Genomic DNA, 56278 nt, shown 5'->3' on the forward strand with positions numbered 1-56278 from the left:
TACGGGCGGCCGGGACACCATGGTGTCCCGGCCGCCCGTTTTCCATCTGACTTCAGTGAAATAGATCAGGGGGAAATAACCGCCTCACAGCAGCGATAATCGGTGTCGATGCTGTGGGCGATCAGGCGCGCTTTGAAATTGCGGGGGCTGCACAGGGAACCGCCCGATACACTCAAATCCTCCGGCACCACAAACTTGATGCACTTGACCTGAATGTCCCGGCAGCCCGGGAAATCGTGGGCCGGGAGAGTCACAGCCTTCATGCCGCGCTGGTACTCCATGCCGTCCGTGTCCACTTCAGTGAGGATCACAGCCAGGGCCACCCGGGTATGGGGGCAGACCTGTTTGACCGTTGCGTCCACTTGGATGATCCGGCCCTGGGATTCCAGATACGTGTCGCCCAGATCCACCAGCAGGGAATCCTCACAGCCCTCCACCGTGAACTGGATGGGCACGGGGCACTCCTCCGGGTGGACCACCACATCACAGTCCACCTCTACCTTGGGCTCGGGGAAGGTGACCACGTTCCCCTCATTGTCGGAATAGGTGATGGACTCGTTGACCAGCTTGAGCCCCGGCTCCTGCCCCATATGGCGGACGAAAAATTCCAGCACGGCGCTCTCGCTGAGCGTCACGCCCAGCTCCTGGATCTTCCAGCGCAGGGTGTGGTCATCCAGCTGCTCCGCCGTACCTTTGGCGGGGGGCAAAATGCTGGTAATGACAAAATCGGGGGTGACCATCTCCTTGATCTGGATGTTGGTGGCCCCCGCCTTGGAGATGTTGGCGGCCAGCTCTGCAAACAGTTCCTCCAGGTCGGCCAGATCCGGGGTCACCGCCACGTGGGAGGTGTCCGGATCGGTGGCCCAGTTGTTCAGCGCATCGATATCCAGTCCGTCCGACCCGATGAGGCCGATGCAATAAATGGTGATTCCCTGGGCCCGGGCGGCGGCGGCCACCGGGGCGGGCGGCGCGCCGGCGGTGGTGTTGCCGTCGGTGAAGAGGACGATCACCTTGGCATTGCTGGAGGCGGGCTCAAAGAGCTCCATGGCCTTGGTGAAGGCATCTGCGTGGTTGGTGCTTCCGCCGGCGCTCAGTCCGTCTACGGCATTTTTGAGCGCATCCACCGAGGTGATGAGCTGTGTGTCGGCCACTGCCGTGCTGGAAAAGCTCACCACGCCCATCCGGCTGCCGGAGCCGATCTGTCCGTCCTTGCTGCTGTCGGTGGCCTCGTCAATAATATCAATAAAGGTCTTTGCACCTATTTTCATGGCGGAGAGGGGTTCTCCGGCCATGCTGCCGGAGCGGTCCAGTACCAGGACGATGTCGGTGGGATTCGAGATGATATCCGGCGCGGCGGTGATGGCCAGCGTGACGCGGAGAGAACCGTCACAGTCGATCCGGTCCTGATTGATGACTTTGTTGGAATTGGTAATACCCATGGGTTGCGGCCTCCTTCTGGGGAATTCCCCCTGACATCCTATGCAGGTGCGTGCCCTTGTGGCACACCAGAGGCACAAAAAGCAGGTCCCGTCCCTTTGTCAGGGGACAGAACCTGCTTGGAATGTTTCGAAGGCGGGCACAAAGGTACCCTTAACCCTCCTCCAGCCGGGCCAGCAGATCGGCGGCATTGGTGTCGGGCTTCACTTTTTCCCGGGCGTCCAGGATCACGCCGTTCTCGTCGATGAGATAGCTGGAGCGCACCACGCCCATGCTGACTTTTCCGTAGAGCTTTTTCTCCTTCCAGACATCATAGGCCTGAATGGCAATCAGCTCCGGGTCGGAGAGAATGGGAAAAGGCAGGGCGTATTTCTGGGCAAATTTTGCGTGGGAGGCTGTGCTGTCCTTGCTGATCCCCAGGACGACGGTATTGTGGTCCTGGAAGGCGCTCCAGGCCTCCCCGAAGGCGCAGGCCTGCCGGGTGCAGCCGGGGGTATTGTCCCGCGGGTAGAAGTAGAGGGCCACTTTCTTTCCCCGGAACTGGGAGAGGGTCACAAGGTTCCCGTCCTGATCGGGAAGGGTGAAATCAGGGGCTAGAGTACCGCTCGGAAGCATGGTATGCTCCTCCTTTTCTGGATGGTTCAGTCCTGGGGCTGGTAAAAATCACACCAGGGCCGCAGGGTACAGTTGGCGCAGTCCGGCTTGCGGGCCATACACACGGCCCGTCCGTGGAGCACCAGGCGGTGGCAGAAGTCATTGGATTCCTCGGGCGGGAGCTGGGCGCGCAGCTGCTGCTCCACTTTTGGGGGCTCCTTAGTGCCGTCGGTCAGCCCCAGACGGCCCGAAATGCGGATGCAGTGCGTGTCAGCCACCACGGCGCCGGGGGCGTGGAAGATGTCGCCCAGGATCAGATTGGCGGTCTTCCGCCCCACCCCGGGGAGCTTCAGCAGCTCCTCCATGGTGGAGGGCACCTTTCCGCCATAGACCTCCAGCAGCATCTGGGAGGCGGCCACGATGTCCCGGGCCTTTGCCCGGAAAAAGCCGGTGGAGTGGATGATCTCCTCCACCTCGCTCACATCGGCCTGGGCCAGGGCCTCCAGCGTGGGAAACCGGGAAAACAGCGTGGGCGTGACCTGATTGACACGCTCGTCCGTACACTGTGCGGCCAGGCGGGTGGAGAAGAGCAGCTCATAATCTTTCTGATAGTCCAGAGAGCAGATGGCCTCCGGATAGGCGCTTTTCAGCGCGGCCACAATGGCCAGAATATCGTCTTGGGATTTCAAGGGGATCACCTCATATACCGGTCAAGGTGCTTGCGGCAGATGGAACACCGGTTCTTTGATTGTGCCATTATAACATGGGGGACGAAAAAAAACGAGACATTATTTACAAATCATGGTTGTAATTTAGGACAAGCTCAGCTATAATCAACATAGAGTACCCAAAAACTATACTGTTTAGTATAATGCCATGGGAGGAATCAAAATGGTCAAGGACATGATGGACTTTATCCTCGCGCAGGATCCTGAGGTGGGTGAGGCGATCAAACACGAGTTTGACCGTCAGCGCCGGAATATCGAGCTGATCGCATCTGAAAACTTTGTCAGCGAGACGGTGCTCGCCGCGGCCGGTTCCGTGCTGACCAACAAGTACGCGGAGGGTTATCCCAGCAAGCGTTACTATGGCGGGTGCCAGTGCGTGGACGTGGTGGAGAATCTGGCCCGGGATCGTGCCTGTAAGCTCTTCGGCGCGGACCATGCCAATGTCCAGCCTCACAGCGGCGCCAACGCCAACTATGCCGTGTATCAGGCGCTGTGCAACGTGGGCGACACTGTGCTGGGTATGGATCTGGCCAACGGCGGACATCTGACCCATGGCAGCCCGGTCAATTTCTCCGGCAAGAACTATAACATGGTCTCTTACGGCCTGAATGAAGAGGGATTCATCGACTACGACAACGTCCGGGACATGGCCCGCAAGCATCATCCCAAGATGATCATTGCCGGCGCCTCCGCCTATCCCCGCTTCATCGACTACGCGGCCTTTGCCGACATCGCCCATGAGGTGGGCGCCTATCTCTTCGTGGACATGGCCCACGTGGCCGGCCTGGTGGCCACCGGTCTGCATCCCAACCCCGTGCCCTATGCTGACGTGGTCACCACCACCACCCACAAGACCCTGCGTGGTCCCCGCGGCGGCATGATCCTGTGCAAGGAGGAGCTGGCCAAGAAGATCGACTCCGGCATCTTCCCCGGCAGCCAGGGCGGCCCCCTAGAGCACATCATCGCGGCCAAGGCCGTGGCCCTGGGCGAGGCCCTCAAGCCCGAGTTCAAGGCCTATCAGGAGCAGGTGATCAAAAACGCCAAGGCGCTGGCGGCCTCTCTGATGAAGGAGGGCTTTGATCTGGTCTCCGGCGGTACGGACAACCACATGATGCTGGTGGACCTGCGCAAGGCCGGCGTCACCGGCAAGGAGATGGAGCACCGTCTGGACGAGGTACATATCACCGTCAACAAGAATGCCATCCCCAACGACCCCGAGAAGCCCTTCGTCACCAGCGGCGTACGCATCGGCACTCCCGCCGCCACCACCCGCGGCCTGAAGGAAGAGGATATGACCCTCATCGGCCAGCTGATCTGGCAGGCGGCCACCGACTTCGAGGCCAAGGCCCAGTCCATCCGGGACGCCGTGGCTTCCATCACCGAGAAGTACCCCCTCTATCCCGGCAACTGATGACCGGATGGGCAACTTTATCATAGCGAAAATCACCGAGGCGGAGACTCTTGTGAGTCTCCGCCTCCTTTTGCCGAACCAGCTCAATTTTCGTTTCAAGCGCCCGGAATCCTCCTCCAGGGCAAAAAAAGAGATGCAACCAACGTTGCATCTCTTTTTGGCAGCGGGTGAAGGATTCGAACCCTCACATACAGAGTCAGAGTCTGCTGTGCTACCCTTACACAAACCCGCTATCTCTTGCGCACTCACAAGTGCAGGTTATATTATACTGACCTATCCCTCGTTTGTCAAGTCATATTTTTCTTTTTTTCAGACGTTTTCGGAGCGCTTCTTTTTCCCATCACCATTTTCTCCCACTCAGGCCTTTTTTGCCCTGTTTTTCTCATTTTTATTGACATTACGCTATATTTTCTCCCTCTTTCACAGAGGGCTTTCCATCTTTTTGTACAATTCCATAATAGCTTGATAGGTTGACAAAAAAATTTTCAGGAAGTATACTAAAAGCACAAGGAAAACCATAAGGTTTTCTATCCAAGTGAATGAACTTATATAAGCCCATAATATGGTTGGGCGTCTCTACTGGCTACCGTAAATAGCCGCGCTATAAGTTCCCGAGAGGAGATGATCGGGAATTTATTGTGCGGCAGGAACGGTGGTTTTTTTGTATCCGGCCCACTTCCAATCTATTTCGTTTCCAGAGACTTATATAGGCCCAAAATCGGTTGGGTGTCTCTACCGGCTGCCGCAAACAGCCGCGCTATAAGTTTCCCTGATCCGGGACCTCTTCCCGCTGCTGTGAAGAGGTGGAAATCACACTTCAACGACAAAGGAGTACGACCATGAACGCTACCTCTTTTCTCTTGAAGGGCGATCTCTGTTATAGTGTCGACCCCAACACCCTCCGCTCCGTCCCCAACGGCTATCTGCTCTGCGTGGACGGACGCTGCGCCGGTGTCTTTGATACCATACCAGAGTCCTATGCGTCCCTTCCCCTGTTGGATTATACCGGCCATTTGATTCTGCCCGGCCTCACCGATCTCCATGTCCACGCCCCCCAGTACACCTACCGGGGCCTCGGCATGGATCTGGAGCTGCTGGATTGGCTCAACACCTATACCTTCCCTGAGGAGGCCCGGTTCCGGGACCTCTCCTATGCCAAGCAGGCCTATTCCCGCTTTGTGGAGGACGTCCGCCGGGGCCCCAACACCCGCCTGTGCGCCTTCGCTACCGTGCATCCGGACGCGACCCGGCTGCTGATGGACCTTTTGGAGGAATCCGGCCTGGTGGCCATGGTGGGCAAGGTCAACATGGACCGCAACGCCTCTCCCGACCTGCAGGAGGAGAGCGCGGAGGCCTCCCTGGCGGCCACGGTGTCCTGGCTGGAGGAGAGCGCCGGCCGCTACCAGCGGGTCTCCCCCATTCTCACTCCCCGGTTCATCCCCTCCTGCTCCGATCCTCTGATGGAGGCCCTGGGCAAGCTCCAGCGGGAGCGCAATCTCCCGGTGCAGTCCCACCTCTCGGAGAACCGCAGCGAGGTGGAGTGGGTGAAGGAGCTGTGCCCCTCCTCCCACGGATATGGCGACGCCTATGACTCCTTCGGCCTGTTCGGCGGAGAAAATTGCCCCACCATTATGGCCCACTGCGTCCTCTCTGACGACGATGAAATCGCTCTGATGCGGGAGCGGCAGGTCTACGTGGCCCACTGTCCCGCCTCCAATACCAACCTGGCCTCCGGCATCGCCCCCGCCCGCCGCTATCTGGAGGAGGGCATCCCTATGGGTCTGGGCAGCGATGTGGCCGGCGGCACCCACTGCTCCATTTTCCGGGCCATGGCCGACGCCGTGCAGGTCTCCAAGCTTCGCTGGCGTCTGGTGGATTCCACCCTCGCCCCCCTGTCGGCCACCGAGGCCTTCTGGCTGGGCACCATGGGCGGCGGCTCCTTCTTCGGCCAGGTAGGCTCCTTCCTCCCCGGCTATGAGTGCGACATCCTGGTTCTGGACGACCGCCGGTACAACCCGCCGGAAGCCCACAGCGTGCAGCAGCGTCTGGAGCGCACCATCTATCTCTCCGAGGACCGGGACATCGTCCACAAATTCGTCCGGGGCAGCCAGCTCTTCTAAGTTCATTCACGTATCTTGTTTTGTTTCATTCTTGTGCCCTTCCGGGAATGGTTCCCGGTTTGTTCCTTCCGCCTATGTTAAATGGAAAGAAAGAGAGGGATCTTCATGAATCAAACACTGGATCGATTGTTTCACCTGACAGAGCACGGCACCGATGTCAAAACCGAGGTCATGGCCGGTATCACCACCTTCATGACCATGGCTTACATCCTGGCTGTCAACCCCAGCATTCTATCCGCCGCCGGTATGGACTCGGGCGCCGTCTTTACCGCCACATGCTTGGCCTCTCTGCTGGCCACAGTGCTGATGGCCACCATGTCCAACTACCCCTTTGTACTCTCGGCCGGCATGGGCCTCAACGCCTATTTCGCCTACACCGTGGTCGGACAGATGGGGTATTCCTGGCAGACGGCCCTGACCGCCGTCTTCCTGGAGGGTATCATTTTCATCCTGCTCTCCCTGACCAACGTGCGTGAGGCCATTTTCAACGCCATTCCCACCCCCCTCAAGCACGCGGTGTCCGCCGGTATCGGTCTCTTTATCGCCTTTATCGGCATGCAGAACGCCAAGCTGGTGGTGGACGATCCTTCCACCCTGCTCTCGGTCTTCTCCATGAAGGACGCCCTGGCCCAGAACACCTTCCACACCCAGGGCATCACGGTCCTGCTCACCATCATCGGTGTGCTCATCACCGCCCTGCTCATCGTCAAGAAGGTCAAGGGCAACATCCTCATCGGTATCCTGGCCACCTGGATCCTCGGCATCCTCTGCCAGCTGACGGGGCTCTATGTGCCGGACAACACCACCTTCTTCAGCCTGCTGCCCGATTTTTCCAACGGCATCGCCATTCCCAGCGTGGCCCCCACCCTGTTCCAGATCGACTTCTCCAACGTCTTTTCGCTGGACTTCCTGGTGGTCATTTTCGCCTTCCTCTTCGTGGATGTGTTCGATACCCTGGGCACCCTCATCGGCGTGGCCTCCAAGGCCAATATGCTGGATAAGGACGGCAAGCTTCCCCGCATCCGCGGCGCTCTGATGGCGGATGCCGTGGGTACCACCGCCGGTGCCCTTCTGGGTACCTCCACCATCACCACCTTCGTGGAGAGCGCCTCCGGCGTGGCCGAGGGCGGCCGTACCGGTCTGACCGGTCTGGTCTCCGCCGCTCTCTTCGGCATCGCCCTCTTCCTCTCTCCCATCTTCCTGGCCATCCCCTCCTTTGCTACCGCCCCCGCTCTGATCGTGGTGGGCTTCCTGATGGTCAGCTCCATCCTGAAGGTGGACTTCGACGATCCCACCCAGTCCATCCCCGCCTTTATCTGCATGATCTGCATGCCCTTTATGTACTCCATCTCCGAGGGTATCTCCATGGGCGTTATCACCTACGTGGTCATCAACCTCTTCGCCGGCGGCGAGAAGCGCAAGACCATCAGCCCCCTGATGTATGTTCTGGCCATTCTCTTCGTGGTGAAGTACTTCATCATCTGATTCTTCCCGTTTCCCCCCTCGGGCGGGCCGGCTTCCCCTTCCGGCCCGCTTTCTCCGGCGGCCGGGGCCCCGACCGCCGGAGAAAGCGCAAGCCCCCATTCCAAGCCCCCAACGAGCCTGAAAGGAGCGATACGATATGGCAATTGGTCAGTCCATGCTTCGTGTGGATGCCCATGACAAAGTAACCGGCACCGCCAAGTATACCTCAGACCTGGAGCCCCGCGATTATCTGGTGGCAAAAGTCGTCCACAGCACCATCGCCTTCGGCGAGGTCAAGGCCTTCCATCTGGAGGAGGCCCTTGCCGTCCCCGGCGTGGTCAAGATCCTCACCTGCTTCGATGTCCCCGACGTCCCCTTCCCCACCCCCGGCCATCCCTGGTCGGTGGAAAAGGCCCATCAGGATGTGGCCGACCGGAAGCTGCTCAACCGCCGGGTGCGGTTCTATGGCGACGACATCGCCGCTATCATCGCCGAGGACAATGTAGCCGCCGACCGGGCAGCCCGCCTCATCCGCGTGGAATATGAGGAGTTCGAGCCCTATGTCACCGTGGATCAGGCCATGGCCCCCGGTGCGCGTCCCGTCCACGACGAAAAGCCCAACAATGTCCTGGTCCACTCCGGTTTCCAGGTGGGCGAGATGACCTATGACGAGGCCGTCGCCGGAGAGGATGATCTGGTCACCGTCCAGCGTACTTATCGGACCCAGACCGTCCAGCACTGCCACATCGAGCCCCCCACCTCCTTTGCCTATCAGGAGGGAGATAAGATCACCGTGATCTCCTCCACCCAGATCCCCCACATCGTCCGCCGGGTCATCGGCCAGGCCACCGGTATTCCCTGGGGCAACATCCGGGTCATCAAGCCCTACATCGGCGGCGGCTTCGGCAACAAGCAGGACGTGCTCTATGAGCCCCTCAATGCCTGGCTGTGCACGCAGGTCGGCGGCCGGGCCGTCAAGCTGGACATCACCCGCGAGGAGACCTTTGCCTCCACCCGCGTCCGCCACGCCATCGACTTCCACGTTGCCGGCGCCGTGCGGCGGGACGGCACCATCGTGGCCCGCAAGTGTCTGGCCAACTCCAACCAGGGCGGCTACGCCTCCCACGGACACTCCATCGTGGCCAACGCCATCAACGGCTTCAAGCAGCTCTACCGGGACGAGAAGGCTCTGGAGTGCGAGGCCAACACGGTCTACACCAACATCGCCGTGGGCGGCGCCATGCGCGGCTACGGCATCCCCCAGTCCTGCTTCGCCACCGAGTGTCTGGCCGAGGATATGGCCCACGCCATCGGCATGGACCCCCTGGAGTTCCGCCTGAAAAACTGCATGCAGGCCGGCTATGAGGACCCCCACACTCACGTTCAGTTCCGCAGCTACGGTCTCCAGGACGCCATCCAGAAGGGCCGGGAGCTGATCCACTGGGATGAGCTGCGTGCCAAGTATCAGAACCAGACCGGCCCCATCCGCCGCGGCGTGGGCATGGCCATCTTCTGCTACAAGACCGGCGTACATCCCATCTCGCTGGAGACCGCCTCCTGCCGCATGGTGCTCCACCAGGACGGCTCGGTCCAGGTCCAGATGGGCGCCACCGAGATCGGCCAGGGCGCTGACACCGTCTTTACCCAGATGGCCTCGGAGGTCACCGGTATCTCGGTGAAGAAGGTCCATATCTCCTCCTTCCAGGATACCGATACCACTCCCTTCGATACCGGCGCCTACGCCTCCCGCCAGACCTATGTCAGCGGCATGGCCGTGAAGAAGACCGGCGCCCTCTTCAAGCAGAAGATCCTGGAGTACGCCGGCTATGCCCTGCGCTACCCGGTGGAGAATCTGGACATCCGGGACGACCAGATCGTGGACACCGTCACCGGTGAGGCCCTCCGCTCCGTGGCCGACATTGCGGTGGAGGCCTTCTACAGCCTGGACCGCTCCCAGCACATCACGGCGGAGGCCACCTCTCACTGTAAGGTCAACACCTTTGCCAGCGGCTGCTGCTTTGCCGAGGTCGAGGTGGACATCCCCCTGGGCAAGGTGAAGGTCCTCAACATCGTCAACGTCCATGACTCGGGCACCCTCATCAATCCTCAGCTGGCCGCGGCGCAGGTCCACGGCGGCATGAGCATGGGTCTGGGCTACGCCCTGAGCGAGCAGCTCCTCTTCGACGCCAAGGCCCGTCCTCTCAACGGCAACCTCCTGGACTACAAGCTGCCCACCGCCATGGATACCCCCGACCTGCAGGCCGCTTTTGTGGAGGTCCCCGATCCCACCGGCCCCTATGGCAATAAGGCCCTGGGCGAGCCTCCCGCCATCCCCGGCGCGCCCGCCATCCGCAACGCGGTGCTCCACGCCACCGGCGTGGCCATCGACTCCCTGCCTCTGGATCCCCAGAAGCTCATCACCGCCTTTACCGAGGCCGGACTCATCGACGACTAAGGAGGGTTTCGCGCCATGTATGATATGGAACAATACTACCAGGCCACCAGTGTGGCCGACGCCATCGCCGCCCTGGGGGCGGACCCGGCGGCCATGCCCATCGCCGGGGGCACCGACGTGCTCATCCAGACCCGGGAGGGCCGCCACGCCGGCTGCCATCTGGTCAGCCTCCACGGCCTCAGCGAGCTGAGCGCCATCCGGGAGGAGGAGGACGGTACCCTGGTCATCGGCTCCGGGTGTACCTTCTCCGAGATCACCAACTCCCCCCTGCTGCGCCCCCACATCAATATGCTCTGCCAGGCGGTGGATCAGGTGGGCAGCCCCCAGATCCGCAACATGGGCACCATCGGCGGCAACGTCTGCAACGGTGTGACCAGCGCCGACAGCGCCCCCTCCCTCATGGCCCTCAACGCCGTGCTGGAGGTCCAGGGCCCCAACGGCAAGCGCCTCATCCCCATCGGGGAGTGGTACGCCGGCCCCGGCAAGACCGTCCGGCAGCATGACGAGGTACTCACCGCCGTGCGCATCGCCCGTGAAAACTACGAGGGCTTCGGCGGACACTACATCAAGTACGGCAAGCGCGAGGCCATGGAGATCTCCACCCTGGGCTGTGCCGTGCAGGTCAAGCTCTCGGCCGACAAGCGCACCGTAGAGGATCTGCGCATTGCCTTCGGCGTGGCCGCTCCCACCCCCGTGCGCTGCCCCAAGACCGAGGCCCTGGCCGTGGGCCGCACCGTGGACGAGGCCCTGGTCAAGGAACTGGGCCAGAGCGTCCTCACCGAAATCAATCCCAGAGACAGCTGGCGGGCCTCCAAGGCCTTCCGGCTCCAGATCGCCAAGGAAATCTGCCGCCGGGCCTTCCGGCAGGCTGTGGCCTTTGCCGGAGGTGAAATCCATGCTTAAAATCATCCATGTAAAAGTGAACGGCAAGGAGGAAGAGCTTGCCGTGGACGTGCGGGAGTGTCTGACCGATACCCTGCGGGACCGTCTGGGCCTGACCAGCGTCAAGAAGGGCTGTGAAGTGGGCGAGTGCGGTGCCTGTACCGTCCTCATCGACGGAAAGGCCGTCAACTCCTGCTGCTACCTCAGCGTGTGGGCCGACGGCCACAGCGTCCTCACCGTGGAGGGCATCAAGGGCCCCAACGGAGAGCTCTCCCCCATCCAGACCGCCTTTATCGAGGAGGCCGCCGTCCAGTGCGGCTTCTGCACCCCCGGCCTCATCATGACCGCCGTGGAGATCGTGGGCACCAACAAGCAGTACAACCGGGATGAGCTGCGCAAGCTGATCTCCGGCCACCTGTGCCGCTGCACCGGCTATGAGAACATCCTCAACGCCATGGAGCGCATCGTGGCTGAAAATCTGGCCCGCCAGCAAAAACTCAATTGATCCGAAATACGGGGGACCTTCCGGTCCCCCGTATTCAACCATTTGGACTCAGAAAGGAGCGTCTGTATGAAAAATGTCTTTTGCCGCACCCCCCTGTGGGAAGCCTCCAAGACTTTGGCGGCCGTGGCCCAGGGACTCACGCCCGCGGAGCTGGTGGTGAAGAATGCTACCCTGATCAACGTCTGCACCGGCGAGCTCCAGCCCCACACCGATGTGGCCTGCGCCGCCGGACGCATCGCCTATGTGGGCCCGGACGCCTCCCACTGCATCGGTCCTGAGACCCAGGTGGTGGACGCCGGGGAGGCCTACCTCTCCCCCGGTCTTCTGGACGGCCACATCCACATCGAGTCCTCCATGATGCCGCCCCGGAACTTTGCCCGGGCCGTGCTCCCCCGGGGCACCGTGGGCGTGTACTACGACCCCCACGAGATCTGCAATATACTGGGGCCCAAGGGCGTCTCTTTCATGATGGAAGATGCCGCCGCCACCCCCCTCAAGGCCATGCTCACCATGCCCTCCTGCGTGCCCGCCGTCCCCGGCTTTGAGGACACCTGCGGCTTTGTGGGGCCGGAGGATGTGCGTCAGTTCATGGAGGACGGGCGCACCGTGGCCCTAGGCGAGATGATGAACGACCCCGGCGTCCTCTCGGGCGCGGACGGCCCCCACGCCATCCTGGCCGAGACAGGCAAGGCCGGACGGACCATCACCGGCCACTATGCCATGGCCGACCTGGACCGGGGCCTCAACGGCTACATCGCCTCCGGTGTGCGCTCCTGCCATGAGTCCACCCGTCCGGAGGAGGCCCTGGCCAAAATGCGGCTTGGCATGTATGCCATGCTCCGGGAGGGCTCCGGCTGGCGGGACCTCCACGAGGTGGCCCGAGCGGTCACCGAGCACCAGGTAGACAGCCGCTTTGCCCTGCTGGTCACCGACGACGCCCATCCCCAGACCCTCCGGGCGGAGGGCCATGTGGACCGGCTGCTCCGCCGGGCCGTGGCCGAGGGAATCGACCCGGTGTCCGCCGTTCAGATGGTCACCATCAACTGCGCCCAGTGCTTCCAGATGGACCATGACCTGGGTTCGGTTACCCCCGGAAAATGCGCCGATCTGGTCCTGTTCACCGATCTGAAGGATTTCGTCGTCCAGAAGGTCTTTATCGACGGGAATCTGGTGGCCGAGGACGGCCATCTGACCATCGACATCCCAGAGGCGTCCTATCCGGACTTTGTCCGCTCCACCATCCATCTGGACCCCATCCAGGCGGAAGATTTCCTCTACCCCGCCCCCTCCCAGACCATCCAGAAGGTCCGCGCCATCGGTGTTGTTCCCGGCAAGGCCCTGACCCGGGAGTATATCGCCGCCCTAACCCCCCGCAACGGTTATCTGGAATCCGATCCGGTCCAGGATGTCCTCAAGGCCGTGGTCTTTGAGCGGCACAACCGCACCGGTACCTGCGGCCGGGGCTTTGTACACGGCTTTGGCATCACCAGCGGCGCCATGGCCTCTACCGTGGCCCACGATGCCCATAACCTGCTGGTGCTGGGCACCAACGATGCGGATATGGCCTTCGCCGCCAATACCCTCATCGAGTCCCAGGGCGGCATGTGCGTGGTGCGGGACGGAAAGGTCCTGGGCCACATCCCCCTGCCCCTGGCCGGCGTGATGGGTGAGCGCTCCCCCGCCGAGATGGCCGATCTGGCCCATCAACTGGGTCTGGCCTGGAAGGAGATCGGCTGCATCCTCCCCGCCCCCTTCATGACCATGGCCCTTCTCTCCCTGGCCTGCATCCCGGAGCTGCGTCTCACCAACCGCGGGCTGGTGGACTGCCGCACCTTCCAAATGACAGACGTCTGCCTGTAATCGTCCAGACAGCAGCAAAGCCCCGGAATCCATGTTTGGATTCCGGGGCTTCCGCGTGTCGAACTGGTTCGACACGCTTCTCAAAAATGCAGGCATTTTTTCGAGGGGATACAGGCCGTCGCGCGCATGGCCCGAAGGGCCACACACTTACGGCCTGAGAAGTGTTTTTTCCGACGTACACGCCGCCGGAAAAAACGATTTGACCTCATTCCGCCGTCTACGCCCGGCGGAACTCTGCGAGGCCTCTTGCAGCATAAATCGCAGAAATACACTTGATCGACAGCTTAAAGCCCTGGAATCCATATTTGGATTCCGGGGCTTTTTTCTTTCATAACATTCCGCTTAGGCAGCCTGCTTGGGGCAGAGAGCCTCGGCAATGTTGAGCATGTGGTCCAGCATACGCTCGATGTCGGTGAGGATCTCGCTGTACAGGATGCTCAGCTCGGGGTCCACGTGACCCTCCCGCATACGGCGGATCTGCGCGGCGCGGTACTGGCGGTTCTTTTCATCGCTGTCCGCCTCCAGAATGGCCACGGTATCCAGCGCGCGCTTCCGGTTGCTGTCGTCCTCGAAGTCAATGGCCAGCAATGCATGGGTGGCCAGGGTGCGCAGGTTGGTCAGCTCCTTCATGGTCTCATCGTCCATGTGGATATGGCGCTTCTTCAGGGGCTCCAGATACTCGGCCATGTTCATGGCGTGGTCGCCGATACGCTCAATGTTGCCGCAGACGATCAGCATGCGGTTGAAGCGGTCGGAGTCGGCCTCCGACATCTCGTGGGTGGAAGTGCGGCCGATGGTGCGGGTGATCTCCGCGTTGTAGACGTCGATCCGGTCCTCCTGCTCGGCCACGCGGCTGAGCTTGCTCTCATCCCGCAGCAGCAGGGTGTCGAAGGCCAGTTCCACATTCTCCCGGGCCAGGGCAAACATCTCCGCCTCCTGCTTCTGCAGCTCAGACAGGGCAATGGCGGTGGAGCCGATGCCGTGCTCGTTGACGGGATGATAGCCCTCCTCGCTGGTGTGGTCGGGCAGGATCCGGCAGGCTACCTTGGCCAGCACATTGCCGAAGGGGAAGAGCACAATGGTGGTCACCACGTTGAAGATGATGTGGGTGGTGGCAATCTGGCCAGGCACGTTGCCGGGCAGATAGCTCTGGATCAGGCCCGTAAAGTCCGTGGTCAGGCAGATGATGGTAAAGATCACGGTACCGATCACGTTGAACATCAGGTGGATGAGGGTGGTGCGCTTGGCGTTGCGGTTTCCGCCCAGGCTGGCCAGAAGGGCGGTGATACAGGTACCGATGTTCTGGCCGAAGAGCACATAGACCGCGTTATCCAGTCCCACCACACCGCTCAGGGCCAGCGCCTGAAGGATACCGATGCTGGCCGAGGAGCTCTGGACCACCGCGGTGAAGAGCGCGCCGGCCAGGATGCCCAGGATGGGATTGGAGAAGGAAGTGAGGAGATTGACAAAGGGCTCATAGTCCCGCAGCGGGGCCATGGAGGAGCTCATCAGCTCCATGCCCAGGAAAAGGATGCCCAGACCGGCAACGATCTGGCCGATACAGTTGATCTTCTGCTTCTTGAACATGGTGATGAGCACCACGCCGAAGAAGGCCAGCAGCGGCGCGATGAGGCCCACGTCCAGCGCAATGAGAAGGCTGGTCATGGTGGTACCCACGTTGGCGCCCATGATCACGCCGACCGCCTGCTGAAGGGTCATCAGGCCGGAGTTGACGAATCCCACCACCATGACAGTGGTCGCCGAGGAGCTCTGAATGATTGCCGTAATACCGGCGCCCACCAGGACGCCCAGGATCCGCTTGGAAGTGAGCATTTCCAGAATGGACTTCAGGCGGTCACCTGCCGCGATTTCCAGACCCGCGCACATAATGTGCATGCCGTACAAAAACAGGGCAAGTCCGCCGAAGAGCATAAAAATGTCTTCCAGTTGCATTTCATTTTCTCCTTTGTCCACGGCCTGCGCCGTGCTGTTCATAGATTTTTTACATTGCAGACAATATTATGACAAAAAATTCAGAATCCTTCAAGAGCATACTCGATCTATTACATATTTTTTACACGTTATTTACAATACGGCCTTTTTTTCTGCGTTTTATCGGCAAGTATGCCCTCATATCATCCAGTATTTTCTATATCTGTATAAATCCATTATGTCCGTTCCAGCCCCTTTTCTTTCCAGATGATAAAAAAGAGCTGCCTGAGACGCCGCGCAGATCCGTTCCGAAGATGGTCTTTCTCGGAACCGACCGGCGCCAGCTTCTCAGGCAGCCCTTCTTTTTCTGGATTACTTTACTTAAGGCTCCTCATGCTCAGAAGGAACCTGCAATTCTTCCGGGGACTCCTCTTCTTCCCCTTCCTCCTGTCCGCGGGGCTTGTCCAGCGGGTCGATCCACCCGGCCATCTCGGCGGGCAGCTCCCCCATGGTGCCCACGCAGCGGTTAATGGGCGTGCCCATGGCGTGGAATTTCTCCTCATAGTCCGTCATCACGCCGCAGATCCCATTGCCGTGCAGATCCCGTGTCACCTCAGACAGGGCAAACCCGGCCTTCGGGAACTGGAAGAGGGACCACTCATACAGATCCCGGTTATCGGTCTTGAAGTGGATCTGGCCGCCCTCCTTCAATACCTGACGGTACCGCATCAGGAAGTCCGTGTGGGTCAGGCGGCGCTTGCTGTGCCGGTTGGAGGGCCAGGGATCGCTGAAATTCAGATAGATCAGGTCCACTTCCCCGGGCGCAAAATACTCCCGCAGCCGGGCGGCGTCAGCGTCGATGAAATACACATTGTGCAGATCCATCTTCTCAGCCCGCTCCATGGCGATGATCATGGCGTCAGCCACCCGTTCGATGGCCACAAACAGGCACTCCGGGTTCTGGGCCGCCGTCTCCACCGTAAAGCGTCCCTTCCCGCAACCCACCTCCAGGCGCAGTTCTCTGGCCTGGGGGAAAAGGCTTCTCCAATTTCCTCTCAGCTCCATCGGATTCTGGATCAGCAGTCCGGCGCACCGCTCCATCCGATTTGCAAGGTTCGGTTTTTTCCGCATTCTCATTTGATCTTGTCACCTCTCAGCCCATATCATAACACACGAAATTTTCTCTTGCAATCCTTAGCGAAATGGTTTATAATATCTTTCGTTGCATCGGTTCTTGAAGCGGTGCATGATGAGCAGGACCGATCCGGGTGTAGCGAAGTTTGGTATCGCGCGTGGTTTGGGACCACGAGACCGCAGGTTCAAGTCCTGTCACCCGGACCACATGCGCGAGTGGTGGAATTGGCAGACTCGCTAGATTCAGGTTCTAGTGTGCATTACGCACGTGCGGGTTCAAGTCCCGCCTCGCGCACCATCGTCGGAGCAAGCTGAATGGCTTGCTCCGATTTTTTTTGTGAAATGCAGGGTGTATTGTCGCTGGCATCCTATATCATTTTATTTAGACTTGCCGGAAAGCGTCCCTTATTGTCAGCGATCCGCGAGAGTAGTATACTGTTGTATATAAAGCCCCACTCAAACAGGCTGGAGGAGGAACCGTATGAAAAAGTTACTGCCCCCACAAGTGAGGACTGTCGTTTGGATTCTGTTTGCGGTTGGTGGGATCGTAGGTATGATCGGAGCGCTGGCGGAAATAACGCTGTTGTGGGTGCTGGGAGTTGTGGTATTGATCTGCGGGACAGGATATCACTTTCTTTTTTATAGATGCCCGCATTGCGGAAAATTCCTCGACAGAAGCACCGGCGCATTTTGCCCTTACTGCGGCAAGAAGATGGTTCCATAATCCGCCTACATCTCAGGCAATCACGCTTTTCCTTTCATTGTTCAAAACAAAAAAAGATCCGAACTTGTTAGTTCGGATCTTTACAAATTGGTGGAGATAAGCGGGATCGAACCGCTGACCTCTTGAATGCCATTCAAGCGCTCTCCCAGCTGAGCTATACCCCCATATTCACTTACTGCGCCGCCGGACCGGCGACTCAACGTAGAATATTATATCTGCTTCTTCTTCGTTTGTCAACTCTTTTTTCTCTTTTCCGAAAAACTTTTTTCCGGCTCCGCCCTCAACCGAGAGCGGAGCCGGAGAACTATTTACTGAAACTCCAGACGGCGGTATACCGTAAAATACATAGTGAGAATGCAGGCCAGACCGCCCACCACGTTGGAGATGGGCTCCGCCAGGAAGACGCCGTTCACCCCCATGCCAAACCAGGCCGGCAGGATCACGGTCAGGGGCGCCACGATAAAGGCCTTGCGGAGCAGGGAGAAGAAGATAGCATTTTTCGACCGCCCCAACCCCACAAAAATGGACTGTCCGATCATCTGGAAGGACATGAACGCAAAGGTGGCATAGTAGATCCGAAAGGCCGGGACACCGGCGGCGATGAGGGCCGGGTCGTCGTTGAAGAGCCGGATCAGCAGCTCCGGGATGGCCAGTGTCACCAGCCAGATCACCACGGAATAGGCCATGGTCACCTGCACGGAGAAGCGGATGCCCTCCCGCACTCTCCCGTACTCCCGGGCGCCGTAGTTGTAGCCCAGCACCGGCTGGCTGCCGTTGGTCAGCCCCGTGATGGGCATGGTGATGACCTCCCGGATGGAGTTGATGACCGTCATCACGCCCACGTAGAGATCGCCGCCGTACTGCTGGAGGGTGGCGTTGCACAGGACCTGCACCAGGCTGTTGGTCATGGACATCATAAAGCCGGATACTCCCAGGCTGAGGATCCGGGCCACCCGCTCGCCCTTGAGGCGGAAAGCGGACCAGCGCAGCCGGAGCATCGTCTTTTTCCCGGTGAGGAAGAGCAGCACCCACACCGCCGAGCAGGTCTGGGAGAGCACGGTGGCCAGAGCGGCGCCCCGCACACCCATATGGAACACAAAGATGAAGATGGGGTCCAGCACGATGTTGACCAGTGCGCCCAGCGCCACGGTACCCATCCCGATCCGTCCAAATCCCTGGGAGTTGATGAAGGGATTCATCCCCAGGCCAATCATCACACAGATGGTACCCAGCAGGTAGACGGTCAGATACTCCTCCGCGTAGGGAAAGGTCACGTCACTGGCCCCGAACAGGTAGAGGATGGGCTCCCGGAACAACAGGCACAGGGCCGTGAGCACCGCGCCGAAGAGCAGCAGCAGCGCAAAGGAGTTGCCCAAAATAGCCTCCGCCTCCTCATCCTCCCCCTTCCCCCGGTGGATGGAGCACAGGGGCGCGCCCCCCATGCCGCAGAGGTTGGCAAAGCCGATCAGGATCGAGATAATGGGCAGGCACAGACCCAGGCCGGTCAGGGCAAGCCGCCCCTCCCCCGGGATCCGCCCGATGTACATGCGGTCTACAATATTATATAGGATGTTGATGAGCTGGGCCGCCGTCATGGGCAGGGCCAGACTCAGGATGTTGCGGGGGATGCTCCCCTTGGAAAAATCATTTTTGGACTGCTGCGTTTGAATCTCCTCCACTTCTGGAGGTTTGCCACTTGAAAAAGCCAAACCATCGTATTATAGTGTCTACGGAACCCATCGCACCTCGGTCCGCGGACACGACACTTTGTTATTATAGTACGTTCTGCCCTGCTCCGCAAGAAAGAGGTTGCGTAGGAAACTATTTTTCGGTTTCCCCATCTGATATTCCGTCTGTTGGAAAGGCAGGTCTTTTTTATGTCCGAACTTCTCTCCCGTGCGCAGGAACTCTCCCCCACTCTCAAAGCCATCAAGGACGACATTCACCGCCATCCGGAGCTCTCCTTTGAAGAGCGGCGCACCACCGGTATCATCCGGGAGCGCCTTACCCAGCTGGGGATCGAGCTGATCGATCTGGGTATGGAGACCGGCGCGGTCGGCCTCCTCCGGGGCGGCCAGAGCGGCCCCACCGTGGCTCTCCGGGCTGACATCGACGCCATTGAGCAGCAAGAGCCCGCCGACAACGGCGTGGTCTCCGAGTGCCCCGGCGTCATGCACGCCTGCGGCCACGACTTCCACACCACCTGTCTGCTGGGCGCCGCGCAGCTCCTGGCCGAGCGGCGGGAAGAGCTGTGCGGCAATGTGGTCTTCCTCTTCCAGCCCGCGGAGGAGATCACCCAGGGCGCCGCGGCCATGATCCGCCACGGCCTGTGGGACAAGCTGCCCCAGCGCCCCGAGCGGCTCTTCGGCCTGCACACCCGCCCCGAGATCCCCTGCGGCCAGGTGGGCGTGATCCCCGGGGCCGTCATGTCCGGCAAGTCCCACTTCGTCATTACCCTCACCGGCGTGACCGGCCACTGCGGCTCTCCCCACAAGTGTGTGGACGTTATCGTGGCCGGGGCCGCCATCGTCAACGGCATCCAGACCATCGTCAGCCGCAACACCGACCCCCAGGAGCCCCTGGTGTGCGCGGTCTTCTCCATCAACGCAGGCACGCCGGAGAACTTCGTGCCTGAGACCCTGACCATGACCGGCGACGTGCGCGCCCACTCCGACGCCGTGATCGAGCAGACCCAGAACCGCCTCAAGGCCCTGGCCGAGGGGATCGCGGCCTCCTATCAGTGCAAGTGCGAGGTGCGCTTCATCCCCGAGGTCCCTGTGACCGACAACAAACCCGAGATGACCGCCCTGGCCCGCCGGGCCGCCTGCGCCATCCTGGGTGCGGAGAACATCGTCCAGCCCCGGGGCGATATGGGCTCGGAGGACTTCGCCGTCTTCGGACAGGATGTCCCCGCCTTCTTCTACTGGCTGGGCACCGGCTTCCCCGGACAGCACAATCCCTGCTGGCACAATGAGCATTTCCGGACGGATGACGATGCCCTCCCCCTGGGCGCGGCTCTGCTGGCCCAGTCCGCCCTGGAGGGGCTGAAGGGCTGACCCCACCGCCCCACTTCCCTGGGATTCTTACAAAAGAGTGACAAATTCTCTCAAAGTGCCGACACTTCTTGCTTTTTTCGTTCCGTTTCGCTATGATGGTATCCGTTATCATGACAGAGGAAAGGAGAAATGCATATGCCGGTACAGGATTCGACCGAGCGTCCCGTCCGCCGGAAGCTCCGGCTCAAGACCAAACTGGCCCTGATCGCGGCTCTGCTGGCCGCGCTGGCAGTGTCCTTCGTGCTGGGCGCCGTACTGACTCACCGGGATGCCGCCCCCGTCATCACCAGCGAGCTGCTGGGCCAGCAGCTCTCCAGCATCCGGGAGCTGTCCACGGTGGAGTACCACTATACCAATATGGGCAAGTTCGAAAACCAAGTGGACTTCTACGGCTGGAAGGTCCCCTTTACCACCAAGAGCTTTATCGTGGCCTATGACGGCCTCATCAAGGCGGGCGTGGACCTCTCCGACGTGGAGATCCAGGTCCAGGGAGAGAAGATCTCCATCTCCCTCCCCGCTCCGGCCATCCTCTCCCACGAGATCGACGAGGAGAGCATCGAGGTCTTTGACCAGACCCACAACATCTTCAACCCCATCGAGATCACCGATTACACCGGCTTCACCGCCGACCAGAAGTCGGCTCTCGAAAACAAGGCCATCGAAAACGGCCTGCTCACTGCCGCTGCCCAGCGGGCGGAGGAGGCTGTGGAGGGACTTCTCTCCGCGCTCCCCGGACTGGACGGATACACCGTCTCCGTGGAGGTCGCCCCCCAGGCCTAACCAAACGAACAAAGCGTCCGCCATTCCCAGTGATCGGAACGGCGGACGCTTTGTTTGTCCGGCCCTTACAGCAGTTGAGAGAGCAGGAGGGAAATCAGCCAGACCAGGAATATGCCAGTGGCGCTCCCCGCCGCCAGCAGCCAGAAGAGCTCGCCCCGGCTCAGTGTCCCCACGGCGGTCCGTTTTACCGCCGCCTGGCCGGTCCCGCCCGGCACAAGGCGCAGGCGCAGCGCGGGCAGCTTGCGCCGGAGCTCCTCAAACTCCGCATGGCTGCACTCGGTGGCCAGCAGGGCGGGGAGGGTCTTCAGCTCCCGGCGGATCCCCTCCTCCTTCATCTGACTCTGTACCTTCCGAAGCTGGTTCACTGCCGCCGACTCCTCCAGGACCCGCACCACCAGTACGTCATAATCCACCGCCGTCGGCAGCCCGCACCCGGGACAGACCGACGCCTGATCGGAAATTTCCCGCCCGCACTCCGGGCAATGCATCAACGCCATATCCTTCTCCTCCTATCCGAAAAAGAGCCCGCCGAGCAGCATCAGAATCAGCCAGAGCAGGAAGCCACCCACCATGACCGCCTTGACGGTCTGCCAGAAGGGGAGCGGAAGCGGCTTTTCCTCCTGCTTCCGGGTCCGGCGCAGCAGCGCGGTCTGGCAGAGCTGATCGGCCTCCTCCTCGGGGAGGATCTGCACCGTGCAGCCCGACAGGTCCAGCGCCGCCTCCTGGGCCTCCGCCCAGGTCATGCCCCGCCGGAGCACACAGGGCGCGCAGATCCACTGCTCCGCCTCCTCCCGGGTGCAGCCCTTCCACTCGGACACGTAGGTCAGCAACACAAACCAGTCCTCCCGGTCATCCAGCACCAGAAGGGCATAGTGGGGGATGGGTTCTCCGCAGCCTGGGCAGCTGACGGCATACTCCGAAATCTCCTTCCCGCACAGGGGACACGGGACCAGCGCCATAGCGACTCCTCCTCCGTTCTCGGTTTTTCCCAGTATAGCACAACTCTCCCCCGCTGTCTCCCCCTTGACACCCCGCCGGGGCCATGATAATATAATGAACCAAGAAGAGCGTGAGGAACGGGAAGAGTAGCATCCTGACCGGACGGACAGAGAGGACGCGTCATCGGCTGAAAGCGTGTCCACGGCGGAGGATGTGAAGTGCGCCCGGGAGCGCGGGGCGTAATGGCCCCCGGCAGGCCGCCGTTACCGGCCGGGCCGGTTGCTGGACCGGCTGTGAGCAAATGCAAGAGTGGAACCGCGACGGAGACGCCGCCTCTTGTGCCCATGTGGGCATAAGGGGCGTTTTTTCATTCTTACGGTCCTCTCATCATCTGACAGGAGGGATAACATGACACGTCTTGGCGAGACTTTGGCGGCCTATCAGGCCCGGGACCCGGCAGCCCGGAGCAAACTGGAGATCTTTTTGCTCTATCCCGGCGTCCACGCCATCCTATACCACCGGCTGGCCCACTTTCTGTACTGTCATGGTCTGAAATTTCTGGCCCGGCTGGTCTCCCAGTGGAGCCGCTTCTGGACCGGCATCGAGATCCACCCCGGCGCCAAGATCGGTCGCCGCTTCGTCATCGACCACGGCATGGGCATCGTCATCGGTGAGACCGCCGAGGTGGGCGACGACTGCCTGATCTACCACGGCGTCACCCTGGGCGGCACCGGAAAGGACCACGGCAAGCGCCACCCCACCCTGGGCAACAACGTGATGGTCTCCAGCGGGGCCAAGGTACTGGGCCCCTTTACCGTGGGCGACAATGCCCGCATCGCCTCCAACGCGGTGGTGCTCAAGGAGATCCCCCCCAACGCCACGGCCGTGGGCGTGCCCGCCCGGGTGGTGCGCATTGCCGGGGAAAAGGTGGACTACACCACCAGCGTGGACCAGATCCACATCACCGACCCGGTCCAGAAGGAGCTGCAGGCCCTCAGCTCCCGGCTGGAATTCATCGAAATGCTGCTGGATGAGCAGTCCCGGCAGGGCAATCTGTAAGATCTATTTACCGGAGAAAGGAATGTCAATATGAAGCTCTACAACTCTCTCACCCGTACCAAGGACGACTTCAAGACCCACACCCCCGGCAAGGTGGAGATGTACACCTGCGGCCCCACCGTATACCACTTCGCCCACATCGGCAACCTGCGCAGCTATATCATGGAGGACGTGCTGGAAAAGTACCTCCGCTATGCCGGCTATGACGTCAACCGGGTCATGAACATCACCGACGTGGGCCATCTGGCCTCTGACGCCGACACCGGCGAGGACAAGATGCTCAAGGGCGCCAAGCGGGAGCACAAGACCGTCATGGAGATCGCCCAGTTCTACACCGACGCCTTCTTCTCCGACTGCGAGAAGCTCCACATCAAGCGCCCCGACGTGGTCCAGCCCGCTACCGGCTGCATTGAGGAGTATATCCAGATCGTCTCCTGCCTCATCGAAAAGGGCTATGCCTACCTGGCCGGTGGCAACGTCTACTTCGACACCTCCAAGCTCCAGCAGTACTACGTCTTCAACGACCACGACGAGGAGGACCTGGCCGTGGGCGTCCGGGACAGCGTGGAGGAGGACCAGAACAAGCGCAACAAGGCCGACTTCGTCCTCTGGTTCACCAAGTCCAAGTTCGAGGACCAGGCCCTCAAGTGGGACTCTCCCTGGGGCGTGGGCTATCCCGGCTGGCACATCGAGTGCTCCGGCATCTCCATGAAGTATAACGGCGAGTATCTGGACCTCCACTGCGGCGGCATCGACAACGCCTTCCCCCACCACACCAACGAGATCGCCCAGTCGGAGGCCTATCTGGGCCATCCCTGGTGCCCCCAGTGGTTCCATGTCCACCACCTCAACACCACCAGCGGAAAGATGAGCAAGTCCAAGGGCGAGTTCCTCACTGTCTCCCTGCTGGAGGAGAAGGGGTACGACCCCATGGTCTACCGCTTCTTCTGCCTCCAGTCCCACTACCGGAAGGGCCTGGTCTTTTCCTGGGAAAACCTGGACAATGCCCGCACCGCCTATGACAAGCTCATCGCCCGTGTCGCCGCCCTGAAGGACGAGGGTGAGCTGGACCAGGCCGCCATGGACGAGCTGCGCGCCTCCTTCCGCTCCGCCATGGACAACGACCTGAACACCTCCATGGGTGTGACCGTCCTCTACGACGTGCTGAAGGCCAAGATCAGCGACCGCGCCAAGCGGGTCCTGCTGGACGAGTTTGACCAGGTGCTGAGCCTGGGCCTCCTGGACCGGGCCGCCAAGGCCGCCGCCCCCCAGGCGGAGGAGAGCGCGGAGTCCGACCCCGAGATCGACGCTCTGGTGGCCGCCCGTACCCAGGCCAAGAAGGACAAGAACTGGGCCGAGGCCGACCGCATCCGGGATGAACTCAAAGCCCGGGGCATCGAGCTCATCGACACCAAGGAAGGCACCAAGTGGAAGCGGGTCTAAGTCTCTTCCCCGCCCAATAACGTGCAAAAATCCCGGAGTTTATTCGAACTCCGGGATTTAGTCTGTCGATAAAGTGTATTTCTGCGATTTGTGCTGCAAGAGCCTCGCAGAGTTCCGCCGTCCGCAGACGGCGGAATAAAGTCCAATCGTGTTTTCCGGCGGCGTGTACGTCGGAAAACACTCCGCTCAGGCCGCAAGTGTGTGGCCCTTCGGGCCATGCGCGCAGAGGCCTGCATCCCCTCGAAAAAATGCTTGCATTTTTGAGAAGCATGTCGAACTTTTCGACACGCAAAAATCCCGGAGTTCGATTTGAACTCCGGGATTTTTCATTACATATGGCTCCAGTCGATGACGTCCTTGTTCTTCACAAAGTACTCCACGCCAGAGTAGACGGTGGTGATGACAATGACCGCCGTCACGATCACATCCACCATGTGGGGCACCGGCAGCAGCATCAGGCAGATACCCACCATGGTGGAGGCCGTCTTGACCTTGCCCGACCAGGCCGCCGCAATGACCCGGCCGTTGTCCACCGCGATGAGGCGCAGGCCGCTCACAGCAAACTCCCGCACCACTACGATGAGGAGGGCCCAGGCCGGCATCCGGCCCACCTCCACAAACCACAGCATGGCCGCCATGACCAGCATCTTGTCGGCCAGCGGGTCCATGAACTTGCCGAAATCGGTGATCAGTCCCCGGCTGCGGGCGATATGCCCGTCCACAAAGTCGGTGGCGCTGGCCACGATAAACACGGCAAGGGCCACATAGCGATTATAGGGGAAATCCAGGTACAGCACCACCAGAAAGACCGGGATCATCAGGATCCGCAGCATGGTCAGCTTGTTTGCGGTATTCATGGCCATCACTCCTCGATCTCGCCGGTGAGGTCTCCATCCGAGACCCCGGTCAGGCGTACGTAGACAAATTCACCCGCAGGGATCACGCCGCCCGCGGTAAAGAGCACCCGGCCGTCGATCTCCGGAGAATCGGCCCAGGTCCGGCCCACATAGCAGCCCTCCTGGGTGTCAAAGCCCTCGCAGAGGACCTCCACCGTCTCGCCCAGGCGGCTCTCGTTCCACTCGTCCATCACCCGGGACTGGAGGTCCACCACCAGCTCCACCCGGCGGCGGGCCACGTCGTCGTCCACCTGGTCCTCCATCTTGGCGGCCAGGGTTCCCTCCTCCCGGGAGTACTGGAACACGCCCGCCCGCTGGAGCTTCTGCTCCCGCAGGAAGTCGCACAGCTCCTCAAAGGCCTCGTCAGTCTCCCCGGGCAGGCCGCAGATGAGGGAGGTGCGGATGACCACGTCGGGCATAGCCGCGCGGAGCTTATCAAAGAGGGCGATGAGCTCGGCCTTGGTGGTGCGCCGCCGCATAGCCGAGAGAATGGCGTCGTTGCAGTGCTGGATGGGAATATCCAGATAGTGCAGGATCTTCCGCTCGCTGGCGATAGTCTCGATGAGCTCGTCGGTCACCGCCTCGGGGTAGAGGTAGTGGAGCCGAATCCAGCGGAAAGGCAGCTTGCACAGCTCCTTGAGCAGCTTGGAGAGGTTGCTCCCGTCCTCCAGGTCCAGACCGTAGCGGGTGATGTCCTGGGCGATGACGATGAGCTCCTTCACACCCCGCTCGGCCAGCTCCTCCGCCTCGTGGAGCAGAGATTCCATGGTACGGCTGCGGTAGCGGCCCCGGAGCTTGGGGATGATGCAGAAGGCACAGCCGTTGCTGCACCCCTCGGCGATCTTCAAAAAGGCGGTATAGGGGGCGGTAGTGACGATGCGCTCCCCGTCCTCATAGGTGCGGTGGATGTCGCCAAAGTGCTCGGGGTGCTCCCCTGCCATCAGCTCCTCCACGGCGGAGACCACGTCGGTGTAGCTGCCAGTGCCCAGCATGCCGTCCACCTCGGGCAGCTCCTCCTTGATCTCCTCCCGGTAGCGCTGGGTGAGACATCCGGCCACCAGGAGTTTTTTTAGCTTCCCCTCGTCCTTGAGCCGGGCCAGCTCCAGGATGTTGTCGATGGCCTCGCTCTTGGCCGACTCGATAAAGCCGCAGGTGTTGAGCACCGCCACATCGGCCCCGGCGGGCTCGCCGGTGACCTCATACCCGGCCTCCCGGCACAAGGCCATCATCTGCTCGGTGTTCACCAGGTTCTTGGCACAGCCCAGGGACACAAAGGCCACTTTATATTGCTTCAATGAGATTCCTCCCCAATTCCATAACGTCATGGTTCTGGACCGGAGGAAAACAGGGATTCTCCAGCCGGTCCATACTAGGAAAGTTTACACGATATGCCGCAAAAGTCAACCACAAAATGGCCCCGGCGGATTTATTCGTCATCCTGTGCCGCGCCGTAGCGCTCCAGCCCCTCCTTGATCTCCTCCCACCGGTAGCCCCGGCGGGCCAGGGCGTCGGAGGTGCGCTTGAGGGCCCTGGGGTCCCGGGGGTCCTCCCCCCGCATCTTCCGGCGGATGAACTGGTCGATCTCGTCTTCCGAGTCCTGGGCCTCGGCCAGGGCCTCCTCCCAGCAGTCCCGGGGCACGCCCCGGCGGTAGAGCTCGTCCCGGAGCTTTCGCTCCCCATAGCCCTTGGCGGAGTAGTGGCGCACCACGCTCTTGGCGTACTCGGCGTCGTTGAGATAGCCCAGCTCCTCCAGCCAGTCGGCTACCGCTTCGGCCGCCACCGGGTCGGCCGCCGCTTTTTCCTTCCGTTCCTTCCCGTCCCGGGTGGGCCGGGGGCGGGCGGTGAGCTTCTGCACCAGCTCTCTCCGGGAGAGGGGACGCAGGGAGAGGGCGCTGATGGCCCGCTCCTTCAGCTCCCCCAGGGCGGCGGCGGCGCGCAGCTCCTCCAGCCGCTCCCCGGAGAGCTCCATGCCCGCATAGAGGCCGAAGGAGACCACCTCATTCTCTCCCACGCGCAGCAGGGAGCCGTCCTCCAGATGGAGGAGCCACCGCCCCTGCACCCGCTGGGAGGGGGCCAGTTTCAGCAGTTTCATTCTGCGTCGGCCCCGTCCTCGCCGTCATCAAAGTCGTCGGCGCTCACGTCCACGGCCCGGCCCGCCGCCTTGGCCGCGGCGCGGCCCTGGCTGGGCATGAGCTTGTAGGCGTTCTTACGGATCTCGGCCTCGATGCGCTCGGCCTCCTCCGGATTGTCCTTCAGGTACTGCTTGACGGAATCCTTGCCCTGGCCCAGGCGCATCTCGCCCATGGAGAACCAGGAGCCGGACTTCTGGATGATGTCCAGCTTGACGCCCAGGTCCACCAGTTCGCCCACCTTGGAGATACCCTCGCCATACATGATGTCGAACTCGGCCTCCCGGAAGGGCGGGGCCACCTTGTTCTTCACAATCTTGACCCGGGTGCGGTTGCCGATGATCTCAGAGCCGTTCTTGAGGGACTCCACCCGGCGCACGTCCATGCGCACCGAGGCGTAGAACTTCAGGGCCCGGCCGCCGGTGGTGACCTCGGGGTTGCCGTAGACCACGCCCACCTTTTCCCGGAGCTGGTTGATGAAGATGACGATGCAGTTGGTCTTGGCGATAGAGCCGGCCAGCTTGCGCAGGGCCTGACTCATGAGCCGGGCCAGCAGGCCCACGTGGGAGTCGCCCATGTCGCCCTCGATCTCGGCCCGGGGGGTCAGCGCGGCCACCGAGTCCACCACCACCACGTCAATGGCGCCGGAGCGGACCAGAGCCTCACAGATCTCCAGCCCCTGCTCACCGGTGTCGGGCTGGGAGATGAGCATGGAGTCGATGTCCACGCCCAGAGCCCGGGCATAGGTGGGATCCAGGGCATGCTCGGCGTCGATGAAGGCCACCTCGCCGCCCCGCTTCTGGGCCTCGGCCACGATGTGCAGGGCCAGGGTGGTCTTACCGGAGGACTCGGGGCCGTACACCTCGATGATGCGCCCCTTGGGCACGCCGCCGATGCCCAGGGCCAGGTCCAGCGCCAGGGAGCCGGTGGGAATGGCCTCCACCACCACGTGGGAGTTCTCCCCCAGACGCATGACGGTGCCCTTTCCGTAGGTCTTCTCAATATTGGCCAGACAGGTCTCCAGGGCCTTCTTCTTATCGGAAGCCGGCGCGGCCGACTCGATGGGTTTCTTCTTATCTGCCATGGTTTTGTATCATCCTTTCCAGCCGGCGGGACGCGCCGGCCTCCTTCACCAGATTTGCGGGGTCTCTCTCCCCCTGTTCTGGTTCCATTATCCCACAGTCTCAGTCCAATAAACCGGACTCATCCAACAGTGGGACCACGCCGCCCACCACACGCTGGATCCCCTGGGTATCCGGATAGGTGCAAATATCCTGATAACCCTCCTGGGCCAGGATGGCGGCCACCTGGGTGTCCTGACCCATCCCCACCTCAAAAAGCAGGGTGCCACCCAGGCGCAGGGCGCTCTTCCAGTTGCGGGCGATGAGGCGGTAGAAATCCAATCCATCCGCGCCTCCGTCCAGGGCCAGCCGGGGCTCGTAGTCCCGCACGGACGGGTCCAGGCCCTCGATCTCCCAGCTGGGGATGTAGGGCGGATTGCTGGCGATCACGTCAAAATCCCAGAGGGCGGGGGGCGGAACCTCCCGGGCGTCGGCCTGGATGCAGGTCACCCGGGCGTTGAGGTCGTTGCGGCGCACGTTCTGCTTGCAGATGCGCAGTGCCCCCTCGGACACATCCGCCAAAACCGCCCGGCATCCGGGCACGTTGGCGGCTACCGCCAGCCCCACACAGCCGCTTCCGGCGCACAGGTCCAGGACCCGCGCCCCCTCTCCGGCGGCCCGGGCACGCAGAATGGCCTGCTCGGCCAGCACCTCGGTGTCCATCCGGGGGATGAGTACCTCCGGAGAGACCTCCATAGGCAGGCCGTAGAACTCCCACTCCCCCACCAGATAGGCCACCGGCTCCCCCGCCAGGCGGCGGCGCAGCAGCTCGGCCGTTTTCTCCTCCACCTGGTCGGAGGCGTAGAGCATCAGATCCCGGTAGAACTGGTCCCGGCTCTTTCCCGCCGCGGCACAGACGATCTCCCGGGCCTCCAGCTGGGCCGATTCCACGCCCGCGCTCTTCAACTGATGTCTGGCGTCCAGGTATAGATTATTATAGGTGGTCGCCATCAAATCACCCTCACACGATCAAATTTTACAACACACATTTTATCGGGCACCCAGTGCCCGGACTTTGGCAGGACGCCTTACCAGGCGTCCTTTCCCTTTTCGCTGGGCAGCACCAGCTCCAGCGAACGGATGCCCACCTCGATCATACTGTCATCCGGCTCAAAGGTGGTGTAGTTCTGGAGCCACAGCCCGGGGGCGGTCATGACCCGGGTCAGGGCGTTGTCATACCGGCCCACCAGGCGGTTGATCTCATAGGTCAGACTCACCACCACCGGCAGCAGGAGCAGATGGATCCCCATCCGCGCAAAGACATTGGTCACCTCCACAAAGGAGAACACAAAGCTGGAGAGCAGAATGGCCACCACGATGACCACAAAGAGGAAGCTGGTCCCGCACCGGGGATGGTGGCGGGGCTGCTTGCGCACATTCTCCACCGTCAGGGGGAGACCGGCCTCATAGCAGAAGATGGTCTTGTGCTCGGCGCCGTGGTACTGGAACACCCGGTGGATGTCCTTGGTCTTGGAGCACAGCACCAGATAGCCCACAAAGATGATGACGCGCACCACGCCCTCCAGCACGTTGCGCACCCACATGGGCATGTCCTGGACCAGAAGGCCCACCCCGCCCACCACTGCGGTGGGCAGCAGGATGAAGAGGCCCACCGAGAAGGCCATGCCCAGGATCACGGCCAACGTCACGATCATGGAGTACATGGCCTCACTGCCCAGCCGGCGCTCCAGCCACTGTTCGAATTTGGAGGGCTCTTCCTCCTCTTCCTCGTCCCCGTAGAATTCCGCCGAAAACATCAGGGCCTTGACCCCGTTGGCCATGGACGAGCCAAAGTTAAAGACCCCCCGCAGCAAAGGAAGGCCCAGAATGGGATACTTATCCTTGATGAGCACCCGGTCGTTGACCTGTTCCTCCAGCGTTCCATCCGGCTTGCGCACTACGACGGCCTTTTTCTCCGGCCCCATCATCATGATCCCCTCGATCAGAGCCTGACCGCCGATCATGGTCTTGAACGTGCTCCCGCAGGAGCTGTGCTGTTTCTCTTCTGCCATGTGGTTCTCCTTTATTCTTCCCCCGGAGGAGGGTCGCCCCTCCCCCAGGGATTCCTCTGTTATCCTACCAAATCAGCCCGGCTTTTGCAAGACTCAATTCGAACTTACGTTCCAATTGGCAGTCGGACGGTCACCAGGCAGCCGCCGCCCTCCGCGTTTCCGATCTCCAGGGTGCCCTGATGGCGCACCACGATCTCCTCACACACGGCCAGGCCAATGCCGCTGCCCCGGGCCTTGGAGCTTCCCTTGTAGAACTTGGTCTTCACATGGGGCAGCTCCTCCTCCGGGATGCCCGGGCCGTAGTCCCGGATGGTGATGACGGCCTCGTCCTCCTCCCGCCGGATGGCGGTGTCGATGCGCTTCCCGCTCCCGCCGTGCTTGGCGGCGTTGTCCAGCAGGTTGCACAGCACCTGCCGCAGCCGCTCCGAGTCCACGTTCATGAGGGGGAACTCCTCCTCACAGTCGGTATGGTGCAGCTCGATCCCGTCCCGGCGGAAAAACTCCTTGTAGGTGTAGACCGCGTCCTCCAGCTCGGCCTTGATGTCCACCGGCTCGATGGAGAGCGTAAAGCGTCCGTCCTGGATGCGGGAGAACTCCAGCAGCTCCTCCACCATGTTGGTCAGACGCCGGGCCTCACTGACGATGATGCCCATGCCCTTCTTCACGTCCTGGGCATCCCGCACCTCGCCGTTCATGATGGTCTCAGCCCAGCCGTTGATGGCGGTGAGGGGGGTACGCAGCTCGTGGGAGACCGAGGAGATGAACTCGTTTTTCATCTTCTCCGACTGCTTGATTTTCAGGGACATGTCGTTGATGGCGTCGATGAGATCGCCCACCTCGTCATCAAACTGTTTTTCCATCTGTACGCCGTAGCTCCCGGCGGCGATATGCTCCGCCGTCCGGGTGACCTGCACCACCGGCTCCACGATGGAGCGCACGAAAAACAGTCCCGAGAAATAGAGCAGCGCCAGCACCAGCAGGCCCACCGTGAGGGCCACGCCCACCACGATGAAGATCTGCCGGTCCACCAGGGCCAGGGACGTGACGATCCGGATGACAGAGACCACCTCTCCGTTGACCTTCAGGGGACAGGAGACTGCCATGATGTGCTCCTCCGTATTGGGGTCGGCCCCGGTCCAGACCCCCATGGGCTGGCCGCTCAGGGCGTCATGGATGTCCGGCGTGTCCGGCTTGTAGCCGGAGATCTGGATCAGGCTGGAGAAATGCACCACGCCCTCGCTGTCCAGGATCTGAAAGTTGAGCCGGTCACTGTCCTCAAACTGCCCCGTCACAAAGGCGGAGGCGTTCTGGTAATAGTCGGCCTCGGTCTTATAGCCGCTGAACATATTGGCCGCCACGGTGATCTTGCTCTGAAGTCCCGTGCGCAGATTGGAATAATAGTAGCTGACCATGGCCACGGAAAAGGACGTGACCGCCAGCAATACCACCAGCAGGGCCGCGCTGATGCTGTTCATCATCCAGCGCTTTCGAATGCCCTTCATTCTCTTCATGGATGCACCACCCGGATAAAAGATAGCAGCCTCAGGCGCCCCACTTGTAGCCGTACCCCCACACCGTATTGATGTAGGTCGGATTCGTGGGATCGTCCTCGATCTTGATGCGCAGACGGCGGATATTCACGTCCACGATCTTCAGCTCACCGAAATAGTCCCGGCCCCACACCGTGTCCAGGATCTCCTCCCGGGAGAGAGCCTTGCCGGGGTTGTCCATAAAGAGCTTGACAATGGAGTACTCCACCTGGGTCAGCTTGACCCGCTGGCCGTTTTTCTCCAGGGTGCGGTTGCGGGTATTGAGCAGGAAGGGCGGCTGGTTGATCTCATCGGTGTTCTCCAGCACCACGCCGCCGGCCCGGCGGTAGAGGGCGTCCACCCGGGCGGTGAGCTCCGCCGGGGAGAAGGGTTTGGTCACATAGTCGTCCGCCCCGGTCATCAGCCCCGTCACCTTGTCCATCTCCTGGGTCCGGGCGGTCAGCATGATGATGCCGATCTGGCTGTTGCTGGCCCGGATGCGGCGGCAGACCTCAAAGCCGTCGATGCCGGGGAGCATGATGTCCAGCAGGGCCACCTTGATGTCCGGATTCTGCTGGAGCAGCTCCAGGGCCTCTTCGCCGGTCCCCGCCTCGATGGTCTCATATCCAGCCCGTTTCAGGTTGATGACCACAAAGCTGCGGATATTGGCCTCATCCTCCAGGACCAGTACTTTTTTCATGTCTTGTTCCTCCTTACTTCCTTCCGCGCTTCCTCAGTCAAAGGAGTCCCAGTCGGTCTGAATGATCCGGAAGTGCTCCCGCACGCCGGCCTCGTCCAGGCCGCAATCCCAGCCGTCCATCAGCTCGGCGGCATAGATCACGGTGGGATTGTCCTCTCCGCTGTCTCCCAGCCGGAACCGGCCGGGCAGGCTGGCCCGGCTCACCCGGTTGCTGCCCGAAAGGCGGTAGATGGTCAGAAACGGGATGGGCTCCGCGCCGCTCTCCTTATCCCAGTAGGAGAAGATGACGGCCCGCTCTCCCCCGCCCGCCGCATCGCTGCGGGAGAGAGTGATCTTCCCCTCCCACTCGTCCGGCAGGATCAGGTACCATCCGTCCTGCTTGTTGTAATAGGTCGTGCACACATAATATGGAGTGCCGCTGATGTCATACTGGCTCCACCGGTTGAGCCAGAAATTCGGGGCGCTGCCGCTGGGGCGGTACTCCTCCACCGCGGCGGAGGTGGCCAGCTCCAGAATGCCGTCCTGATTGATGTCAGTGGGCTTGAGGGCCGCGTAGATATTGAGGGTCCCCTCGCTGGTATTGCTCTCCGGCTGGAGCGTGATATTGCGCAGCTGCTTGCGCGCATTCGGGTCCTTCTGTTCCCAGACCAGAATATCGGTGACCTGTCCGCTGCTGGTCTCGTTGATCCCGTTGGACAGCTCGCTGGTCACAAAAAGGGCTGGGACGGCATCCCGCAGATAGCCCTTGCGCATACCCTCATCCTGTACCGCACCGATATTTTTGGACAGCGGCGCGGCAGAATCCGGCTCCATCAGGCCATCCCGGAAATCATACAGCTCTACCTCGCTGCCTCCCTCCGGCTTGGTGTTGAGAATGAGGACCTCCTCATTGTCATCCCGGTCCATGTCGTAGAGCTTGAAAGCGGTGTAGTCGGTCCGCAGCAGCTCCACCACCTGTTCGCTGGACACCGAATAGGCCGAGAGGAAATGGAGCTGATCGCTCAGCTGCCAGCTCACCACTACCTCTTTATCCGGCGAGTCATCCAGATTGACATAGTCGATGTAATTGATCCCGGTTCCCGGGCCCTCGATGACGGCCTCCAGCTCATAGGTCTCCCCCATCTGGCGGTAGATATAGATCTTGGGCTGGCTCTCCTCGCCCGTCATACGAAAAAAGGCAATGGCGGAATCCACCACGCCGTCTCCATCCATATCCTGAAGCTGGATATTCTGAATATTTTCCCCGCCCAGCGGTGCGCAGTACTCCGCCCCCTGACTGAGCACCTCGTTGATCTCGCTGGTCAGGTTCTTGAACTCCCGGGGAAGTTCCGGCAGGCGGTACAGGTTATCGTCTGACTGCTGGGCGCACCCTGCCAGCAGCAGACACAGCGCCGCAGGCAGGAGGCACCGCCTCCTGATCTTGTATTCTTTCATAGTGCGTGACCTCTCACGTAAAAATCCAAGCCACGGCCGGAGAAATCTGCATTTCCTCCTTTTTATATGCCGGACCGTCATTCAGTACAGAATATTGTAGCATAGTTTCCAGTCGAATGGTATGCCTAATTGTAATTTTACACCTCTTCCAACCGCTCTTCTTCTAGCCGGAAGTAAATTTTCTCTTGTCAAACGATATGGTTTCCTGTATAATATAAAATCGATCCGCCGGTATGATGGAATTGGTAGACGTGACGGACTCAAAATCCGTTGGTGGCGACATCGTGTCGGTTCGAGTCCGACTACCGGCACCAGCTCGTCGCAAGCGACATATCGCTTGCGACGAGCTTTTTCATTTCATTGCAAAGCTCATCGCGCGCTCATTCTGCTGCTCTTCGCTACCAAATCGAACCCGCTGCGCTGGGCTGCGATTTGGTTTCGGGTTCAAACCTGAAAGAGTTGCGGCATCTATACTGTTGCAATATTCCACGTGGTCGCAAAGTTTGCTTTGCGACCACGTTTTTTTATGCCCATAGCAAAAAAGACGTCATCCGCCCGCTCCCAACACTGCTCCTCCTTTCCAAACGGATTTGGTCATGGTAAAATGAAAGAAAGCGTCGTGAAGTGTGCGTCCCAGGTGCGGGGAGGTATCTGAGATGAAAAAGACAAGCAAAAAGAAGCGGTCATTCGCACTCACCGCGTTACTCGTCTTATTCCTGCTGGGCGCTTACGCCTGGTACACAAGACCCGTGACGCTCCCGGCACTTTATCCCATGTTAAAACCTGAGCAGTGCACACAGATCCAGGGGTATTATGAAATTGGAATGCAGCCGGAGCAATCCAAATTCACGATCACGAAGGACAGTGCAGAATTTGAACGGCTTTGGGATCTGTTCTATGACCAGAGCTATCGCCGCAGTCTCAAGGATCTTCTGCCCAGGGGTACGAGGATCCATCGGACCGAAGAGGATGATTTTCAATGGACGGTCGATGTTCTCTTTGAGGACATTGCATTTCCTGACGGAAGCACCGGCTCCGGCACAATACTGTCTTTTACCTATTGGTACGGTACCTTTGAACTATTTTTTGACGGAGAAACCCACATTTATCGGGTTCCTGAACCGGAGCGCTGGGCCGCTCAGGTCCTTGCGATCATACAGTGAACACCAAACTGCGGAGCGAAAAATAGGAGGGGTACCATGAAGGAGCCGAAGGAATTCTCCTATTGGAAACATCCATATCAAAAATGGCTGCTTTTCCTGGCCGGAGTACTTCAAATCCTGTGTCTGTTCCTGAATGTGCGGGAATTTCCGGAGTACAGGCACCTTTTGGAGATTGGATTCCTCAACACTTCCCAATGGGAGAACTATTTCGTAGGGCAGTGCATGCAGTGCGCGCTGAATATTCTGTTGATCGTGCTCTTTTTCGGGTGCCTGCTGATCGGCTGCTTTGCGCGGAGCGCCCCATCGGCCCGGCGGGCGGAGGGGATCCTCCTGCTGTGTAAGGCCGCGCTCTGGGGCGTGGCCGGTCTTCTGCTGCGCTTTCCGGCCTTTGGCAGCACCTGTTTTATCTGGGGGCTGATCCTGATTGCGCTTCTCTGCTGCGGAGCTTTTTCTCTCTGGAAGAGCCGCAAAAAGCCCGCCAACCTCGATTGACGTCGCGCCGTTTTCCCCTCTGCCAGGGCCCGTTTTCAAAACAGAAAGAAAAAAATAAAAAAAGGTTGACAGACGGAATATCTCGTGGTAATATATTACCTGCGCTGAGCGGTGCACGGCGCAGATATGCACGAGTGGTGGAATTGGCAGACTCGCTAGATTCAGGTTCTAGTGTGCATTACGCACGTGCGGGTTCAAGTCCCGCCTCGTGCACCAAAATAAAAGGACATCCGAAAGGATGTCCTTTTATTTTTTTGATCCACACGCAAAGGAGCGGTTCCGCACAAAACGGAACCGCTCCTTTATTATCTGTATTTTCGTTCTCTCCGGTATGCTCACACCTGGTAGCATCCCCCGCCGATGAACTCCCGCAGCAGCGAGGTCTTGGGCACATCGTCCGCGGGCAGAGGGAGGAAATAGCTCAAAAACTTCAGCAGCCGCTTGGCCTCCAGGTATTCCGGGCAGTCCTTGGGGACGCCGAACAGCAGAGGCTCAATATAGGGCTTGAGCAGGGCGATCTCATAGATCAGGGCCGAATTGAACACCACGTCCGCGCTGTCCTGGAAGGGGAAGATGTTGGCCTCCTCTCCCCGCCGGACCGAGGGCCACATCTGGATGGTCGCCCGGGCTCCATAGCCGCGGGTCCTGGCATCCCGCTCGATCCGCCGGAGCAGGCGGGCATCCGTGGTGGGGATGCGGTTGTGGTCATCGACATTCAGTGTGGTGAGACAGCTGATATAGATCTTGAATTTACTCTCCTTGGGCAGGGAGTGAGAAAATACGTCATTCAGGCAGTGGATCCCCTCGATGACCAGAATGTCCTTCTCGCCCAGGGTCAGGGTATTTCCGTTGTACTCCCGGATGCCTTTTTTGAAATTGAACTGGGGCATCTCCACTGTCTCACCCCGCAAAAGCTGGGACATATCCGTGTTGAACTGCTCCACATCCATGGCGCCCAGGCTCTCAAAGTCATACTGGCCGTGCTCGTCCCGGGGGGTCTCCTCGCGGTTTTTGAAGTAGTTGTCCGTGGCAATGGCATGGGGCCGCAGTCCGCAGGCCATCAGCTGGGTGCACAGGCGGTGGGAGAAGGTGGTCTTTCCAGAGGAAGAGGGCCCCGCGATCATGACGAAACGGACATCCTTGCGCCGTGCAATGGTCTCGGCGATGTCGCCGATCTTCTTCTCCATCATGGCCTCGCTGGTCAGGATGATCTGGGCCGCATCTCCCCGGCAGATGGCCTCGTTGAGATCGGCCACATTGGAGATGTGCAGGGCCTCGGCCTTCCGCTCACCGTCGTACATGGTCTGGAACACCTTGACCGAGGGCTCAAAGGGGGCCAGCTGATCCGGCTTCTGGACGTCCGGCAGGCGCAGGACAAAGCCGCAGTCAAACAGCTCCAGCCCAAAGCACCGCACATATCCGGTGTCCGGGACCATATAGCCATAGAAATAGTCCGCAAACTCCCCCAGCGAATAGTAGTTGACCCGGGAGCTGATCCGGCAGCTGAGCAGCTTGGCCTTGTCCTGGAGCTTCCGCGCCTCAAAGAGCGCGATGGCGTCGTCGGTGGGAATGGAGTGCTTTTGGATGGGGATGGCCTGCTCCGCCAGCTCGCGCATACGCTCCTCCACCCGATTCAGCAGGGCCTGGTCCAGCTGGAAGGCCCCTTTGGCCCGGATGAAGAGCGCATGGCTCAGGGAGTACTCCACGCAGATGCGCTCGATCTGATCCCGTCCCACAATATCATAGAAGGCCTTGAGCATCAGGAAAATGACGCTGCGCTCATAGGTCTGCATCCCTGGCTTGTCCTGGATAGTCAGCATGCGCAGCGTGCAGTCCCGGTCCAGCTTCTTTTGCAGCTCACACAGCTTTCCATCCCGCTGCACCAGCAGAATGTCGCTGTGGTATCCCCCCTGTACCTCCCGGGCAATGGTCTGGTAGGAAGTCCCGGCGGGATACTGGCGTTGGACGCCGTCCACCGTTACCGAATACATATGGTCCATATGCGCTTCTCCTTTTCCAATTTGGTCTCCCGTAGTTTATGTTCGGAGTATAGCAAAAAACTCGTTTCTTTTCAGAAACGAGTTTTTTGTTCTTTCAAATTGGTGGAGATAAGCGGGATCGAACCGCTGACCTCTTGAATGCCATTCAAGCGCTCTCCCAGCTGAGCTATACCCCCATATTCACTTGCCGTGCCGCCGGTCCGGCGACTCAACGTAGGATATTATACCCGTCTCTTCCACATTTGTCAAGCATTTTCTTTCTCTTTTTTTGGCCCCTGCTCCAGCTCAGCAGGGGCCGCTCTCCTTTTCTCATGGTTCGGACCTGGCGGGCGCTCTCCAGCCCTTCCCCCAGATCTCCTGAATACGGATCCGGAACAGGGCGGTCTGTGAAAAACAGCCCCGGTTCTGTGCCCGGAACTCCTCCTCCGGCTCGGGACGGAACTTCTGGCTGAACACCCGCAGTCCCTCCCAGCGCGCCGCTTCCTCCAGCACCTCTTCCGCCGTTCCAAAGACCACCGCGCTCTCATACTCGGTGGTGTACTGCTCGGGGATCACCCGGGCATGTCCCACCGCCGTGACGCAGACCTGGGGACAGGCGCGCAGACAGTCAATCTTCTTGCCCTCTCTCGCACAGTGAAAATAGAGCCACTCCCCCGCCCGGGTCATGTTGACCGGCACGGCATATGGCGTTCCATCCGGTTGTGTCATGGAGAGGGTCATCCACTCCGTCTGATCCAAAATCCGGAGCGCCGCTTCCCGCTCCAATGCACGGTCTTTTCGCCGCATATCGTTTCCTCCCATCTTTTTCTTGTGTCTACTATATCTCATCCCGCTCACCCGCGCAAGATTTCCCCTTGACATTTCCCCAACGCCGTATATAATTACATATGAACAATAGCTCATATGTTTTGAAAAAGAAAGGAGTATGCACCATGTCCCTCCCCGATTCCCCGTCCCAAGCCCAGGATCTGGACCACTGCGACTATATGCATGTACACGAGGACATTGTCGCACAGGTCAACGAGACCATGCCCGATGAGGAGATACTCTACGATCTGGCTGAGCTCTTTAAGATCTTTGGAGACTCCACCCGCATCAAGATCCTCTATGTCCTCTTTGAGGCCGAGATGTGCGTGTGCGACATCGCCACACTGCTGGGCATGTCCCAATCCGCCATCTCCCACCAGCTCCGCTCCCTCAAGCAGAGCAAGCTGGTCAAGTATCGCCGGGAGGGGAAAACCGTCTTTTACTCCCTGGCCGATTCCCATGTGCGCACCATCCTGGACCAGGGCATGGAGCACGTAGCCGAGTAAGCCCCCATTCAGAAAGGAGATCTCACCATGAAAAAACGTCTTTCCTTTACCAATCTGGACTGTGCCAACTGCGCCGCCAAAATGGAGGCGGCCATCGCCAAGCTCGACGGCGTCCACAGCGTGTCGGTCAGCTTCTTCTCCCAGAAAATGACTCTGGATGCCGACGACGAGCGGTTCGACGCCATCCTTCAGGAGGCGGCCAAGATCTGCAAAAAGATTGAGCCCGACTGTGTGCTCCACATCTGAGCCGCATTCTCGATCCAGTTTGCAAAGACGGGAATGATTTCCCGACAGGAGGTCAACCATGGATTCCAGACAAAAAAAGATGCTCTGGCGGATCCTCGCCGCCGGAGTGCTGTTTCTCATCGCCCTTCTGATCCCGGCCCAGGGATTGCCCCGCCTTCTGCTCTTTCTGATCCCCTACGGGGTCATCGGCTGGGACGTCCTCTGGCGGGCGGTGCGCAACCTGACCCGGGGGCAGATCTTTGACGAGCATTTTCTCATGTCCCTGGCCACAGTGGGCGCCCTGGCCATCGGGGAATACCCCGAGGCCGTGTTCGTCCTGCTCTTCTACCAGGTAGGAGAGCTCTTCCAGTCCTGCGCGGTGGGGCGGTCCCGCCGGTCCATCGCCGCGCTGATGGACATTCGCCCGGACGTGGCCCGGGTGGAGCGGAACGGCGCACTGGAGGAGGTGGACCCGGAAGAGGTCTCCTCCGGTGACATTCTTGTCATCAAGCCCGGGGAGCGCGTCCCCCTGGACGGAGTCATTCTGGAGGGTTCCTCCGCCCTGGATACCGCCGCCCTCACCGGCGAATCCCTCCCCCGGAGCGTCTCCCCGGGCGCCGACGTGATCAGCGGGTGCATCAACCTGACCGGACTGCTCCGGGTCCAGGTGACCAAGCCCTTTGAGGAGTCCACCGTGGCCCGCATCCTGGAGCTGGTGGAGAACGCCTCGGGACGTAAAGCCCGGGCTGAGGCCTTCATCACCAAGTTCGCCCGGTACTACACCCCCGCCGTAGTAGTGGCCGCCGTCCTGCTGGCCCTGATCCCTCCTCTCTTCTTCCAGGGCGGGTGGGGTGACTGGCTGGGCCGGGCCTGCTCCTTCCTGGTCATCTCCTGCCCCTGCGCCCTGGTCATCTCGGTCCCCCTGGCCTTTTTCGGCGGCATCGGCGGGGCCTCCCGGGCCGGTATCCTGATCAAGGGCGGCAACTACCTGGAGGCCCTGGCCAACACCGAGACCGTGGTCTTTGACAAGACCGGTACCCTCACCCGAGGCGTGTTCAACGTCACCGCCATCCACCCGGAGCAGGAGCGCGAGGCCGATCTGCTGGAGCTGGCCGCCCTGGCGGAATCCTGGTCCGACCACCCCATTGCCCACTCCATCCGGGAGGCCTACGGGGCCGAACTGGACACCAGCCGGGTCACCGGCGTGGAGGAGCGCTCGGGCCGGGGCGTTCAGGTCCAGGTGGACGGCCGGACCGTCTGCGTGGGCAATGACACCCTGATGGAGGAAATCGGCATCGCCTGGCATCCCTGCCACCAGGTGGGCACCACCGTCCATGTGGCGGTAGACGGCGTCTATATGGGCCATCTGGTCATCTCAGATCAGGTCAAGGAGGACGCCGCCGACGCCATCCGCGCCCTCCGTGCCTGCGGCGTGCGCAAGACCGTCATGCTCACGGGAGATGCCCAGGCCGTAGGAGAGGACGTGGCCCGCCGGCTGGGACTGGACGAGGTCCACGCCCAGCTCCTCCCGGCCGACAAGGTGGACCGGGTGGAGGACCTGCTCCGCCAGACCTCTCCCAGAGGGGCCCTGGCCTTCGTGGGGGACGGCATCAATGACGCCCCCGTCCTCTCCCGGGCTGACATCGGCATCGCCATGGGCGCACTGGGCTCAGACGCCGCCATTGAGGCCGCCGACGTGGTCCTCATGGACGACAAGCCCTCCAAGATCGCCCTGGCCATCCGGATCGCCCGCAAGACCCGCTCCATCGTCCGGCAGAATATCATCTTTGCCCTTGGGGTAAAATTCCTGGTGCTGGGCCTGGGGGCCTTTGGCCTTGCCAACATGTGGGAGGCCGTCTTTGCCGACGTGGGAGTCTCGGTCATCGCCATTCTCAACTCCATGCGTGCCCTTCACTCCCCCTCTGAGCCCTCCTGAGCGCAAAATCGCCCCTTTCTCCTTGCATCTGGCCCCAGCGGCTGGTATGATGAAAGTAGAAAGAGGAATGCCCGGTCCCGACCAGCTCAACCCAGGAACTTATGGTAAGGAGGGTGTCAAGATGAAACGATCTGCCGTTCCCATCGCGCTGTCCCTGCTCTTCTCCCTGGCCGCCTGTACTTCCCCCGGCGTGGAAGAGCCTACCCCCACCCCCTCTCTCCTCCCCAGTCCGTCCGCGTCCGCCCCGCTCATCCTCGACGACGGGAAGGGGGACCGCCCCACCATGCCGGAGGACCTGTCTCAAGACATGGCCTACCTCTATGACTTTTTCTTCTCCGAGCGGTATGACCGGCAGGTATCGGATGAATTCTCCCTCACCGGCCGGGAATTGCCCGGGCGGGGCATGTTCCTCCTCTATGAGCCCTATGTGAACCAGCTGGAGGGCGCGGTGGAGACCACCGCCGACGGGGACGGCATGACCCCCTACCGCCTCCGGCAGTACCGCGCCACGCTGGAGAGCGGCACCCTTCTGGTGGGCACCCACTACTATGAGCCTGACCAGTTGGAGTATCTCTCCTACCTCTGGACCGACATCCCCGGGATGAAAACCGTCCGGGAGGTGGCGGTGGGCAGCAGCGAGGCCGACCTGCTCCGGGCCTATCCCGAGCAGCTCTACTATCTCACCGCCCAGGAGGCCAGCCCCGGCATCTGGTCTCTGGAGCCCGAATCCGACCTCTCCCCCTCCTTTGACTGCGCCTACACCTGGCAGCCCTATACCCAGGAGAACAACGACTGCCGGGACATTACCTTCTACCTCAAGGACGGCACGGTGACTGCCATCGAGATTTCCTCCCCCTATGAGCTGCGCTATGTCTACGGGTACGACCGGGACGCCGGTCTGGAAACGGCAAATGCAAACCGCGCCGCCTTGGACGGCTGAGCGCAGAACCCTCCCAAAAGCCCTTCGAGCGGGGCGCTTCCCCTTTTCGGAAGCGCCCCGCTCGTTCTCTTTTTTGGACCGGTATCCATTTTTTCTCCCAGGCCTCCCCCCAGTATGCTATAATAGGGTCTGTTGAACATTCACGGACAGAAGGTGACAAATTTGACGCAAGAAACCATGCTCTACGTGGTGCGCCACGGACAGACCATGTTCAATCTCCTGGACCGGGCCCAGGGATGGGCCGACTCCCCCCTCACCCCCGCTGGGGAGGAGGCCGCCGCCCAGCTGGGCCTTGGGCTCTCCCGCTCCGGCGTGGTCTTTTCCGCGGCCTGGTCCAGCGACAGCGGACGGGCCCGGGACACCGGACGCATCCTCCTGGACCATATGGGCCAGCAGGCCCTTCCCCTGCACACCGACCGCCGCCTGCGGGAGTGGTGCCTGGGCGATATGGAGGGCCTGCCCAACCGGCAGTTTCTCTCCTCCCTCCTGGGGCGGGACGGCCGCCCCATCTCCATTCGGGAGCTCAATGCCCGGCTCCCCGAGGCGGTGGAGAGCATCCACACCCACCTGGACTCCACCGGTATGAGCGAGTCCTATGATACCCTGCGCGCCCGCCTGCTGGAGGGCCTTTCCTCCATCGCCCGGGAGACCGCCGGGCAGGGAGGCGGGAATGTGCTGGTGGTCTCCCACGCCCTGTCCATCAAGCTCCTCATCCACCTGCTCTGCCCCGATCGTATGGAGGAGGCCGCCATGCTTCACAACGCAAGCGTGTGCCGCTTCCGCTTTGCGGATGACGGCTTTCAGGCCCTGGAGCTCAACGACACCCACTATCTGGACGGCTCTGCCGTCCCCGCCCGGTGAGCGCCGTGGTGGCCCTCATAACCGGCGGGAGCGGGAGCGGAAAATCCGCCTGGGCGGAGGGGCTCTCCTGCGCCCTGTGTCCGGGTCCCAAGCGCTACCTCGCCACCATGCGCCCCTTCGGGGAGGAGGCCCAGCGCCGCATCGCCCGGCACCGCGCCATGCGCGCCCACAAGGGCTTTGACACGCTGGAGTGCCCCGACGGGCTGGACGGCCTGCCCATCTCCCCCTCGGACACGGTCCTGCTGGAGGACCTGTCCAATCTGGTGGCCAACCGGCTCTTCTCCCCCCAGTGTCCGGAGCACTGCGGGGAGGTGCTGTGGGCGGAGCTCTCCGCCCTGGCCGACCGCTGTACCCATCTGGTGGTGGTCAGCAATGAAATCACCTCCGACGGCATCGAATACGATCCCTCCACCCAGGCCTTTCTCGCCCTTCTGGGCGAGCTGGACCGGAAGCTGGCCCGGCGGGCCGACCTGGTGGTAGAGGTGGTCTGCGGACTGCCGCTGGTCCTGAAAGGAGAGATCCCATGTTCCACTCCCTCGTGATCGCCTTCTCCACCTACTCCCGCCTCTCCATGCCCCAGGTGGAGTGGAGCGAGAAGAATATGAAATACGCCATCTGCTTCTTCCCCCTCATTGGGGCGGTCATCGGCGGGCTCTTCCTGCTCTGGGTCTGGCTGTGCGCCCAGCTGGGGCTCAATTCCTTCCTGCGGGCGGCCGGCTGCGTGGTCCTCCCCCTGCTGGTCTCGGGGGGCATCCACATGGACGGCTTCTGCGACACGGTGGACGCCCTCTCCTCCCACCAGACCCGGGAGCGCAAGCTGGAGATCCTCAAGGACTCCCACACCGGGGCCTTTGCCGTCATCTTCTGCGGCGTGTGGCTGGTGCTGGATCTGGGCGCCCTGACCCAGCCGGAGGCGCTGCGGAGCTTTGGCGTACTGGCCCTGGGCTTTGTGCTCTCCCGGGCCATGAGCGGCCTGGCCCTAGCCAATCTGAAGGGGGCACGGCCCTCCGGGATGCTCCAGGCCTTTGCCGACGCCTCCCACAAGAGCGCGGTGACCGCGGTCATGCTGGTCTTTCTCATCCTCTCCGTAGCTGGGATGGTCTGGCTCTCCCCGGTGTCCGGGGGCATCGCGGCCCTGGCGGCGGCCCTATGCCTGCTCCACTACCGCCGCATGTCCTACCGCCAATTCGGCGGCATTACGGGAGACCTGGCCGGGTATTTCGTGCAGCTGGCCGAGCTGTCCATGGCCCTGGCCGTCGCCCTCACCTGGAGGTTTGTATGAAGCTGTATGTCGGCGGCGCCCATCAGGGCAAGGCCGCCTATGTGAAGGAACAGACCGGCCTCTCTCCCCGGCTCTGCACCCCGGAAGAGGCCCTCTCCGCCCCGGCGGTGGACCAGTTCCACCGCATCTGCCGCACCCTGCTGGAGCGGGAGGAGGATCTGGGACCATATGTGGACCGTCTGCTGGCCGAGAATCCGGACGCCGTCATCCTGTGCGATGAGATCGGCCTGGGCGTGGTCCCGCTGGACCCCTTTGAGCGCCGCTGGCGGGAGGAGACCGGCCGGGCCCTGTGCCGCCTGGCGGCCAGCGCCGAGCGGGTGGAGCGGGTGGTCTGCGGACTGGGATGGAGGCTGAAGTGATATGACGGAATTTCTCTTCCTGCGCCACGGCCGGACGGCCGGCAATCTGAGAAGCAATTATGTAGGCGGCCGGACCGACGAGCCCCTCTGTCCCGCCGGGATCGAGGCCCTGCGCGCTGCCCGGGACGCCTGTCCGGAGCGCTTTGCTGCCCAGCGTCTCTTCGTCAGCCCCATGCTCCGCTGCCGGGAGACCGCCGCTCTCTGCTTCCCCCACCTCACCCCCACCCCCGTGGAGGAATTCCGGGAGTGCGACTTCGGCGTCTTTGAGGGGAAGAACTTTCAGGACCTGGAGAACGATCCCCGCTACCGTGCCTGGGTGGAGGGGAACTGCGCCGGTCCCATCCCGGAGGGGGAACACCCGGACGCCTTTATGGCCCGGTGCCGCTCCGCCTTCGCCCCCCTGCTGGAACATCCCGCCCCGGGACGCACCGCTCTGGTGGTCCACGGCGGCACCATCATGGCCATCCTCTCCGCCTTCGCCCGACCGGAGCGGCCCTATTTCGACTACCATGTCTCCAACGGCGGAGGCTACCTCTGTACCGAGGAAAACGGCCTTCTCCGCATCGTCGAGCAGTTCTGAATTTCCACAGAGAAAAAGCGCCCCCGGCGCAGCACATGCTGCGCCAGGGGGCGCTCTGTTTTTGCTTCTATGGAAACGCCGGGATCAGGCATTCTCCTCGCAGAGATGGGCGGCGATGCGGGTCAGGAGTTCCACCGAGCCCACATGGTACCCGCTCACGCCGTAGACCGCCTGGCCCTTTCCGTTGCAGGCCACCGCCAGGGGCGGACGGTCCGGATCGCAGGTCAGGTGCCGGGCCACGGTCTCCAGATCGAAGGCCCAGTCATCTTCCAGCACCCGCAGGCCCGGCCACTTGGCCAGCACCCCGGCCAGGGTGCGCTGCTTCAGGCTCTCCTCGCCCCGCAGAAGGAACACAACATTCACCGGCAGGGCCTCCAGGGCCTCCTGTCCGGCGGAGAGCTCGTTGAGCACGTGCTCGGTGGGCTCGTTGCCCTCCTCCAGCCAGAAGAGGAGAGTGGGCCGTCCGTCCGCCGGGATGACCTCGGTGGTCACGGACTCCTCGGTGCACAGGGTGCGCCCGGTCATGAGGGGCAGGTCCTGGCAGCCCAGCAGATCCTCCAGCGCGAAGGGCCGCAGGCGCAGGTCGGAGCAGGTCTCCTCCCCCGCCCGGACCACCAGCTCTCGCCGGGCGGCAAACTGGTTGCCGTTGGGGAGGCGCACCGAGGTCATGAGACGGTACTGTCCCGCGGGGAGCTTCAGGGCATATTCCCCGTCGCTCCACCCCTCGTCGGAGAGGGTGAGGAGCTTCCACCCGCCCGACACCCGGCGGGAGAGGCTCCAGTTCTGACGGTAGAGGGGAGCAGGACCCTCGCTCTGGGTCAGCCGCAGGGTGCCCAGGGCCTCCGCACGGACGGTGTGGAAGGCCCCGTCCTGCCAGAATTCCGGCATGCCGTCCAGGGCACGCAGACGGGCGGGGACGCCCAGGGCGCGCAGGATGGCCACATAGAGGATGCGAAGGCTCCGCCCGTCGCAGCGCATGGCCTGCCACGCCTCCATGGGCGTCCAGACCAGGCCGGTGATCTCTCCGGCGTAGACCTTCTCCACTGCCGGGTCCATCCGCTCCTCCAGCGCCGTCCAGAGGACGGCCGGGCAGGCACGGAAGGCCGCCTTCTCCCCCTCGCTCAGGGCCTGGAGCAGCGCGCCCCGCCATGGGGTGAGGCACTCGATCTGGATGCGGGGCGAGAGCACATAGGGCCCGTAGAGCTCCCCGGGCATCTCTCCCTGGGGCGGAGCGTTGCGGAGGTGGTCCTCCAGGATCTCATCGGTGACATCCCGCAGGTCCTTGGCGGTGATGCTGCGGAGCATGGTCTCCCGGCGGGGATCGCTGTCCCGCTCCAGGAAGGCCAGCAGTACCGGGGCGTTCCCCCGGGCGGCCTTGAGCAGGTCCTCCCACTCGGGTTTTCCCTGGCCGGGATGGTAGTGGGAGGCGATGCGCGCCTCCCGCAGCTCCGCGCCCCGGACCAGCTCGGCGGCCCGCGCGGCCTTCTGCTCGGCGGTCAGGAGGGCGGGATGGATGGGCTCGTCCTTGGGGGCGTGGACATCAAACTCGGCCCAGTCGGTCTCCTCCATGGCGGGGTGGACCAGCTCCAGGACCACGGCGCCGTCCACGCAGTCCCCCTCGGCACGCAGGCCGTCCAGGGTGCACAGCACATGGAGATCGCCAAGGCCCAGCTGGGCCCGGGCCTCTCCCCGCTCGTCCGCGGTCAGGGTGGCGATGGTGTGGAAGCTGGCCTCGTTGAGGACCTGGAGCTGGAACCGGGCCCCGGCGGCGGGCAGCCCGTCCCGCTCCGCCCGGAAGGTATAGGTCCGGGTGCGGGCATAGCGCTCGGTCTGGTTGTACCAGGTCACCGCCCCGTCGGTGCCTAGGGGCGCGCCGTGGAGGTGGGAGCTCCCCGCGCCGAAGAGCCGGGAGTGGACCAGAATGGCCCGGGAGGCGGCGGTATTAAACCAGCCCCGGTCCAGAATGGGCTCGGGCTCGCAGGCGCCCAGGAAGCGCCACTCGCCGTCACACAGGGCTTCCACCCAGGCGTGGTTGTCGTCACAGTGGGCCCAGCGGGGGGAGTACACCTGCCGGGCGGGGATGCCCACGCTGCGCAGGGCGGAGACCAGGAAGGCAGACTCCTCTCCACAGCGGCCGCTCCCGCTGCGGAACACGGTGAGGGGGGAGGCGGTGCGGTCATCCTGGAACTGGTAGGAGGCGTTCTCATGGCACCAGCGGTTGACCTCCAGCACCTTCTCCGCCACGGTGGGCAGGGGCTCGATCCGGGCGCGGAGGGCGTCGTGGAAGAGGGCGCGGTGGAAGGACAGGTCCTCGTCGTTCACCCGGGGGAAGAGGACATAGTGGTAGAAGATCTCCTCCTCCAGCGCCCCGCACCAGGCGGTATGGGCGCGCAGGTGGAGGGCGTGGTCCACAAATTGCAGGAAGAGGTCAAAGGGATACTGGTCCAGATCGCTCTCGGGCAGGTGGGTCATCAAAAACTCCATGGCCCGGCGCTGCTCAGGAGTCAGGGCGCACAGCCGTTCATTCCATCGCTCCATCTCAGTCCTCCCGGGCATAGCCCTTGCACAGCTCATACAGGGTGGTCACGCCCGCGCCGGTGGCGCCGTTGGTCTGATAGGCCCAGCGGGGGGAATCCACCCAGGCGGTACCCGCGATGTCAATGTGGATCCAGGGGCGCTCCTCCACAAAGGCGCCGATGAAGAGACCGGCGGTGATGGTGCCGCAGCCGTCGGTGGAGACGTTGGACACATCGGCCACGGGGCTCTCGATCATCTTCCGGTACTCGGGGAAGGCGGGCAGGCGCCAGTACTGCTCGCCGCTGCGGGCATAGGCGCTCTGGAAGGCGGCGCAGAAGTCCTCGTCGTTGGAGAGGAAGCCGGCGGTGGTGAAGCCGAACATGCCCACCACGGCCCCGGTGAGGGTGGCGATGTCCACCACCTTGGCGGCCCCCTCCTTCTCCACGGCGTAGGTCACGGCGTCGGCCAGGATGAGGCGGCCCTCGGCGTCGGTGTTGCCCACCTCAATGGTCTTGCCCGACATGGAGCCGATCACATCGCCGGGGATAAAGCTCTCGGGGGAGATCCGGTTCTCCACCGAGGGGATGACCACGGTGACGTTGACGGGCACCTGATTCGCCGCCAGCGCCAGCAGCGCGCCGCACACGGCCGCGCCGCCCGCCATGTCGCCCTTGATGCCCTTCATGGAGCTGGAGGCCTTGAGGCAGTATCCGCCGGTGTCGCAGGTCACGCCCTTGCCCACCAGGGCGATGGGGGCCTCCCCCTCCTTGCCGCCCTTGTAGCGCAGGACGATGAGCCGGGGAGCGTGGGCGGCGCTGGTCCCCACGGTGAGGAAAGCCTCCATGCCCAGAGCACGGGCCTGGGCCTCATCCAGCACCTCGGTCTCGATGCCCAGGGCCTGGGCCTCCTTCACCATCCGGCGGGCCATATCGTCGGGGGTGAGCTTGTTGGCCGGGCAGTTGACCAGATCCCGGGCAAAGCAGATGGCCCGGGTGAGGATGTCGGTCTCCCGGAGGGCCGCTTCACATCCGTCGGGGGCGTCCAGATAGAGGGCTACGGCGGGGCCCTCTTCCTTCCAGGACTCGGTGCGGTAGAGGGCCAGCTCAGCACCCTGAACCATGGCGGCCACACCCGCCGCGCCCAGCACGGCGTGGACTCCGGCCCCGTCCAGCACGATGCCGGAGCCGCCCAGATCCCGGATGGCCTTGACCCCCTTGGCGGCGGCCACGCGGATCTGCTCGGCGGTCACCTTGCCGCTCTCGCCCAGCTCCGCGGTGAGCACGCAGCAGCCCTCGCCGGGCTGGACCTGCTGGCCCGCCTTTCCGCCGCAGGCCTGAAGGCGCAGCTTCCACGGTATGTTCTGTCCCTGATAGCGTTCGATCATGTTCAATTCCTCCTGATCTTAACACGGAAAACAAAACCGCCCCGCCCGCCGCAGGCGGACAGGGCGGTGCTGATTCTATTACTTCTGCACCTCGTGGCAGGCCACAAAGTGACCGGGGGCCACTTCCTGGAAAGCCGGGCTCTCCTGACGGCACCGGTCGGTGGCGTAGGGGCAACGGCCGGCAAAGCGGCAGCCGGGGCCCAGGTTCACGGGGCTGGGGATGCTGCCGTGGAGCATGATGCGCTTGCGGCTGGTCTCCAGCTTGGGGTCGGCCAGAGGGATGGCCGAGAACATGGCCTGGGTATAGGGGTGGAGGGGATGCTCAAAGATCTCGTCGCTGGTGGTCAGCTCCACCATGCTGCCCAGATACATGACGCCCACACGATCGGAGATGTGCTTGATCATGGAGAGGTCATGGGCGATGAAGAGATAGGTGAGTCCCCGCTCCTTCTGGAGGTCCTGGAACAGGTTGATGACCTGGGCCTGGATGGACACGTCCAGAGCGGAGATGGGCTCGTCGGCGATGATGAAGTCGGGATTCACAGCCAGGGCGCGGGCGATGCCCACACGCTGACGCTGGCCGCCGGAGAACTCGTGGGGGAAGCGGTTGGCGTGCTCCCGCTGAAGGCCGACGGTCTCCAACAGGCGGATGACCATCTCCTCCCGCTCCTTGCGGTCCTTGGCCAGGCCGTGGTTGTCGATGCCCTCGGCCACGATGTCCATGACCTTCATGCGCTGATTCAGAGAGGCATAGGGGTCCTGGAAGACCATCTGCACCCGGCGGGTGAACTCCTTGTGCTCGGCAGCGCTCTGCTTGCCCACCACTTCCTTGCCGTCAAAGATGACTTTGCCGTCGGTGGGCTTGTAGAGCTGGATGACGGTGCGGCCCAGGGTGGACTTGCCGCAGCCCGACTCACCCACGAGGCCCAGGGTCTCGCCCTTGTAGATGTCAAAGGTCACGTCGTCCACGGCCTTGAGGGTCTGCTTCTTCCCCACGGGGAAGTACTTCTTCAGGTGCTGGACGGAAACCAATACGTTCTTGTCATTCATCACTGATTCTCCCCCTCCGGTTGACATCTGGCGTCGTGGAGCCAGCAGGCGGAGGTGTGGCCCGCTTCAAACTCCGTAAAGACGGGACGGTACTCCTGGCACACCTTCATGGTATGGGCGCACCGGGCCGCAAAGGGGCAGCCCTTGGGCGGATTCATCAGATCCGGGGGCGTGCCCAGGATGGTGTGGAGCTTGTCCGTCTTTTCATGGAGCTTGGGCACCGCGGCCAGCAGGCCCTTGGTGTAGGGATGCTGGGGACGGTAGAAGATGTCCTCCACGCTGCCCGTCTCCACCACGGTGCCGCCGTACATGACGCACACCCGCTGGGCGATGTTGGCCACCACACCCAGGTTGTGGGTGATGATGATGATGGAGGTGTCGATCTTGCTCTGAAGCTCCTTCATCAGGTCCAGGATCTGGGCCTGGATGGTCACGTCCAGGGCGGTGGTGGGCTCGTCGGCGATGAGGACCTTGGGGTCACAGGCCAGGGCGATGGCGATGACGATGCGCTGGCGCATGCCGCCGGAGAGCTCATGGGGATACTGCTTGTAGCGCATCTCCGGGTTAGAGATGCCCACCAGCTCGATGAGCTCCAGAGCCCGGGCCTTCATCTGCTCCTTGCTCATGTCCTTGCGGTGAGCCTTGAGCATCTCCACGATCTGCTTGCCCACGGTCATGGTGGGGTTCAGGCTGGTCATGGGGTCCTGGAAGATCATGGCGATGTCGCTGCCCCGGATCTTGAGCATCTCCCGCTCGGTGAGCTGGGTGAGCTCCCGGCCCTCCAGCTTCACGCTGCCGCCGGAGATCCGGCCGTTGGAGGGGAGCAGGCGCATGGTGGCCTTCACGCTGATGGACTTGCCGCAGCCCGACTCGCCCACGATGGCCAGGGTCTCGCCCTTCTTCAGATAAAAGTCCACACCGCGCACGGCCTTGACCAGTCCGTGGTGGGTCTTGATCTCCACATGGAGATCTTCTACTCTCAAAATATCATCCATGTGTCTCACCTACTTACTCATTCTGGGATCCAGGGCGTCGCGCAGGCCGTCGCCCAGGATGCTGAAACAGACCATGATCAGAATGATCACGATGGCGGGGCAGATCAGCAGATAGGGATAGCTCTGAAGCACGGAATAACCGTTGTTGATCAGAACGCCCAGGGAGGCCTGAGGCTCGGACAGGCCGATGCCGATGAAGCTGAGGAAGGCCTCGGTGAAGATGGCGCTGGGGATGGTAAACATGGCGTTGATCACGATGATGCCCACGGTGTTGGGGATCAGGTGGCGCAGGATGATGTTCTTCTGGGAGGTACCCAGCACCTCGGCCGCCATGACGAACTCCTGGTTCTTGAGCTGGAGGATGCGGGCGCGCACCAGACGGGCCATGTTGACCCAGCCGGTGATGGCCAGAGCCACGATGATGGTGCCCACGCCGGCGGGCAGCACCATCATCAGCAGGATCACGATGATGAGGTGGGGGATGCCGACCAGGATCTCAATGATACGCTGCATGATGGCGTCCACCTTGCCGCCCAGCAGGGCGGAGACCGCACCGTAGGTCACGCCCACGAAGAGGTCCAGGCAGGCGGCCACAAAACCGATGAGCAGGGAGATGCGGGTGCCGTACCAGATACGGGTGAACTGGTCGCGGCCGTACATGTCCGTGCCGAAGAGATGGGCCAGGCTGGGGCCCTGGTAGGTGGCGCTGTAATCGGTCTGTGCAAAGTTATAGGGGCTGAACACAGGGCCCAGGATGGCCAGAGCCACGATGGCGATGATGACAAAGAGACTCACCACGGCGGCCTTGTTCTGCTTCAGACGGATCCAGCCGTCCTGCCAGGCGGTGAGGCTGGGGCGGCCGATCCGCTCGCGCTCGCCCTGATCCACCTGCACCTTGGTAAAGAGCTCCCGGGGGATGTTCTGATAGTCCATGTTCTTTTCCTGGTTCATGCTCATCCCTCCTTACTGCCCTGGATGCGGATCCGGGGATCGATCACGGAATAGAGGATATCCACGACCATGATGACAAAGATGTAGAAGGCGCTGTAAAACACCGTAATGCCCATGATGGTGGAGTAGTCGTTGTTCTTGCTGCAGTCCACGAACAGAGAGCCGATGCCGGGGACCGAGTAGATGCTCTCCACGGCCAGGGAGCCGGTGAGCAGGTTGACCACCACGGGGCCCAGGATGGTGACCACCGGGATGATGGAGTTGCGCACGGCATGGACCATGAGGACCTTGAACTGGCTCAGGCCCTTGGCCCGGGCAGTGGTGATGTAGTCCTGCTCCAGCACGTCCAGCATCTCGGTGCGGATGAACCGGGCAAACATGGCCGTGGCGCTGAAGGAGAGGGCGATGGAAGGCAGCACCGAACAGGCCCAGTTGGTCCAGAAGGCCACCGGCAGGATTCCCCACTGAAGGCCCACATAGTACTGCAGCAGGGCGGCCACAACGAAGTTGGGCACACTCACGCCCAGCACGGCGATGACCATGGTGAAGTAGTCGATGCCGCTGTTATGCTTCCAGGCGGCGATAATACCCAGGGTGAGTCCCACCGCCAGGCCCAGCAGCACCGCCTGGATGCCGATGAGCACCGAGGGGCCCAGACGGCTGAAGATGACGTCGGCCACCGGACGGCCGGTGTACAGGAAAGACGTGCCCAGGTCGCCCCGGATGAGGTTGCCCAGGTACTTGATGTACTGCACCGGCACCGGATCATTCAGTCCGTATTTTTCCAGCATGATCTCCTGCTGCTCAGGCGCCAGCATGGAGAAGCGCTCGGTATCAAACGGCGTACCGGGGAGCTGCTTCATCAGGAAAAAGGTAACTGTAACGATAATAAGGAGCGTAAGCACAAGATACACCAGGCGCTTGCCAATGTATTTTAACATTCTGCTTCCCCCGTTCCTTTCTGGAGTTTAAAGAATTGAGGCCCGCGCTGCGGACCGGGTATGGATCTGGAACCGTGGCAGAAGGTCGAACCCCTGCTCGGCCTCCCGCCACGGCTCAGATACGAGTCTGTGCCGTGGGTCTCCCCGGAGCCGGGATGATTCCCGGCCCCGGAGAGTGGAAGCGGATGAGGCAGATTAGCCCTCCGCGCTGTCAGCAAAGTGCGCGAACTTGAACTCGACGGGGCTGCCCAGGGGGTGCATGACCAGGTCCTGGACCTCCGCGCTCTGCAGGTAGGCAAAGCCCTTGTAGTACAGGGGGGACACCACGGCGTCCTCCTCCACCAGCAGCTTCTCGGCGTCCAGCATGCTCTGCAGGCGGGTCTCGGCGTTGGCGTCAGCCTTGGCGGAGAGGATCAGCTCGCTGTAAGCGGGGTTGGCATAGTTGCCGCGGTAGGGAGTGCTCTTGCCGGTCTTGGCGTCGGCGATCCACAGATCCAGGAAGGTCATGGCGTCGTCGTAGTCAGCGCCCCAGGCGGTGATGGCGAACTGATAGTTGTTGTTGTCCATCAGCTCGTTGCGGGCCTTGCTGGTCTTGGAGTCGATGGCGACCTCAATGCCCAGGTTGTCGCGGAACTGGCTCTGAACGAAGGTAGCGATGTTCTTGGTCACGGAGTCGTCGGCGATGAGCAGGGAGAGCTTGGGCTCGGAACCCAGCTCGGCCACGCCCTTCTCCCAGTACTCCTTGGCCAGGTCGGGATCGAAGGAAGAGATGTTGCCGTTGAGCTCACGGAAGGTGCCCTCATCGCTGCCGGACACGCCGAAGGAGACCAGGCCCTCAGAGGCAGCGGAGCCGTCGGCCAGGATGGTGTCAGCCAGGATGGAGCGGTCAATGGCGTAGCCCAGAGCCTTACGGATGTTGGCGTTGCTCAGAGCGGGGTCCTCCATGTTGTACTGGAGGTAGGTGACGCGGAACTCGGTCACGGTGTGGAACTCGGGATCGTCCTTGTACTTGGCCACGTCGGAGGAGGACAGGTTGACCTTGTCCAGAGTACCGGCCTGATAGGCGTTCAGGGCAGCGGAGGCGTCCTTGATGATCTTGACTTCCACGTTGGGGATGGCCACGTTCTCAGCGTCCCAGTACTTGTCGTTCTTCTTCAGCGTGGTGCCCACGGCGGGGTCATAGCTGGTGATGACATAGGGACCGCAGTAGATCATGTTCTCGGCCTTGATGCCGTAGTTGTCGCCCTGCTCGGTGACAAAGGCCTCGTTCAGGGGGAAGTACATGCTCAGGGTGGTCAGGTACAGGAAGTAGGGGGTGGGATTCTTCAGGTGGACTTCCAGGGTGCGGTCGTCCACCGCCTTGACGCCCACTTCCTCGGCGGAGACCTTGTTCTCGCCGTACTCAGCGCCGTTGACGATGTAGTCGGTCATGATGAAGTTGTAGCCGTTGGTGGCATCCGCGCTCATCTGCTTGAGCCAGGCAAACACAAAGTCGTTGGCGGTCAGGGGAGTGCCGTTGGACCACTCCAGGCCCTCGCGCAGGGTAAAGGTATAGGTGAGGCCGTCCTCGGAGACGGTGTAATCCTCACACAGGGCCTTCTCGGGCTCGTGGTTGGCGTCCAGACGGAACAGGCCCTCAAAGGTGTTGTTCAGGATGGTGAAGGACTGAGTATCCGAAGCGGCCCACTGGACCAGGGTACGGATCTCATTGCTGTCATAGTAGACCAGAGTATCGCGGGTGGTGGTGGCGGTTCCGGGGTCACCGCTGGTGGTGGGAGTACCGCTTCCGGTATCGCCGCCGGTGAACCCGCAGCCCGCCAGCGTCGACACCAGAAGTGCCGAAGCCAGGACGGTAGAAACGAGCTTTTTCTTCATGTTTCATTCTCCTCTTGTCTTGGATTTGTTAAAATGCATGTGCATACTTAACCTGAAATCAGTTGCTCCGCCTGCTGGCAGACAGCCAGCGCCGGCAAAACCGTGCGGATATCCAGCCTTCCCGGACTGCGTCCCCCGCGGAGCTCCTCCAGCAAGGTGTCGATCTGCCGCCCATAGGGGTCCCAGGTGGGGAAGCACTCCTCCTCCATTCCCTGGGGCGTATACCGCCGCCAGCGGTCGGAGGACAGGCGGCTGTCAAACCGGATGAGTTCATCGGTAAAGGCGGCCTCCACCCCCGCCTCCAGTCCGGAGGCAAAGCCGGATGGAAGACACCAGGAGGCGTAGAGCACCGCGCAGAAGGTGGGATAGCGGAGAAACAGGGTCACGCTCTCCCCTCCCGGTCCTTCGGAGGCCTCCACCCGCTCGGGCGGTCCAAACAGGGAGACCACATAGTCCACATCGTGGATGGCCAGATCAAAGAGGACCCCGCCCGAGCGCTTTGGATCGGCCAGCCAGCCCCCGTCACTCCAATCCGGCCGGGGCTGCCGCCGCCAGAGGGTCAGGGTGTGCAGCCGCTCCCGCCCCGCCGTGAGCCGGTGGGAGAGGGCCTCATAGACGTCCCACGAGCGCAGCACCTGGGCCACCGAGAGGGTGGTGCCGGTCTGTTCTGCCCGGTCCGCCATGGCGATGGCGTCCTCCAGAGAGAGGGCCGCCGGTTTTTCACACAGGATATGGGGCACGCGCCCCATGAGAGCCTCCGCGGCAGAGCGGTGCAGATCGCTGGGCAGACAGATCACCGCCAGATCCGGGCGGTGGGGGAGGGTTTCCAGCTCCTCCGGGCCCGCCAGGATGCGGGCGTCTGATGCCCCGGGCAGGGGTTCTCCCCCGCCCCGCCGGCTGATCACCGCCGTGATGGTCACATCCGTCCGCCGGGCCAGCCGCGCGCTGTGGAGGCGGGCCATATTTCCGGTGCCCCAGATCAGGACTTCCATCCCGTGCCCTCCTCCTTATCTTATTGGCACATCTCGTCCAGCACATGGCGCAGGGCCAGGGCCCCGCCGCCGATGAGA

The 56278-nt window shown here is 61.9% G+C and carries 51 protein-coding genes, 7 tRNA genes and 2 riboswitches (1 of these 60 cut by a window edge); of the genes, 27 read left to right on the forward strand and 31 right to left on the reverse strand.

Annotation, left to right across the window (positions count from 1 at the left end; genetic code table 11):
- Positions 1-65: 65 nt before the first annotated feature.
- The 3 genes from GPK94_RS04695 to nth form a co-directional block, all read right to left on the reverse strand.
- Positions 66-1439: a VWA domain-containing protein gene (locus GPK94_RS04695; RefSeq protein WP_215654786.1), complete on the reverse strand. Its 1374-nt coding sequence runs from the start codon at positions 1437-1439 to the stop codon at positions 66-68.
- A gap of 151 nt (positions 1440-1590) precedes the next feature.
- On the reverse strand, positions 1591-2052 hold the full coding sequence (locus GPK94_RS04700) for a peroxiredoxin (RefSeq protein ID WP_215654788.1): 462 nt from the start codon (positions 2050-2052) through the stop codon (positions 1591-1593).
- 26 nt (positions 2053-2078) lie between these two features.
- Positions 2079-2720 carry an endonuclease III gene (gene nth / locus GPK94_RS04705; protein WP_101692683.1) on the reverse strand — a complete coding sequence of 214 codons (642 nt, stop codon included), beginning with the start codon at positions 2718-2720 and terminating at the stop codon, positions 2079-2081.
- Between the two features lie 202 nt (positions 2721-2922).
- Between nth and glyA the strand changes: the two genes are divergently transcribed.
- Positions 2923-4170 carry a serine hydroxymethyltransferase gene (gene glyA / locus GPK94_RS04710; protein WP_101692682.1) on the forward strand — a complete coding sequence of 416 codons (1248 nt, stop codon included), beginning with the start codon at positions 2923-2925 and terminating at the stop codon, positions 4168-4170.
- Positions 4171-4328: 158 nt separating this feature from the next.
- On the opposite strand, the gene GPK94_RS04715 is transcribed toward glyA, so the two are convergent.
- A tRNA-Gln gene (locus GPK94_RS04715) sits at positions 4329-4402 on the reverse strand.
- 293 nt (positions 4403-4695) lie between these two features.
- A riboswitch (purine riboswitch) is annotated at positions 4696-4794 on the forward strand.
- 58 nt (positions 4795-4852) lie between these two features.
- Positions 4853-4950, forward strand: a riboswitch (purine riboswitch).
- Positions 4951-5009: 59 nt separating this feature from the next.
- On the opposite strand from GPK94_RS04715, the gene GPK94_RS04720 reads away from it, so the two are divergent.
- From GPK94_RS04720 to ade, 6 genes are all read left to right on the forward strand, one after another.
- On the forward strand, positions 5010-6290 hold the full coding sequence (locus GPK94_RS04720) for an amidohydrolase family protein (RefSeq protein ID WP_215654790.1): 1281 nt from the start codon (positions 5010-5012) through the stop codon (positions 6288-6290).
- Positions 6291-6395: 105 nt separating this feature from the next.
- Positions 6396-7775, forward strand: a complete 1380-nt coding sequence (locus tag GPK94_RS04725; protein WP_215654792.1) for an NCS2 family permease — start codon at positions 6396-6398, stop codon at positions 7773-7775.
- A gap of 136 nt (positions 7776-7911) precedes the next feature.
- Positions 7912-10209 carry a xanthine dehydrogenase subunit XdhA gene (gene xdhA / locus GPK94_RS04730; protein ID WP_215654794.1) on the forward strand — a complete coding sequence of 766 codons (2298 nt, stop codon included), beginning with the start codon at positions 7912-7914 and terminating at the stop codon, positions 10207-10209.
- Between the two features lie 15 nt (positions 10210-10224).
- Complete coding sequence (xdhB, locus tag GPK94_RS04735) at positions 10225-11112, forward strand: xanthine dehydrogenase subunit XdhB (RefSeq protein ID WP_215654796.1); 888 nt, start codon at positions 10225-10227, stop codon at positions 11110-11112.
- Positions 11105-11596, forward strand: coding sequence for a xanthine dehydrogenase subunit XdhC (xdhC, locus tag GPK94_RS04740; RefSeq protein WP_101691289.1), 492 nt, complete (start codon positions 11105-11107; stop codon positions 11594-11596). The genes xdhB and xdhC overlap by 8 nt, the downstream gene beginning before the upstream one ends.
- Before the next feature lie 66 nt (positions 11597-11662).
- Complete coding sequence (ade, locus tag GPK94_RS04745; RefSeq protein ID WP_193538110.1) at positions 11663-13456, forward strand: adenine deaminase; 1794 nt, start codon at positions 11663-11665, stop codon at positions 13454-13456.
- Between the two features lie 342 nt (positions 13457-13798).
- Here the strand turns inward: ade and GPK94_RS04750 are convergent, their stop codons facing one another.
- Both GPK94_RS04750 and trmB read right to left on the reverse strand, forming a co-directional pair.
- A complete protein-coding gene (locus GPK94_RS04750) occupies positions 13799-15409 on the reverse strand; it encodes a Na/Pi cotransporter family protein (RefSeq protein ID WP_215654798.1) in 1611 nt (536 codons plus the stop codon).
- Between the two features lie 360 nt (positions 15410-15769).
- On the reverse strand, positions 15770-16525 hold the full coding sequence (trmB, locus tag GPK94_RS04755; RefSeq protein ID WP_193538112.1) for a tRNA (guanosine(46)-N7)-methyltransferase TrmB: 756 nt from the start codon (positions 16523-16525) through the stop codon (positions 15770-15772).
- 127 nt (positions 16526-16652) lie between these two features.
- Here trmB and GPK94_RS04760 point away from each other — a divergent pair.
- The 3 genes from GPK94_RS04760 to GPK94_RS04770 all read left to right on the forward strand — a co-directional run bounded on the left by GPK94_RS04760 (position 16653) and on the right by GPK94_RS04770 (position 17246).
- Positions 16653-16729 (forward strand) — tRNA-Pro (locus GPK94_RS04760).
- 3 nt (positions 16730-16732) lie between these two features.
- Positions 16733-16820 (forward strand) — tRNA-Leu (locus GPK94_RS04765).
- 183 nt (positions 16821-17003) lie between these two features.
- Positions 17004-17246 (forward strand): hypothetical protein, encoded by a 243-nt coding sequence (locus GPK94_RS04770; protein WP_215654800.1) that lies wholly within the window; start codon positions 17004-17006, stop codon positions 17244-17246.
- Positions 17247-17334: 88 nt separating this feature from the next.
- Here the strand turns inward: GPK94_RS04770 and GPK94_RS04775 are convergent.
- Together GPK94_RS04775 and GPK94_RS04780 are read right to left on the reverse strand one after the other, a co-directional pair.
- A tRNA-Ala gene (locus tag GPK94_RS04775) sits at positions 17335-17410 on the reverse strand.
- Positions 17411-17554: 144 nt separating this feature from the next.
- Positions 17555-18841 (reverse strand): MATE family efflux transporter, encoded by a 1287-nt coding sequence (locus GPK94_RS04780; RefSeq protein ID WP_215655014.1) that lies wholly within the window; start codon positions 18839-18841, stop codon positions 17555-17557.
- 282 nt (positions 18842-19123) lie between these two features.
- Between GPK94_RS04780 and GPK94_RS04785 the strand changes: the two genes are divergently transcribed.
- Positions 19124-20302: a M20 family metallopeptidase gene (locus tag GPK94_RS04785; RefSeq protein ID WP_193537049.1), complete on the forward strand. Its 1179-nt coding sequence runs from the start codon at positions 19124-19126 to the stop codon at positions 20300-20302.
- Positions 20303-20437: 135 nt separating this feature from the next.
- Positions 20438-21082 carry a DUF4230 domain-containing protein gene (locus GPK94_RS04790; protein ID WP_180956692.1) on the forward strand — a complete coding sequence of 215 codons (645 nt, stop codon included), beginning with the start codon at positions 20438-20440 and terminating at the stop codon, positions 21080-21082.
- Positions 21083-21147: 65 nt separating this feature from the next.
- On the opposite strand, the gene GPK94_RS04795 is transcribed toward GPK94_RS04790, so the two are convergent.
- A complete protein-coding gene (locus tag GPK94_RS04795) occupies positions 21148-21579 on the reverse strand; it encodes a zinc ribbon domain-containing protein (protein ID WP_215654802.1) in 432 nt (143 codons plus the stop codon).
- Positions 21580-21591: 12 nt separating this feature from the next.
- Positions 21592-22041: a zinc-ribbon domain-containing protein gene (locus GPK94_RS04800; protein WP_215654804.1), complete on the reverse strand. Its 450-nt coding sequence runs from the start codon at positions 22039-22041 to the stop codon at positions 21592-21594.
- Positions 22042-22429: 388 nt separating this feature from the next.
- Here GPK94_RS04800 and cysE point away from each other — a divergent pair, with 388 nt between their 5' ends.
- Positions 22430-23080, forward strand: a complete 651-nt coding sequence (cysE, locus tag GPK94_RS04805) for a serine O-acetyltransferase (RefSeq protein ID WP_101691238.1) — start codon at positions 22430-22432, stop codon at positions 23078-23080.
- A 30-nt stretch (positions 23081-23110) separates the two neighbouring features.
- A complete protein-coding gene (gene cysS, locus GPK94_RS04810) occupies positions 23111-24523 on the forward strand; it encodes a cysteine--tRNA ligase (protein ID WP_215654806.1) in 1413 nt (470 codons plus the stop codon).
- 329 nt (positions 24524-24852) lie between these two features.
- Here the strand turns inward: cysS and pgsA are convergent, their stop codons facing one another.
- The 9 genes from pgsA to GPK94_RS04855 all read right to left on the reverse strand — a co-directional run bounded on the left by pgsA (position 24853) and on the right by GPK94_RS04855 (position 34344).
- Entirely contained in the window at positions 24853-25380 is a 528-nt protein-coding gene (pgsA, locus tag GPK94_RS04815) for a CDP-diacylglycerol--glycerol-3-phosphate 3-phosphatidyltransferase (protein WP_101691236.1), read from the reverse strand.
- 5 nt (positions 25381-25385) lie between these two features.
- On the reverse strand, positions 25386-26714 hold the full coding sequence (gene rimO / locus GPK94_RS04820; RefSeq protein ID WP_256447312.1) for a 30S ribosomal protein S12 methylthiotransferase RimO: 1329 nt from the start codon (positions 26712-26714) through the stop codon (positions 25386-25388).
- A gap of 131 nt (positions 26715-26845) precedes the next feature.
- Positions 26846-27511 carry a regulatory protein RecX gene (locus GPK94_RS04825; RefSeq protein ID WP_215654810.1) on the reverse strand — a complete coding sequence of 222 codons (666 nt, stop codon included), beginning with the start codon at positions 27509-27511 and terminating at the stop codon, positions 26846-26848.
- Positions 27508-28632 carry a recombinase RecA gene (gene recA, locus GPK94_RS04830; protein WP_101691233.1) on the reverse strand — a complete coding sequence of 375 codons (1125 nt, stop codon included), beginning with the start codon at positions 28630-28632 and terminating at the stop codon, positions 27508-27510. The genes GPK94_RS04825 and recA overlap by 4 nt, the downstream gene beginning before the upstream one ends.
- Positions 28633-28732: 100 nt before the next feature.
- On the reverse strand, positions 28733-29620 hold the full coding sequence (gene prmC, locus GPK94_RS04835) for a peptide chain release factor N(5)-glutamine methyltransferase (protein WP_101691232.1): 888 nt from the start codon (positions 29618-29620) through the stop codon (positions 28733-28735).
- A 77-nt stretch (positions 29621-29697) separates the two neighbouring features.
- Positions 29698-30681, reverse strand: a complete 984-nt coding sequence (locus tag GPK94_RS04840; protein ID WP_215654812.1) for a DUF1385 domain-containing protein — start codon at positions 30679-30681, stop codon at positions 29698-29700.
- 104 nt (positions 30682-30785) lie between these two features.
- Positions 30786-32192 (reverse strand): HAMP domain-containing sensor histidine kinase, encoded by a 1407-nt coding sequence (locus GPK94_RS04845; RefSeq protein ID WP_101691231.1) that lies wholly within the window; start codon positions 32190-32192, stop codon positions 30786-30788.
- A gap of 31 nt (positions 32193-32223) precedes the next feature.
- Complete coding sequence (locus GPK94_RS04850; RefSeq protein ID WP_101691230.1) at positions 32224-32910, reverse strand: response regulator transcription factor; 687 nt, start codon at positions 32908-32910, stop codon at positions 32224-32226.
- A 33-nt stretch (positions 32911-32943) separates the two neighbouring features.
- Positions 32944-34344: a hypothetical protein gene (locus GPK94_RS04855; protein ID WP_215654814.1), complete on the reverse strand. Its 1401-nt coding sequence runs from the start codon at positions 34342-34344 to the stop codon at positions 32944-32946.
- 227 nt (positions 34345-34571) lie between these two features.
- Here GPK94_RS04855 and GPK94_RS04860 point away from each other — a divergent pair.
- From GPK94_RS04860 to GPK94_RS04875, 4 genes are all read left to right on the forward strand, one after another.
- Positions 34572-34658, forward strand: a tRNA-Leu gene (locus GPK94_RS04860).
- A gap of 342 nt (positions 34659-35000) precedes the next feature.
- On the forward strand, positions 35001-35507 hold the full coding sequence (locus GPK94_RS04865; RefSeq protein ID WP_215654816.1) for a hypothetical protein: 507 nt from the start codon (positions 35001-35003) through the stop codon (positions 35505-35507).
- Positions 35508-35543: 36 nt separating this feature from the next.
- Complete coding sequence (locus GPK94_RS04870) at positions 35544-35999, forward strand: hypothetical protein (protein WP_215654818.1); 456 nt, start codon at positions 35544-35546, stop codon at positions 35997-35999.
- 128 nt (positions 36000-36127) lie between these two features.
- Positions 36128-36215: transfer RNA gene (locus tag GPK94_RS04875), tRNA-Leu, on the forward strand.
- 119 nt (positions 36216-36334) lie between these two features.
- On the opposite strand, the gene GPK94_RS04880 is transcribed toward GPK94_RS04875, so the two are convergent.
- The 3 genes from GPK94_RS04880 to GPK94_RS04890 form a co-directional block, all read right to left on the reverse strand.
- Positions 36335-37999, reverse strand: coding sequence for a nucleoside kinase (locus GPK94_RS04880; protein ID WP_346727991.1), 1665 nt, complete (start codon positions 37997-37999; stop codon positions 36335-36337).
- A 100-nt stretch (positions 38000-38099) separates the two neighbouring features.
- Positions 38100-38175, reverse strand: a tRNA-Ala gene (locus GPK94_RS04885).
- A gap of 133 nt (positions 38176-38308) precedes the next feature.
- Entirely contained in the window at positions 38309-38785 is a 477-nt protein-coding gene (locus GPK94_RS04890) for a pyridoxamine 5'-phosphate oxidase family protein (RefSeq protein ID WP_215654821.1), read from the reverse strand.
- A gap of 146 nt (positions 38786-38931) precedes the next feature.
- Between GPK94_RS04890 and GPK94_RS04895 the strand changes: the two genes are divergently transcribed.
- From GPK94_RS04895 to GPK94_RS04935, 9 genes are all read left to right on the forward strand, one after another.
- On the forward strand, positions 38932-39312 hold the full coding sequence (locus GPK94_RS04895; protein ID WP_193537067.1) for a metalloregulator ArsR/SmtB family transcription factor: 381 nt from the start codon (positions 38932-38934) through the stop codon (positions 39310-39312).
- A 27-nt stretch (positions 39313-39339) separates the two neighbouring features.
- On the forward strand, positions 39340-39558 hold the full coding sequence (locus GPK94_RS04900) for a heavy metal-associated domain-containing protein (protein WP_215654823.1): 219 nt from the start codon (positions 39340-39342) through the stop codon (positions 39556-39558).
- A 58-nt stretch (positions 39559-39616) separates the two neighbouring features.
- Positions 39617-41473 (forward strand): heavy metal translocating P-type ATPase, encoded by a 1857-nt coding sequence (locus tag GPK94_RS04905; protein WP_215654825.1) that lies wholly within the window; start codon positions 39617-39619, stop codon positions 41471-41473.
- 121 nt (positions 41474-41594) lie between these two features.
- Positions 41595-42413 (forward strand): hypothetical protein, encoded by an 819-nt coding sequence (locus tag GPK94_RS04910; protein WP_215654827.1) that lies wholly within the window; start codon positions 41595-41597, stop codon positions 42411-42413.
- A gap of 162 nt (positions 42414-42575) precedes the next feature.
- Positions 42576-43274: a histidine phosphatase family protein gene (locus GPK94_RS04915; protein ID WP_215654829.1), complete on the forward strand. Its 699-nt coding sequence runs from the start codon at positions 42576-42578 to the stop codon at positions 43272-43274.
- Positions 43275-43282: 8 nt separating this feature from the next.
- On the forward strand, positions 43283-43816 hold the full coding sequence (locus tag GPK94_RS04920; protein WP_346727992.1) for a bifunctional adenosylcobinamide kinase/adenosylcobinamide-phosphate guanylyltransferase: 534 nt from the start codon (positions 43283-43285) through the stop codon (positions 43814-43816).
- Positions 43798-44556, forward strand: a complete 759-nt coding sequence (locus GPK94_RS04925) for an adenosylcobinamide-GDP ribazoletransferase (protein ID WP_215654833.1) — start codon at positions 43798-43800, stop codon at positions 44554-44556. The genes GPK94_RS04920 and GPK94_RS04925 overlap by 19 nt, the downstream gene beginning before the upstream one ends.
- Entirely contained in the window at positions 44553-44915 is a 363-nt protein-coding gene (locus tag GPK94_RS04930) for a bifunctional adenosylcobinamide kinase/adenosylcobinamide-phosphate guanylyltransferase (protein ID WP_101691219.1), read from the forward strand. The genes GPK94_RS04925 and GPK94_RS04930 overlap by 4 nt, the downstream gene beginning before the upstream one ends.
- 1 nt (position 44916) lies before the next feature.
- The gene (locus tag GPK94_RS04935) at positions 44917-45495 is read left to right on the forward strand and encodes a histidine phosphatase family protein (protein WP_215654835.1); all 579 of its coding nucleotides are present in this window, start codon (positions 44917-44919) and stop codon (positions 45493-45495) included.
- An 84-nt stretch (positions 45496-45579) separates the two neighbouring features.
- On the opposite strand, the gene GPK94_RS16345 is transcribed toward GPK94_RS04935, so the two are convergent.
- From GPK94_RS16345 to GPK94_RS04980, 9 genes are all read right to left on the reverse strand, one after another.
- Positions 45580-48033: a transglutaminase-like domain-containing protein gene (locus tag GPK94_RS16345; protein ID WP_215654837.1), complete on the reverse strand. Its 2454-nt coding sequence runs from the start codon at positions 48031-48033 to the stop codon at positions 45580-45582.
- 1 nt (position 48034) lies between these two features.
- Positions 48035-49396, reverse strand: coding sequence for a leucyl aminopeptidase family protein (locus GPK94_RS04945; RefSeq protein WP_101691216.1), 1362 nt, complete (start codon positions 49394-49396; stop codon positions 48035-48037).
- Positions 49397-49474: 78 nt separating this feature from the next.
- On the reverse strand, positions 49475-50446 hold the full coding sequence (locus tag GPK94_RS04950; protein WP_101691215.1) for an ABC transporter ATP-binding protein: 972 nt from the start codon (positions 50444-50446) through the stop codon (positions 49475-49477).
- Positions 50446-51441 (reverse strand): ABC transporter ATP-binding protein, encoded by a 996-nt coding sequence (locus tag GPK94_RS04955; RefSeq protein WP_101691214.1) that lies wholly within the window; start codon positions 51439-51441, stop codon positions 50446-50448. Before GPK94_RS04955 ends, GPK94_RS04950 begins: the two co-directional genes overlap by 1 nt.
- Before the next feature lie 9 nt (positions 51442-51450).
- Positions 51451-52392, reverse strand: a complete 942-nt coding sequence (locus GPK94_RS04960; RefSeq protein WP_101691213.1) for an ABC transporter permease — start codon at positions 52390-52392, stop codon at positions 51451-51453.
- Positions 52393-52394: 2 nt separating this feature from the next.
- Positions 52395-53333 (reverse strand): ABC transporter permease, encoded by a 939-nt coding sequence (locus tag GPK94_RS04965; protein WP_215654839.1) that lies wholly within the window; start codon positions 53331-53333, stop codon positions 52395-52397.
- A gap of 195 nt (positions 53334-53528) precedes the next feature.
- The gene (locus tag GPK94_RS04970; protein ID WP_215654841.1) at positions 53529-55208 is read right to left on the reverse strand and encodes a peptide ABC transporter substrate-binding protein; all 1680 of its coding nucleotides are present in this window, start codon (positions 55206-55208) and stop codon (positions 53529-53531) included.
- A 47-nt stretch (positions 55209-55255) separates the two neighbouring features.
- Positions 55256-56200 (reverse strand): Gfo/Idh/MocA family oxidoreductase, encoded by a 945-nt coding sequence (locus GPK94_RS04975; protein ID WP_215654843.1) that lies wholly within the window; start codon positions 56198-56200, stop codon positions 55256-55258.
- 20 nt (positions 56201-56220) lie between these two features.
- On the reverse strand, positions 56221-56278 hold the 3' end of the coding sequence (locus GPK94_RS04980; RefSeq protein WP_207724910.1) for an ROK family transcriptional regulator. The gene runs 1085 nt beyond the window's last position; 58 of the gene's 1143 nt are visible here — the last part of the coding sequence; its start codon lies beyond the right edge, outside the window; the stop codon is at positions 56221-56223.

Origin of the sequence: Pseudoflavonifractor sp. MCC625, from assembly GCF_018784545.1 — a bacterium.
GTDB classification, from domain to species: Bacteria; Bacillota; Clostridia; order Oscillospirales; family Oscillospiraceae; genus Pseudoflavonifractor_A; species Pseudoflavonifractor_A gallinarum.

Coding starts and splice junctions, on each gene's coding strand:
- GPK94_RS04960 (WP_101691213.1), bottom strand. CDS start 52,392: ATGAACCAGGAAAAGAACATGGACTATCAGAACATCCCCCGGGAGCTC.
- GPK94_RS04865 (WP_215654816.1), top strand. CDS start 35,001: ATGAAAAAGACAAGCAAAAAGAAGCGGTCATTCGCACTCACCGCGTTA.
- GPK94_RS04785 (WP_193537049.1), top strand. CDS start 19,124: ATGTCCGAACTTCTCTCCCGTGCGCAGGAACTCTCCCCCACTCTCAAA.
- xdhA (WP_215654794.1), top strand. CDS start 7,912: ATGGCAATTGGTCAGTCCATGCTTCGTGTGGATGCCCATGACAAAGTA.
- GPK94_RS04955 (WP_101691214.1), bottom strand. CDS start 51,441: ATGGATGATATTTTGAGAGTAGAAGATCTCCATGTGGAGATCAAGACC.
- GPK94_RS04795 (WP_215654802.1), bottom strand. CDS start 21,579: ATGGCGTTGATGCATTGCCCGGAGTGCGGGCGGGAAATTTCCGATCAG.
- GPK94_RS04925 (WP_215654833.1), top strand. CDS start 43,798: ATGTTCCACTCCCTCGTGATCGCCTTCTCCACCTACTCCCGCCTCTCC.
- GPK94_RS04825 (WP_215654810.1), bottom strand. CDS start 27,511: ATGAAACTGCTGAAACTGGCCCCCTCCCAGCGGGTGCAGGGGCGGTGG.
- GPK94_RS04970 (WP_215654841.1), bottom strand. CDS start 55,208: ATGAAGAAAAAGCTCGTTTCTACCGTCCTGGCTTCGGCACTTCTGGTG.
- GPK94_RS04950 (WP_101691215.1), bottom strand. CDS start 50,446: ATGAATGACAAGAACGTATTGGTTTCCGTCCAGCACCTGAAGAAGTAC.
- GPK94_RS04700 (WP_215654788.1), bottom strand. CDS start 2,052: ATGCTTCCGAGCGGTACTCTAGCCCCTGATTTCACCCTTCCCGATCAG.
- ade (WP_193538110.1), top strand. CDS start 11,663: ATGAAAAATGTCTTTTGCCGCACCCCCCTGTGGGAAGCCTCCAAGACT.
- GPK94_RS04880 (WP_346727991.1), bottom strand. CDS start 37,999: ATGGACCATATGTATTCGGTAACGGTGGACGGCGTCCAACGCCAGTAT.
- GPK94_RS04930 (WP_101691219.1), top strand. CDS start 44,553: ATGAAGCTGTATGTCGGCGGCGCCCATCAGGGCAAGGCCGCCTATGTG.
- GPK94_RS04910 (WP_215654827.1), top strand. CDS start 41,595: ATGAAACGATCTGCCGTTCCCATCGCGCTGTCCCTGCTCTTCTCCCTG.
- xdhC (WP_101691289.1), top strand. CDS start 11,105: ATGCTTAAAATCATCCATGTAAAAGTGAACGGCAAGGAGGAAGAGCTT.
- GPK94_RS04890 (WP_215654821.1), bottom strand. CDS start 38,785: ATGCGGCGAAAAGACCGTGCATTGGAGCGGGAAGCGGCGCTCCGGATT.
- GPK94_RS16345 (WP_215654837.1), bottom strand. CDS start 48,033: ATGGAGCGATGGAATGAACGGCTGTGCGCCCTGACTCCTGAGCAGCGC.
- cysS (WP_215654806.1), top strand. CDS start 23,111: ATGAAGCTCTACAACTCTCTCACCCGTACCAAGGACGACTTCAAGACC.
- GPK94_RS04770 (WP_215654800.1), top strand. CDS start 17,004: ATGAAAAAGTTACTGCCCCCACAAGTGAGGACTGTCGTTTGGATTCTG.
- GPK94_RS04780 (WP_215655014.1), bottom strand. CDS start 18,841: ATGACGGCGGCCCAGCTCATCAACATCCTATATAATATTGTAGACCGC.
- GPK94_RS04720 (WP_215654790.1), top strand. CDS start 5,010: ATGAACGCTACCTCTTTTCTCTTGAAGGGCGATCTCTGTTATAGTGTC.
- glyA (WP_101692682.1), top strand. CDS start 2,923: ATGGTCAAGGACATGATGGACTTTATCCTCGCGCAGGATCCTGAGGTG.
- GPK94_RS04945 (WP_101691216.1), bottom strand. CDS start 49,396: ATGATCGAACGCTATCAGGGACAGAACATACCGTGGAAGCTGCGCCTT.
- GPK94_RS04850 (WP_101691230.1), bottom strand. CDS start 32,910: ATGAAAAAAGTACTGGTCCTGGAGGATGAGGCCAATATCCGCAGCTTT.
- GPK94_RS04870 (WP_215654818.1), top strand. CDS start 35,544: ATGAAGGAGCCGAAGGAATTCTCCTATTGGAAACATCCATATCAAAAA.
- recA (WP_101691233.1), bottom strand. CDS start 28,632: ATGGCAGATAAGAAGAAACCCATCGAGTCGGCCGCGCCGGCTTCCGAT.
- trmB (WP_193538112.1), bottom strand. CDS start 16,525: ATGAGAATGCGGAAAAAACCGAACCTTGCAAATCGGATGGAGCGGTGC.
- pgsA (WP_101691236.1), bottom strand. CDS start 25,380: ATGAATACCGCAAACAAGCTGACCATGCTGCGGATCCTGATGATCCCG.
- GPK94_RS04845 (WP_101691231.1), bottom strand. CDS start 32,192: ATGAAGAGAATGAAGGGCATTCGAAAGCGCTGGATGATGAACAGCATC.
- GPK94_RS04905 (WP_215654825.1), top strand. CDS start 39,617: ATGGATTCCAGACAAAAAAAGATGCTCTGGCGGATCCTCGCCGCCGGA.
- GPK94_RS04965 (WP_215654839.1), bottom strand. CDS start 53,333: ATGTTAAAATACATTGGCAAGCGCCTGGTGTATCTTGTGCTTACGCTC.
- cysE (WP_101691238.1), top strand. CDS start 22,430: ATGACACGTCTTGGCGAGACTTTGGCGGCCTATCAGGCCCGGGACCCG.
- GPK94_RS04750 (WP_215654798.1), bottom strand. CDS start 15,409: ATGCAACTGGAAGACATTTTTATGCTCTTCGGCGGACTTGCCCTGTTT.
- GPK94_RS04840 (WP_215654812.1), bottom strand. CDS start 30,681: ATGGCAGAAGAGAAACAGCACAGCTCCTGCGGGAGCACGTTCAAGACC.
- GPK94_RS04935 (WP_215654835.1), top strand. CDS start 44,917: ATGACGGAATTTCTCTTCCTGCGCCACGGCCGGACGGCCGGCAATCTG.
- GPK94_RS04800 (WP_215654804.1), bottom strand. CDS start 22,041: ATGGCGCTGGTCCCGTGTCCCCTGTGCGGGAAGGAGATTTCGGAGTAT.
- GPK94_RS04975 (WP_215654843.1), bottom strand. CDS start 56,200: ATGGAAGTCCTGATCTGGGGCACCGGAAATATGGCCCGCCTCCACAGC.
- GPK94_RS04790 (WP_180956692.1), top strand. CDS start 20,438: ATGCCGGTACAGGATTCGACCGAGCGTCCCGTCCGCCGGAAGCTCCGG.
- GPK94_RS04855 (WP_215654814.1), bottom strand. CDS start 34,344: ATGAAAGAATACAAGATCAGGAGGCGGTGCCTCCTGCCTGCGGCGCTG.
- GPK94_RS04895 (WP_193537067.1), top strand. CDS start 38,932: ATGTCCCTCCCCGATTCCCCGTCCCAAGCCCAGGATCTGGACCACTGC.
- xdhB (WP_215654796.1), top strand. CDS start 10,225: ATGTATGATATGGAACAATACTACCAGGCCACCAGTGTGGCCGACGCC.
- GPK94_RS04725 (WP_215654792.1), top strand. CDS start 6,396: ATGAATCAAACACTGGATCGATTGTTTCACCTGACAGAGCACGGCACC.
- GPK94_RS04900 (WP_215654823.1), top strand. CDS start 39,340: ATGAAAAAACGTCTTTCCTTTACCAATCTGGACTGTGCCAACTGCGCC.
- prmC (WP_101691232.1), bottom strand. CDS start 29,620: ATGGCGACCACCTATAATAATCTATACCTGGACGCCAGACATCAGTTG.
- GPK94_RS04695 (WP_215654786.1), bottom strand. CDS start 1,439: ATGGGTATTACCAATTCCAACAAAGTCATCAATCAGGACCGGATCGAC.